Origin of the sequence: Helcococcus kunzii ATCC 51366 (assembly GCF_000245755.1) — a bacterium.
Lineage (GTDB): Bacteria > Bacillota > Clostridia > Tissierellales > Peptoniphilaceae > Helcococcus > Helcococcus kunzii.
Genome location: NZ_JH601088.1, coordinates 348,244 through 405,914 on the forward strand (window position 1 = coordinate 348,244; position 57,671 = coordinate 405,914).

53 protein-coding genes (1 of these 53 running past the window's edge) are annotated in these 57,671 nt (G+C 28.2%); 42 read left to right on the top strand and 11 right to left on the bottom strand.

What is annotated here, in order from left to right; translation table 11 throughout:
- Both HMPREF9709_RS09770 and HMPREF9709_RS01470 read right to left on the bottom strand, forming a co-directional pair.
- The coding region (locus HMPREF9709_RS09770; RefSeq protein ID WP_005397234.1) for an aminopeptidase at window positions 1–510 on the bottom strand (510 nt) is incomplete at its 3' end.
- A gap of 10 nt (window positions 511–520) precedes the next feature.
- Window positions 521–1,744, bottom strand: a complete 1,224-nt coding sequence (locus HMPREF9709_RS01470) for an aminopeptidase (RefSeq protein WP_005397235.1) — start codon at window positions 1,742–1,744, stop codon at window positions 521–523.
- Between the two features lie 487 nt (window positions 1,745–2,231).
- On the opposite strand from HMPREF9709_RS01470, the gene HMPREF9709_RS09475 reads away from it, so the two are divergent.
- The 6 genes from HMPREF9709_RS09475 (at window position 2,232) to galE (ending at window position 9,435) form a co-directional block, all read left to right on the top strand.
- Window positions 2,232–2,798: a hypothetical protein gene (locus HMPREF9709_RS09475; RefSeq protein WP_157573221.1), complete on the top strand. Its 567-nt coding sequence runs from the start codon at window positions 2,232–2,234 to the stop codon at window positions 2,796–2,798.
- Window positions 2,799–3,070: 272 nt separating this feature from the next.
- Window positions 3,071–3,274: a 50S ribosomal protein L31 gene (gene rpmE, locus HMPREF9709_RS01480; RefSeq protein ID WP_005397240.1), complete on the top strand. Its 204-nt coding sequence runs from the start codon at window positions 3,071–3,073 to the stop codon at window positions 3,272–3,274.
- Between the two features lie 1,173 nt (window positions 3,275–4,447).
- Window positions 4,448–4,765, top strand: a complete 318-nt coding sequence (locus HMPREF9709_RS01485; protein ID WP_005397242.1) for a hypothetical protein — start codon at window positions 4,448–4,450, stop codon at window positions 4,763–4,765.
- A gap of 93 nt (window positions 4,766–4,858) precedes the next feature.
- Window positions 4,859–7,414, top strand: coding sequence for an ABC transporter permease subunit (locus HMPREF9709_RS01490; protein ID WP_005397244.1), 2,556 nt, complete (start codon window positions 4,859–4,861; stop codon window positions 7,412–7,414).
- A 105-nt stretch (window positions 7,415–7,519) separates the two neighbouring features.
- A complete protein-coding gene (locus HMPREF9709_RS01495) occupies window positions 7,520–8,320 on the top strand; it encodes a hypothetical protein (protein WP_005397246.1) in 801 nt (266 codons plus the stop codon).
- Window positions 8,321–8,418: 98 nt separating this feature from the next.
- Window positions 8,419–9,435, top strand: coding sequence for a UDP-glucose 4-epimerase GalE (galE, locus tag HMPREF9709_RS01500; RefSeq protein WP_005397248.1), 1,017 nt, complete (start codon window positions 8,419–8,421; stop codon window positions 9,433–9,435).
- 141 nt (window positions 9,436–9,576) lie between these two features.
- Here the strand turns inward: galE and HMPREF9709_RS01505 are convergent, their stop codons facing one another.
- Window positions 9,577–9,894, bottom strand: coding sequence for a hypothetical protein (locus tag HMPREF9709_RS01505; RefSeq protein WP_040463778.1), 318 nt, complete (start codon window positions 9,892–9,894; stop codon window positions 9,577–9,579).
- Window positions 9,895–10,160: 266 nt separating this feature from the next.
- Between HMPREF9709_RS01505 and HMPREF9709_RS01510 the strand changes: the two genes are divergently transcribed.
- Both HMPREF9709_RS01510 and HMPREF9709_RS01515 read left to right on the top strand, forming a co-directional pair.
- Entirely contained in the window at window positions 10,161–10,634 is a 474-nt protein-coding gene (locus HMPREF9709_RS01510) for a DUF5067 domain-containing protein (protein ID WP_005397256.1), read from the top strand.
- A gap of 126 nt (window positions 10,635–10,760) precedes the next feature.
- The gene (locus tag HMPREF9709_RS01515) at window positions 10,761–11,606 is read left to right on the top strand and encodes an amidase domain-containing protein (protein WP_005397257.1); all 846 of its coding nucleotides are present in this window, start codon (window positions 10,761–10,763) and stop codon (window positions 11,604–11,606) included.
- 82 nt (window positions 11,607–11,688) lie between these two features.
- On the opposite strand, the gene HMPREF9709_RS01520 is transcribed toward HMPREF9709_RS01515, so the two are convergent.
- The 3 genes from HMPREF9709_RS01520 to HMPREF9709_RS01530 all read right to left on the bottom strand — a co-directional run bounded on the left by HMPREF9709_RS01520 (window position 11,689) and on the right by HMPREF9709_RS01530 (window position 14,111).
- Window positions 11,689–12,600 carry a helix-turn-helix domain-containing protein gene (locus tag HMPREF9709_RS01520; protein ID WP_005397259.1) on the bottom strand — a complete coding sequence of 304 codons (912 nt, stop codon included), beginning with the start codon at window positions 12,598–12,600 and terminating at the stop codon, window positions 11,689–11,691.
- Window positions 12,601–12,666: 66 nt separating this feature from the next.
- Window positions 12,667–13,509, bottom strand: coding sequence for an FAD/NAD(P)-binding protein (locus tag HMPREF9709_RS01525; RefSeq protein WP_005397260.1), 843 nt, complete (start codon window positions 13,507–13,509; stop codon window positions 12,667–12,669).
- 65 nt (window positions 13,510–13,574) lie between these two features.
- Window positions 13,575–14,111: an FAD/NAD(P)-binding protein gene (locus HMPREF9709_RS01530; protein ID WP_005397261.1), complete on the bottom strand. Its 537-nt coding sequence runs from the start codon at window positions 14,109–14,111 to the stop codon at window positions 13,575–13,577.
- 172 nt (window positions 14,112–14,283) lie between these two features.
- Between HMPREF9709_RS01530 and HMPREF9709_RS01535 the strand changes: the two genes are divergently transcribed.
- The 11 genes from HMPREF9709_RS01535 to HMPREF9709_RS01585 all read left to right on the top strand — a co-directional run bounded on the left by HMPREF9709_RS01535 (window position 14,284) and on the right by HMPREF9709_RS01585 (window position 24,379).
- A complete protein-coding gene (locus tag HMPREF9709_RS01535) occupies window positions 14,284–15,180 on the top strand; it encodes a DUF1385 domain-containing protein (protein WP_005397262.1) in 897 nt (298 codons plus the stop codon).
- Window positions 15,170–15,985: a peptide chain release factor N(5)-glutamine methyltransferase gene (prmC, locus tag HMPREF9709_RS01540; protein WP_005397263.1), complete on the top strand. Its 816-nt coding sequence runs from the start codon at window positions 15,170–15,172 to the stop codon at window positions 15,983–15,985. The genes HMPREF9709_RS01535 and prmC overlap by 11 nt, the downstream gene beginning before the upstream one ends.
- Window positions 15,970–17,046, top strand: a complete 1,077-nt coding sequence (gene prfA, locus HMPREF9709_RS01545; protein WP_005397264.1) for a peptide chain release factor 1 — start codon at window positions 15,970–15,972, stop codon at window positions 17,044–17,046. Before prmC ends, prfA begins: the two co-directional genes overlap by 16 nt.
- Window positions 17,047–17,054: 8 nt before the next feature.
- Window positions 17,055–17,525, top strand: a complete 471-nt coding sequence (locus tag HMPREF9709_RS01550) for a thioredoxin domain-containing protein (RefSeq protein WP_005397265.1) — start codon at window positions 17,055–17,057, stop codon at window positions 17,523–17,525.
- A 2-nt stretch (window positions 17,526–17,527) separates the two neighbouring features.
- The gene (gene fni / locus HMPREF9709_RS01555) at window positions 17,528–18,535 is read left to right on the top strand and encodes a type 2 isopentenyl-diphosphate Delta-isomerase (protein ID WP_005397266.1); all 1,008 of its coding nucleotides are present in this window, start codon (window positions 17,528–17,530) and stop codon (window positions 18,533–18,535) included.
- A 7-nt stretch (window positions 18,536–18,542) separates the two neighbouring features.
- Window positions 18,543–19,352, top strand: a complete 810-nt coding sequence (locus tag HMPREF9709_RS01560) for an Mrp/NBP35 family ATP-binding protein (protein WP_005397267.1) — start codon at window positions 18,543–18,545, stop codon at window positions 19,350–19,352.
- Window positions 19,324–19,620, top strand: coding sequence for a hypothetical protein (locus tag HMPREF9709_RS01565; protein ID WP_005397268.1), 297 nt, complete (start codon window positions 19,324–19,326; stop codon window positions 19,618–19,620). The genes HMPREF9709_RS01560 and HMPREF9709_RS01565 overlap by 29 nt, the downstream gene beginning before the upstream one ends.
- A gap of 891 nt (window positions 19,621–20,511) precedes the next feature.
- Entirely contained in the window at window positions 20,512–21,183 is a 672-nt protein-coding gene (locus HMPREF9709_RS01570) for a response regulator transcription factor (protein ID WP_005397269.1), read from the top strand.
- Window positions 21,173–22,747, top strand: coding sequence for a HAMP domain-containing sensor histidine kinase (locus HMPREF9709_RS09480; protein WP_005397271.1), 1,575 nt, complete (start codon window positions 21,173–21,175; stop codon window positions 22,745–22,747). The genes HMPREF9709_RS01570 and HMPREF9709_RS09480 overlap by 11 nt, the downstream gene beginning before the upstream one ends.
- Entirely contained in the window at window positions 22,744–23,610 is an 867-nt protein-coding gene (locus HMPREF9709_RS01580; protein ID WP_005397272.1) for an ATP-binding cassette domain-containing protein, read from the top strand. The genes HMPREF9709_RS09480 and HMPREF9709_RS01580 overlap by 4 nt, the downstream gene beginning before the upstream one ends.
- A gap of 1 nt (window position 23,611) precedes the next feature.
- Window positions 23,612–24,379 carry an ABC transporter permease gene (locus tag HMPREF9709_RS01585; protein ID WP_005397274.1) on the top strand — a complete coding sequence of 256 codons (768 nt, stop codon included), beginning with the start codon at window positions 23,612–23,614 and terminating at the stop codon, window positions 24,377–24,379.
- A gap of 90 nt (window positions 24,380–24,469) precedes the next feature.
- On the opposite strand, the gene HMPREF9709_RS01590 is transcribed toward HMPREF9709_RS01585, so the two are convergent.
- Window positions 24,470–24,790 carry an Asp23/Gls24 family envelope stress response protein gene (locus HMPREF9709_RS01590; protein ID WP_005397276.1) on the bottom strand — a complete coding sequence of 107 codons (321 nt, stop codon included), beginning with the start codon at window positions 24,788–24,790 and terminating at the stop codon, window positions 24,470–24,472.
- A gap of 134 nt (window positions 24,791–24,924) precedes the next feature.
- Here HMPREF9709_RS01590 and HMPREF9709_RS01595 point away from each other — a divergent pair, with 134 nt between their 5' ends.
- From HMPREF9709_RS01595 to nox, 9 genes are all read left to right on the top strand, one after another.
- The gene (locus HMPREF9709_RS01595; RefSeq protein WP_005397278.1) at window positions 24,925–26,841 is read left to right on the top strand and encodes an acyltransferase family protein; all 1,917 of its coding nucleotides are present in this window, start codon (window positions 24,925–24,927) and stop codon (window positions 26,839–26,841) included.
- Window positions 26,842–26,925: 84 nt separating this feature from the next.
- Window positions 26,926–27,660: a hypothetical protein gene (locus HMPREF9709_RS01600; RefSeq protein WP_005397280.1), complete on the top strand. Its 735-nt coding sequence runs from the start codon at window positions 26,926–26,928 to the stop codon at window positions 27,658–27,660.
- A 62-nt stretch (window positions 27,661–27,722) separates the two neighbouring features.
- The gene (gene sufC, locus HMPREF9709_RS01605; protein WP_005397294.1) at window positions 27,723–28,466 is read left to right on the top strand and encodes a Fe-S cluster assembly ATPase SufC; all 744 of its coding nucleotides are present in this window, start codon (window positions 27,723–27,725) and stop codon (window positions 28,464–28,466) included.
- A complete protein-coding gene (sufB, locus tag HMPREF9709_RS01610; RefSeq protein WP_005397295.1) occupies window positions 28,459–29,865 on the top strand; it encodes a Fe-S cluster assembly protein SufB in 1,407 nt (468 codons plus the stop codon). The genes sufC and sufB overlap by 8 nt, the downstream gene beginning before the upstream one ends.
- Window positions 29,866–29,874: 9 nt before the next feature.
- Window positions 29,875–30,915 carry a SufB/SufD family protein gene (locus tag HMPREF9709_RS01615; protein WP_005397296.1) on the top strand — a complete coding sequence of 347 codons (1,041 nt, stop codon included), beginning with the start codon at window positions 29,875–29,877 and terminating at the stop codon, window positions 30,913–30,915.
- A gap of 1 nt (window position 30,916) precedes the next feature.
- Window positions 30,917–32,137: a SufS family cysteine desulfurase gene (locus tag HMPREF9709_RS01620; RefSeq protein WP_005397297.1), complete on the top strand. Its 1,221-nt coding sequence runs from the start codon at window positions 30,917–30,919 to the stop codon at window positions 32,135–32,137.
- Complete coding sequence (gene sufU, locus HMPREF9709_RS01625; RefSeq protein WP_005397298.1) at window positions 32,127–32,555, top strand: Fe-S cluster assembly sulfur transfer protein SufU; 429 nt, start codon at window positions 32,127–32,129, stop codon at window positions 32,553–32,555. The genes HMPREF9709_RS01620 and sufU overlap by 11 nt, the downstream gene beginning before the upstream one ends.
- A 165-nt stretch (window positions 32,556–32,720) precedes the next feature.
- Window positions 32,721–33,845, top strand: a complete 1,125-nt coding sequence (locus tag HMPREF9709_RS01630; RefSeq protein WP_005397300.1) for a hypothetical protein — start codon at window positions 32,721–32,723, stop codon at window positions 33,843–33,845.
- 177 nt (window positions 33,846–34,022) lie between these two features.
- Complete coding sequence (gene nox, locus HMPREF9709_RS01635) at window positions 34,023–35,360, top strand: H2O-forming NADH oxidase (RefSeq protein ID WP_005397303.1); 1,338 nt, start codon at window positions 34,023–34,025, stop codon at window positions 35,358–35,360.
- 98 nt (window positions 35,361–35,458) lie between these two features.
- Here the strand turns inward: nox and HMPREF9709_RS01640 are convergent, their stop codons facing one another.
- Complete coding sequence (locus HMPREF9709_RS01640) at window positions 35,459–35,932, bottom strand: hypothetical protein (RefSeq protein ID WP_005397305.1); 474 nt, start codon at window positions 35,930–35,932, stop codon at window positions 35,459–35,461.
- Between the two features lies 1 nt (window position 35,933).
- A complete protein-coding gene (locus HMPREF9709_RS01645; RefSeq protein WP_005397307.1) occupies window positions 35,934–36,905 on the bottom strand; it encodes a polysaccharide deacetylase family protein in 972 nt (323 codons plus the stop codon).
- 261 nt (window positions 36,906–37,166) lie between these two features.
- On the opposite strand from HMPREF9709_RS01645, the gene HMPREF9709_RS01650 reads away from it, so the two are divergent.
- Window positions 37,167–38,663, top strand: a complete 1,497-nt coding sequence (locus HMPREF9709_RS01650; protein ID WP_005397313.1) for a helicase HerA-like domain-containing protein — start codon at window positions 37,167–37,169, stop codon at window positions 38,661–38,663.
- A 12-nt stretch (window positions 38,664–38,675) separates the two neighbouring features.
- The gene (locus HMPREF9709_RS01655; RefSeq protein ID WP_005397316.1) at window positions 38,676–39,461 is read left to right on the top strand and encodes a hypothetical protein; all 786 of its coding nucleotides are present in this window, start codon (window positions 38,676–38,678) and stop codon (window positions 39,459–39,461) included.
- Window positions 39,462–39,507: 46 nt separating this feature from the next.
- On the opposite strand, the gene HMPREF9709_RS01660 is transcribed toward HMPREF9709_RS01655, so the two are convergent.
- Window positions 39,508–39,951: a deoxycytidylate deaminase gene (locus tag HMPREF9709_RS01660; protein ID WP_005397319.1), complete on the bottom strand. Its 444-nt coding sequence runs from the start codon at window positions 39,949–39,951 to the stop codon at window positions 39,508–39,510.
- Window positions 39,952–40,068: 117 nt separating this feature from the next.
- On the opposite strand from HMPREF9709_RS01660, the gene HMPREF9709_RS01665 reads away from it, so the two are divergent.
- The 10 genes from HMPREF9709_RS01665 to HMPREF9709_RS01705 all read left to right on the top strand — a co-directional run bounded on the left by HMPREF9709_RS01665 (window position 40,069) and on the right by HMPREF9709_RS01705 (window position 55,088).
- Window positions 40,069–42,450 carry a glycogen/starch/alpha-glucan phosphorylase gene (locus HMPREF9709_RS01665; protein ID WP_005397321.1) on the top strand — a complete coding sequence of 794 codons (2,382 nt, stop codon included), beginning with the start codon at window positions 40,069–40,071 and terminating at the stop codon, window positions 42,448–42,450.
- Window positions 42,451–42,517: 67 nt separating this feature from the next.
- Entirely contained in the window at window positions 42,518–43,384 is an 867-nt protein-coding gene (fba, locus tag HMPREF9709_RS01670) for a class II fructose-1,6-bisphosphate aldolase (protein ID WP_005397323.1), read from the top strand.
- Window positions 43,385–43,622: 238 nt separating this feature from the next.
- Window positions 43,623–45,020, top strand: a complete 1,398-nt coding sequence (gene rho, locus HMPREF9709_RS01675; protein ID WP_005397325.1) for a transcription termination factor Rho — start codon at window positions 43,623–43,625, stop codon at window positions 45,018–45,020.
- A 921-nt stretch (window positions 45,021–45,941) separates the two neighbouring features.
- On the top strand, window positions 45,942–48,623 hold the full coding sequence (locus tag HMPREF9709_RS01680; protein WP_005397329.1) for a sensor histidine kinase: 2,682 nt from the start codon (window positions 45,942–45,944) through the stop codon (window positions 48,621–48,623).
- Window positions 48,616–49,314, top strand: a complete 699-nt coding sequence (locus HMPREF9709_RS01685) for a response regulator (RefSeq protein WP_005397331.1) — start codon at window positions 48,616–48,618, stop codon at window positions 49,312–49,314. Before HMPREF9709_RS01680 ends, HMPREF9709_RS01685 begins: the two co-directional genes overlap by 8 nt.
- A gap of 287 nt (window positions 49,315–49,601) precedes the next feature.
- The gene (kdpF, locus tag HMPREF9709_RS10405) at window positions 49,602–49,679 is read left to right on the top strand and encodes a K(+)-transporting ATPase subunit F (RefSeq protein ID WP_083831401.1); all 78 of its coding nucleotides are present in this window, start codon (window positions 49,602–49,604) and stop codon (window positions 49,677–49,679) included.
- Between the two features lie 15 nt (window positions 49,680–49,694).
- On the top strand, window positions 49,695–51,434 hold the full coding sequence (locus HMPREF9709_RS01690) for a potassium-transporting ATPase subunit KdpA (RefSeq protein ID WP_005397333.1): 1,740 nt from the start codon (window positions 49,695–49,697) through the stop codon (window positions 51,432–51,434).
- Window positions 51,435–51,454: 20 nt separating this feature from the next.
- On the top strand, window positions 51,455–53,512 hold the full coding sequence (gene kdpB, locus HMPREF9709_RS01695; protein ID WP_005397335.1) for a potassium-transporting ATPase subunit KdpB: 2,058 nt from the start codon (window positions 51,455–51,457) through the stop codon (window positions 53,510–53,512).
- Between the two features lie 18 nt (window positions 53,513–53,530).
- On the top strand, window positions 53,531–54,181 hold the full coding sequence (gene kdpC / locus HMPREF9709_RS01700) for a potassium-transporting ATPase subunit KdpC (RefSeq protein WP_005397337.1): 651 nt from the start codon (window positions 53,531–53,533) through the stop codon (window positions 54,179–54,181).
- Between the two features lie 13 nt (window positions 54,182–54,194).
- Window positions 54,195–55,088 (top strand): hypothetical protein, encoded by an 894-nt coding sequence (locus HMPREF9709_RS01705; protein WP_005397339.1) that lies wholly within the window; start codon window positions 54,195–54,197, stop codon window positions 55,086–55,088.
- Between the two features lie 65 nt (window positions 55,089–55,153).
- On the opposite strand, the gene HMPREF9709_RS01710 is transcribed toward HMPREF9709_RS01705, so the two are convergent.
- A complete protein-coding gene (locus HMPREF9709_RS01710) occupies window positions 55,154–55,798 on the bottom strand; it encodes an HAD family hydrolase (protein WP_005397340.1) in 645 nt (214 codons plus the stop codon).
- Between the two features lie 90 nt (window positions 55,799–55,888).
- Here HMPREF9709_RS01710 and HMPREF9709_RS01715 point away from each other — a divergent pair, with 90 nt between their 5' ends.
- Window positions 55,889–57,043 carry an AI-2E family transporter gene (locus HMPREF9709_RS01715; RefSeq protein ID WP_005397341.1) on the top strand — a complete coding sequence of 385 codons (1,155 nt, stop codon included), beginning with the start codon at window positions 55,889–55,891 and terminating at the stop codon, window positions 57,041–57,043.
- A gap of 19 nt (window positions 57,044–57,062) precedes the next feature.
- Window positions 57,063–57,671, top strand: partial view of a rod shape-determining protein gene (mreB, locus tag HMPREF9709_RS01720; RefSeq protein ID WP_005397342.1) — the 5' portion only. Its footprint extends 441 nt past the window's final position; only the first 609 of its 1,050 coding nucleotides appear in the window; it begins with the start codon at window positions 57,063–57,065; its stop codon lies beyond the right edge, outside the window.

Consider the following 57,671-nt stretch of genomic DNA (forward strand, 5'->3'; position numbering starts at 1 on the left):
AAAAATAGCTTCCCATAAATCATCTACAGGATTTTCACTATTTGGGAATACTTTTTTAGCCCATCTTTCAGTTGGTGCTGAAATAATTGTCCAAGAAGTAATATCATTCATTCTAAAGTTTTTAAGTGGTTGCATCTTTGTTGCTCTAGCTTGTTCAACTTTAGCAATCTTATTTGGATCAACATCTTTTAATAATTCTGGATCAACAGCCTTAATGAATATTTGTTTTAAATCATTTTTTAATAAAGTTTCATACTTTTCATATTCATAATCAGGAACATTTAACGCTTCTACTGGAGCATAAGTATAATTTAATAACTTAACTTCATCATCAAAATATGTAACGATAACTTTTTTAGCCCCTGCATCATATGCTTTTTGTACGACTTCTCTTGCTAAATTAACTCTTTCAACTGGAGTTTGTACTTCTACAATATCTCCTTTTTGAACATTAACACCAATCTTTACTGCTAGTTCAGCTAGCATTGAAATTTTTTCTTGTAAACTCATTTTCTGCTCCTTACGCCCAATTACCATTTTTAAAAATTTGTATTTCTGTACCATCTTTTTTTATACCAATAATATCTAAATCTGGTGTACCAACCATGAAATCTTCGTGCGCTAATGAATCATTCACACCATGTGCTGCCAATTCTTCATCGCTCATATTTTCACCATTTTTAATTGTTGTAGGATATGCCTTGCCTAAAGCCAAATGACATGATGCATTTTCATCAAACAATGTATTGTAGAATAAAATGTTTGAATTTGAAATTGGACTATCATATGGAACTAATGCTACTTCTCCTAGTTTTCTAGCTCTTTCGTCCTTATCAAATATAGATTGCAATGTTTCTTTTCCAACTTTTGCATCAAAATCTACAACCGCGCCATCTTTAAATCTTAACCAAAATTCATCGATAAGATTTCCTTTATATATTAAAGGTTTAGAAGCATATACAATACCATTTACACCATCTTTATGTGGAAGTGTAAACACTTCTTCAGTTGGCATATTTGGTACAAATTCTTCACCCTTACTGTTTACACTTGATGAAGCAGTCCATATATGCCCCTCAGGTAATTCAATCTCTAAATCAGTTCCATTTGAAGCTTTATATTTCAATGTCTTCAAATCCAAATCATTTAACCAATTAGCTTTAATAGATAATTTTTCAATATGTTCTTCCCAAGCTTTGACAGGATCTTCAAGATCAACTCTTGTTGTTTTAAAAATAGCTTCCCATAAATCATCTACAGGATTTTCACTATCAGGAAATACCTTTTTAGCCCAAGCTTCAGTTGGCACAGACACAACAGTCCATGAATTAATGTCATTCATAGTATACTTTCTTAATGGTTGATATTTTTCTCCAGAAGCTTTAAAAGCTCTTTGTAATTTTTGAGTATCTAAACCCTTAAATAATTCTGGATCCTGAGCACTTATACCAATCTTCTTTTCTCCAGCCTTCGCAAACCATTCCAACTTATCATAGCTATATTGAGGAATATCCTCTAAAACTTCAACGTCTTGATTTTCATAATGCATTCTTGTAATTACGCCATCATTCCAATCAATATTAACTTGCTTTGCTCCAGATTTATATGCGCTCTCCGTCAACATTCTACCAAAATCATCCCTTTCAACTGGACATTTAATTGTAACAATATCTCCTTCCATAACATTTGATCCGACTTTTACAATCAAATCGGCATATTTTTTCATATTATCATTTAAGCTCATAATTACCTCCATTCAATTTGAAATAATTATATCACTTTCTTGATAATAATGCCATTTTATTGGAGTTTCTTAACTAAATAAATTTAGAAAGTAAATTTTGTGTAGGAATGTTTGCGAATATTTAGTTTTCAGATCAAAAATAATGAGTGTGATTGGATATCTTTAGAGAAAAGTATTGAATACTACTTGGTAAAATTGAAATTTTAAAATACCAAAGTAAAATAAAATATTAAATATTCGTCATAATAATGACAGTGCATTATTTTTTATTTATAGGATAATAGTATTAAATAAATTATATAACATAAGGAGTAAATAATGAAAACATTTAAGATACTTTTGCTAGAAAAATTCTATTATTATGATAAATTAAAAAAAAAATTTACGATAGTAAAATATAGAAGAAGTAGAAGGTAGATTAGAATTTGTTTATAGTAATAATTCAATACAATATTTGCATGTAACAAAATCATCAAATAATGATGTAGTGAAAAATTACATTCCTAAAACAAATCAAGCCCTGATTAAAAAATTAGCTCAAAAAACATATGATTTAAGAATAAAAAATTTAATTAATAAAAGATATAAACAATTAAAAGCAATTTTGAAAGATTATGAAGATAATGAAATAGATCTTGTATTTGGAAAATTGGATAAAAAAAGAAGAGAGTTAGTTAAACCCATAGTTAAAACTAATAATCAAATTATCGAGGAATGGAATAATGTTCCATATGAGAAGAAAAAATTCTATATAAATGATCTTGAGATTTTTACTGAAAACGGACAAAGAGTGAGATCAAAAAGTGAGAAATTTATTGCTGATAAACTGAACAATTTAGGTATTGTATATAAATATGAATGCCCTATTGTAATAAATAATATTACATTTCATCCAGATTTTGCTATTTATAGTAAAAAAACAAATAAAATTATTTATTGGGAGCATTGCGGGAGAATGGAAGATCCAGATTATGTTTTGAAATTTATCAATAAAATAAACCTATATCAACTCAATGGGTTAGAATTAGGTGAAAACTTAATAATTACTTTATAAAGTGAGAGAAAAAGTATTGATCAACATGTTGTAAATTACATAATACAAAAATATTTGATTTAATAAAATAAAATCGGGTAAAATTAAATTGCAGTTCCAAAACAGCTTAATTTATTTCTATATAATTTATTAGCAAATGGGATTGTTCAACAAAATTTTTGACTTACTAAGTTGTCTATTACCGTAATTAAAAATTTGCAAAAAGATAATTGCTATGCTATAATTACATGGTTACTAGACAAGAAAGTATTTAAAGTGAAAGAGGTGAAATAATGAAAGCTGAATTACATCCAAAGACATATGAAGCAACAGTAACATGTGCATGTGGAAATACTTTTACTACTACATCAACAGTTGAAGAAATCAAGGTAGAAGTTTGTTCTGAATGTCATCCTTTCTATACAGGAAAACAAAGAACTGCTGAACGTGGTGGTAGAGTAGAAAGATTTAAGAAAAAATACAATATTGAAAAATAAGAAAATTATTATAAGGAAGCGAACAAGAAATTGTTCGCTTTTTTTTGGCCTATCAATATCTGTTGGCCTATCAATATCTGTTGGGGGTAACCTCCTTCAGATATTTTTTTGTATGACAGGCATGTTTTAGTGCTGAGGTGAAATCCCTAAGCAGCGTAGTTACCGACGGATTCCCGATAGACTTATAAGTTTTATATGTTGACATTTAAGAAAGAGGAAACAATAGTGAATTAGTGGCTTGAAGAACAGGAACAGAATATAAGACGTAACAGCTCGTAAAGCTTGTTTAATATAGCAAAGATTCAAAAGATAAGTGTAAACCCAAGTTATAAATTTTGCAAGTAAACTATGAAAATGCTAGAATTTGTCCCTTGAGGTCTCACTAGCGACCGAGTAGTAACTACAAATAGTGAGAAGTCAGCAGGGGTCACAGTAGTTAGAAATATTGAAAGACTAAACAAAATTTTATTATAGTTTTTGAAATATTATTTTATACATCAGTTGAATATAAGAATAAATGTTTTTTATTTTCAAGGTTGGAAACAAGATAATAAGTTTAAGTAGATAATATAAATAGTATTAGATAATAGAATATTAAACCGCCCAGTATCCGAACGGTATTCTGGAAACGTGGTGTGAAAGGGACTAGAAATTAGTCCCTATTCAATTTTAAATTGAATTATAATTATGTATTGATGAATTTTAAATAAGAAAATTATAAATTTTTAATTTCAAATAATAAATTATAATGTAAAAATAAATACATTATATTATCTAGTTTTGTACTCTTTTAATTATAATCTTAATAAAAATATAAGAATAATATTGAAAATGTTAATGTTTTCATATATGATATAAATATGAAAATATATTAAATATACATAAATCGTTTTTTCACATAAGATAATTAAATGTATTATATTAATATATATAATTTAAAGGATGTATAAAATTTATTAATATCAATCAAAAGAAAGGAGGATTCTATGTTATAAATATAAATTAAACATTAAATCGCATCAAGTAGAGTCTGCTACTAAGTATGAAACTTATAACAAGAAGCAAAACAAAACGTAATGACTTATCTAACAAGATAAGCATACTACAGGATAATAATTTGTAACTATAAGCAAGTAGTTTTATTTGTTGAAACTATTATACAAGGAGAAGTATATGAAAAGTAAAATAACCAGGATAATATATATTTGTTTAATGACATTTTTGTTAGTCAATAGTACGGTATTATATGCTAAATCACAGAATGATTCGGTGAAATTAGGTATTGTACGTCCATTTATTATACATGAAGAATCTTATACATATAGTAAAGGGAACGGAGGATATTGGACTACGGTACAAGAAGGAAGGTACTATTATCATGGGTATATGAAGTTTATTAAATATGAAAATGGTATACATTATTACAAAGGTACCTTAAATATGATTAGTAATCCAAACGGATTTTATTTCATAGAAAAACATAAAGAATGAAATATATTATTTTAAATAATATAACTTTTCTTAATATTGTAAAATGCTCTTGCAAATGCAGGAGCATTTTTACAAATAATAAAGGATTTAGACATGATTAAATTTGAATTTAAAAAGCTTTTTAAGCAAAAAATAATATATTATTTATTTATCTTTTCTATTATTATGTCTATTTTTGTTTTATATAGAACGGATAAAATAGAGATTGAAAAAGAGTTTAGAGAATACAATACTCTACCTGCGGACTATATTATTTCAACTGCTGTAAATAGGCAATTTCTTGATAATCAAAATATAGCAGATGAACTATTTAAAATTTATACTGAAAAAGCAGAGTTGAGCAACCCTTATTCCTCAAAATTTTTAGATTATACAAAAATAGCATATGATAAAAAAGATAAAGTAGAAAAACAACAAATTTTAGAAAGAATTACAAAAATTGATTTTGAGTTTTTTAAAGATGCTCAAAAATTTGTAAATAAATATAATATAAAATTCGAAGAAGGTGAGAGACAAACTTGGGAGTGGGCAGTATACGAACATAAGTATTCTGAAGAAAATGGTACATATCCAAAGTCAGTATTTCACAGTTATCTATCTACTAATTTTGCTCGAGTTTTTATCTATAATAGCAATATAATTTTTGGATATCCTTTTTTATTCTTTTTAGTCTTAATATTTTATAATATTATCTTACATGAAAAAGAAGAAGGAACTATAGAATTCTTAAAAATTAACGCCATTAATTTAAAAAAGATAATCAATGCTAAGTTTCTTACAATGTTGTTCGTTATTTTGTTATATCCAATAATAGTATTTTCTATTATGATTATAATTTCATATTTTATAGGATATAAAATTGATGGATTCAACGAGATTTATAGAATATTTGATTCAAGTCGTATACGTTTCATTGGTGCGAAAGAATTACTAGCTAAGATAGTTTTTACTTATATTGTGATATCAAGTATTTTTTCAACTATTATTATTTTGATTAATCTTAAAGTAAAAAATAAAAACTTCGCGTTATTGACATTATCATCATTACTTTTTATTGGAAACATTTTAACAGAGAAATTTTCTTTATTTAATAATTCGTTTAATATTTTTTATGGAATGGATTATATAAGATTTATTACTGGAAGAATAGTTGATAAAGCACATAATAATTATTACGATGTTCAAGAAATTTATCCTAAAAATATTTATATGCTTCCTTTACTATTAGGAATAGTTTTTATCATTCATTCTATTTTGAACTATAAAGATAATATCTTAACTAAATCCTATAGTGATAAAGGAATAAAAATTAAGCCAAAAAATTTACTAACATTTGAAATAAAAAAAATATTTATGGCAAATAATCTTGTATTCCTAACTCTTTTACTCATTATTTTGGCAGTTTACAATTATATTATCTTAAACAATGAAAATGACTCCTTTAATAAATTTTTCTATGAAAAAGCTACGCGAGTAACTGACTTAAAGAATAATATTAATAGAATAGAAACAGATTTGGAACGACATAAAAAAGAAACGATGAAATCACTTAAAATGTCTGAACAACAGGTTGAAAGTGAAGATATTGCTTATAAGTTAAAAAGAAAGAATCTAGACAATCAGATAGAACAATACAATGCAATGAAAAACATTGTAGATGCCTATAAGAGAGGAAATTCTCAAGCATATTATGAAAATATGCTAAAAAATTCAAAATATATGTTTGAGATGTTTAGTGGAGAAAGTTTTGAATATAAATTTTCAACAAGGCAATTAAGTAAAATGAGCAGGTTTGAACATGAAGCGAAATTAAAGTATGCTTTAGAACACAAATTAAAACCGGTGGAGATAAATTCATTCGAATATTCTGAATATGAAAATTTTGTAAATGAAAATATCAAGTTGACCAGTATGAAGAATGAATCAATAAAGTCTAATTCTCCATTATTTGTTTTAAAAATACTAAATAGAGAATACAAAATAGAGACGATAATTTTCGCTCTAATAATATTATTTATATTTAATGGATATGTAATCGATAAAGAGACTAATAGAAGCATCGATTTATATAATTTGCAACCTATTTCTAAATTTAAGAATCATTTATTAAGAATTTTTTCTCAAATTTTAGTAGCTTTGATCTTAGTTCTACTATTTTATGGTATAATTTTTATCATTTCATATTTTAATGCAGGAATAGGTGAAATTAATTATCCTGTTGTAGAGTATATGAAAATTGCAACAAACAAAGAGCTATTATCAAGCAGTGAATTTGCGAAAACAATTAATTTAATTCCATTATGGAAATATTTCATTAGATATATTTTCATATTTTTACTACAATTAACATTCATATGTAGTTTGATTACATTCATTTCTATTAGTTCTAAAAACAAGAAAGAATTACTAATAAAATTTATTGTAATAATATTTTCTGGGTTAGCAATTAATGTTCTTATAAAATCGAATATAATAAATTTATTTAATCCTATTACATATTTGAATACAAGTGAAATTGCAAATAATAGTTTAATGTTACATGAAAAGAATCCAATGATTATCATTAACAATAGTATTAAAATATTGTCTATGTGGACTATTATAATGTCACTTTTTGGAGGGATTTTCTCGAAAATAAAAAATCAGTAATTTATTTTTTATCACTTTGTATCCATTCTGTAATCGCTTTCTAAGATACGTTTATATATAATCTAATTGAAGGTAATAATAAAAATATTTTCTAGGAGGCGAAAGATGCGTAGAAGTTTACTAGTATTATTACTCATTTTATTATTAATGGTGGGATGTACAAATAATGAAAGAAAAGAGTTAGATAAAACAGATTCAGAGAAAGAAAAAATCGTAGATACTACAGAAAAGGAAAATCAAATACAATGTGAATATATTTATCTAAATTCTTCACCAGAGGAAAAGAAGTTAGAAGATATTACCAATGTACAAATAGAATTGGCTTATAGCGAAGATTTGAAAGAAATGGCTAAAGATGAAAATAGTATTGTAATTGCAAGAGTTTTAGGAAAAGAAGACGCTGTAAAAAACAAAGATGATATTGTAGTTAATACTCCAATTAAGGTTGAAGTCATAAATGTGTTGAAAGGTGATGATAATCTAAAATTAGATACAATTTATCAACCTGGCGGAATAATTTCTGTAAAAAATTATATGAAAGGAAATACAGATAAATTTAATGAAGCAAATGGGTACAATAAATTATCTGAAGAAGAAAGAAAAAATACCTTGCTAAAAATATTATATCCAAATTACTATAAAGAATTAAAAAAAGATGGAGTTTACATATTTATTTTAGATAAATTAAATGATGTATACCAAAGTCTCAATATGAGTTTTTCAATTCTTGAGTTTGATGCAGAATGTCCAAAAGCTAAATCTCTTACAAAGGATAATATTGGAAAAGAAAATTTAAAAGATGAAGAGGGTAAAGATTACATATTTAAGCAAAGTTTAGATAGTAAGAAATTTTCTCCAGATAAGAGTTTTACATTAGAACAAATTTTAAAAGAAATTAATTCTTAAACTAAAAAGGCGGGTGTGCAAACATCAGCCTTTTATTTATGCCCTAAAAAGTATATAATAAAGTATGAGAACAAATAAAAACTCGAAAGAAGGTAAGAATGTCAGTATTATTAACTGGAGGAGCAGGATATATAGGCTCACATATTGCGATTGAACTATTAAATCGTGACGAAGATGTTGTAATTGTAGATAATTTTTATAATTCTTCTAAAATTGTTTTAGATAGAATAAAAGAAATTACAGGAAAAGATTTCAAATTTTATGAAGCAGATATTAGAGATAAAGAAGCATTAAATGAAGTCTTTCAAAAGGAAGAAATTGAGATTGTTATCCATCTAGCTGGACTTAAAGCGGTAGGAGAATCCGTTTCTAAGCCAATTGAATATTATGATAACAACGTGAATGGTACTTTAGTTTTACTTGATGTTATGAGAAATAATAATGTAAAAAATATTGTATTTTCATCATCTGCAACAGTTTATGGTAATCCTAAAGAAGTACCAGTAAAAGAAACAACACCTAAGGGCATTTGTACAAATCCATATGGTTGGACAAAGTGGATGATTGAACAAATAATTGAAGATGTATATACTGCTGATAATGAATGGGGAGTAGTTATCTTAAGATACTTTAATCCAGTTGGTGCTCACGATTCTGGATTAATTGGTGAAGATCCAAAAGGCATTCCAAATAACTTAACACCATATATCACTCAAGTAGCGGTAGGAAAATTAGAAAAACTTACTGTATTTGGTAATGATTATGATACAGAAGACGGTACAGGCGTAAGAGATTATATCCATGTCGTAGACCTTGCTTTAGGTCATGTAGCATCAATTAATAAAATTAGAGAACACAAAGGAATGAATCTATACAATTTAGGTACTGGTAGAGGGACCTCTGTTCTTGAAATGGTAGATGCGTTTGAAAAAGTATCTGGTAAAAAAATTCCATATGAAATAAAAGAAAGAAGACCAGGAGATATTGCTACAGTATATTGTGATACCGAAAAAGCAAAAAAGGAATTAGGTTGGGAAGCAAAATACGATATTGAAAGAATGGCAAAAGACGCTTGGCGCTGGCAAGAAAACAATCCAAATGGATTTGAAAAATAATTTAACAAGAAATAGAAAAAAGGCTGTTATAAAATAACTGGAAAGTTATTGTTAACAGCCTTTTTATTTATTAAAAATTGTATTAATAAGCTAATATGTTTTTTTTTAAGAATATATTTTTAGATATTATATATATGTTCTCTACACTACACCAATATCCAAAGTCAATTGAAGACGATATACTGAAATAATAACAAGAGCAATCCTAAGTATATCGACAATAATATTAAATCTCTGAAATTGTTTTAAGTCATTTTTAATTTGTTCATCTCTATAATACCCAAGTTTATAATGTAGAGAGAAGAAAAGTAATAATCCAAGTATGTTTATTTGATTTCCTCTTACTCCCACAAATATTAGGCTTGTTTTAGGGAAAAAAATATAAAACAAGAGTAAAAATAATTCGACAATTAATGAAAGCATATATTTATTGATTGTTTTCATTGATAATAGTGACATGATCATTTTCAAATAAAAAACATTTTGATAGTATTTATAAATTATCAGAAATTCTATTACGTATTTTATTTAAATTGATTATGTATACTCCTTTCAAAATATTTTTTAAATAGATAAATACTTAATAAAATTTATTATACTTCACATGATAAAATTATGCAAGGACATTTTTGTCATAGTTAAAAAAAATAATAATATTATATAATTTCAATAGATTTAATAATGTTAATTATTAGATGAACATTTTATGTTGAAAGGAAGACATTATGAAAAAGAAACTAATTATTTTTTTACTAGCTTTTGTTTTAGTTGGATGTGGTAAAACTTCGCAAAAAGAAACTGTGAAAGAAAATCAAAAGGTTCAAAATGAAAAGGATAGAAGCTCTAAAAAAAGTAAAGGAAGAAAACTTAAAAAAAATGAAAGAATATCAAAAATTGGTGAACCTATAAAGTTAAAAGAATCAACTGTTACAATTAAAAAAGTCGAAAAAATATTTGATAAAGATAATAAACCTTCAATAAATGTTATATATGATTGGGTAAATGAAAGTTCAGAAAAAGAATCACCAAATGCAACAGCTTTAATTGATCTTTTACAAAATAAGATGTTAACAAAAATGAATAATAATTTTGATCAAGATAAATTAAGTTTAGATGAAGAAAGGACTCAGGTAGAGCCAAAAAAGAAAATAGAAGGACTAAATAGAATTTTTTTTTATATAATGAGAAAGATTCATTAACACTTAGGATAGATGATCCAGAAACTCATGATGATACTATTACATACTATATAGATGTAGATATCAATTCATTGTAGAAAAATGGATTACTATTAAAATAAATAATTATATAAATAAGGAGACAATATGAAGAGAAGCATTAATATTATATTTAGTTTATGTTTACTATTGGTTGTAATATTTACAATATCAAATAACGTTTATGCAGAAAAAGGAAAAAAAGAAGTAGATGTTATGATTAAAGATTTTTTTGATACTAGAGAAAAGTATTCTTATGAACAAGATAAGAAAATTAATACGAAAAAGAGTTCAAAATTTAAATCTATAAAAACATCAAATGATTCAATTTTTTCTAAATTAAAAGTTCGTAATAAAAATTTAGAAGAATATTTATTAAAATATATCAAATTACAAGAAGTAATTAACACAAAAAGTGATATTGAAGAAGAAATAATAAAAGAAGATATAAATAAAGATATTACTTATGAAGGAAATAAAATAATAGTTTTTGTTGAGAGAAATAAGCAATCAATTTATACAATAAATGGGATAAAAAGTGAAGATATCACTTTTGAAAATAGTAAATGTAAATTTATATTTGATAAAAGAACTATGGAATTAATTGATTATCAACCTCAAGATATAGAAGAGAAAGTATTAATGAAGGCTGATATGGATAAACTTATTGATAAAGAATCAGAAGAAAGAGAAAAAGCAAAATCACAAAATGATTTACAAGTTCAAAAATATTTATTAAATAAAAGAGATAATAATTTTGAAGTAGTAAATCATAAATTAGCAATGCCTTTTGCATATAGAAAAAATGAATTTAATAGAGCAGCTATGGTAAACTATGCAAACAAACATGCTAAGAATTATAATCGAAATTATCCTGACTTTGGAAAGATCGGAAATGGAGATTGTACAAACTTTGTTTCACAAATAATTAAAGCGGGAATTTATCTTGATTAAAATTAAACACAATAGTATGCTATTATTATTTTTAATAATAGATAAATCAGGACCACACGTTAGACGGGTGGTCCTGATTAGTTTAAAATATAAATTTAACAGTATCAGATAACTTTTCATCATTTATTTTTTCTAAAAGTGATTGATAATAAACTAATAAATCTTTTTTATTAAATATTTTCAATAATGTGAGAGAGTTATTAAAGTGCATTTTTGACAATTTATCACCATTATATTGCTTAAATATGCCAATAAAAAAGTGTAGTTTATAAATGTTTTTTAGACTATTATTACTTTCGAATTCTTCTAAAATATTAAATGTAAATTTCTCACCTTCTATATATGATTTATTGATCAAGAAAGTATTTAAATAGAATAAAATGATTTTCTCATAAATAATGGAATCATTTGGAGCATTGTCATAAAAATAATTTATGGTATATATTATAGAATCAGGCTTATTTGTTATGAAATAATCACATATTGAAATATACAATATGGAAAGTGTTTCTATAATATTATAAAACTCGTCTTCTAATTTATTTAATATAATTTTTTTGCTAGAAAAAGATAATGATTTTTGTAGTTTGTCTTGCGCCGATGTATAGTCTTCGTTCCAGATATCAATAATTGATTTTGTAAAAAGATATAATTGATCATATTTTTGTTTAAAACACTGTTTTGATTCTATTTCCGCAATTATATTTCTTAAATTTAATCTATTTTTTTCATCAATAGCATTTATAAGCTTTAAAAATAAACATTTATAGTAGTATCTATCTTTAAATGATAAATTAATATAATAATCGATAACTTTTGTATAATATATTTTTTCAAGTTTATATAAAACAGATATAGTTGGCTCAACTTCATTTTTTTCTATACGAGAGTAGTGTCTAGACGTAACTCCTATTTTTTCAGCTACTTTTTCTTGACTATAATGATGTTTTTTTCTTAAGAATTTAATAAACATACCGAAATCTGTGTATTCCATACTATACTCCTATAACAATATATATATTATTATATAAAATAAAGTATTAGAATACAACGATTTCATCTATTTTTCTCCCATAAATCTATCCGCTACTGCTCTAGTGCTTCTAATAATAATATCAGCTGAGTTTGCTCTGATTAAAACGCCATATGCCCACATGCCGATAACATAGAAGTTTTTCAATTCTCCATATTTTTTACTTAAAATGTTTAGATTTGGGGCTGTAACATTGATAAAGTTTCCTTCATCGTCTGGTTGAATCATTTTTTTATTATATAAATTTTTAAGCAGAGTATTTTCTTCTGTATTTTCCTCTAAATTAAAATTAAATCCGGTTGCATTAAGTAAATAATCTACTTCAATATCATTATCACCTTTAGCAATGAATTTTCCATTTTTAATTTCAATCTCGTCTAAATTCTTTTCAAAAATGACTTTTCCTTTTTCAACGCATTCTATAATCCATTTACTTGTTTCGTAAGGTGTAACATTATAGAAAGGCTCTAACATTTTATCGTATTTCTTCATATATCTCTTTTGATCATTTATAGTAAGAGACGCATATAAGGTTGAGAAAAATGTGGCAATTCTTATAAAGTATTTAGAAATTAATGTAATTTCTACAGATTTTTCTTTTAATAATTTTTTGTAGTTTTCTACGGTCTTTTCTTTAACCTGATTATAGTATTTCATGAAGTCTATGTTTTCATTCAGCAGATCTTCTTTAACTTGATTGATGATAGTATCTAACTTGATAAATCCATTTTTATCGCTATTTTTAGAAATCCATTCATCACTAAAAGAAAAAGTGAAGTTATTGTCTATTTCATTTGGAATGGATGGTTGATGAAATATACTTTCTCTGACAAAGAAATAGATTGGAGTTTCCATCTTTTTTTCTTGCATTAAATATCTAAAAATATCAATAGATGATGCACCAGCACCTATAATGCCAACTCGATCTTTTGATGTTATAGAGTCCAGTTTTCTGAAAGAGGATAAGGATTATTTTGATATTTATCTTTTCCTTCTAGATTATAGAAATCATTATATTTTGGATGACCGATTGTTAAAAATACATTGTCAAAATTCTCAATTGTTTGTTTATCAGTCTTAATGGAGAATGTATTTTCATTTGAAACTTCAATATCTATAACTTCTTCATTTACACGAATAACATTTTTGTGATTTAAATATTTTGAAAATCTATCTTCAAGGTATTCACCATAGTATTCTCTTGGTGTCATCTTTTCAAAATTGCTAATTTTCTTCTCATTTTCATTTAACCAATTATTAAAGTCAAAAGGATTTCCTTTTTCAATACTCATTGAATAGTTGCTAGTATTTAACAATCTGTATTTCGTATCACATTTATAAGGCTCACCGGGCCCAAATCTTTCATTCTTTTCAAATATGTAAATTTGTTCATTATCATAGTTTTTATGTTCTAATATTGATTTTAATAAATTTGATCCTGCAAGACCTGCACCAATAATTGCAATTTTCATATTGCCTCCTAATTGAAAAATTGAAATTTAAGATAATTAATATTTTTATTATATTATATAAGAAAATTTTGAATGTAAATTATTATTACCCATAATAACTAAATTAAATAATTTACTATTAATCTATATATTAAATATGATATAATAATGAAATGTTAAGGAGTTAGTTATTATGTCAAAAGAAATAAAAAAAACCACAATTGGTGGACAAGCTCTATATGAAGGCATACTGATGAAAGGCCCAGATCAGACTTCAATAGTTGTTAGAAAACCAAATGGTGAATTAGAAAAAAAAATAATAGATAGATTTGAAATTACTAATAAATATTCTATTTTTAAATATCCATTCTTTAGAGGAATTGGAGCGTTTATAGATGCGATAAAAAACGGAACAAAGGCAATAGATTATTCTTTAAGTTTTAGTGAAGAGGAAGAAAAGAAACAATCAAAGCTTTCTGAAATCTTTTATAGTATACTATCTTTTTTAATATTTGCTGGGTTTTTATTGCTTTTCTTTTATGTGCCAACTTGGTTTTCAAATTTATTTAAAGATAAGATAAGCTCAGTATTTGTACTTAATTTAATTGAAGGTTTAGTTAGAATTGTCTTTTTCCTATTGTATGTAATAGGTATTGCTCAATTAAAAGATATTAAAAGAGTTTTTGAGTACCATGGTGCCGAACATAAAACTATTGCATGTTATGAATATGGGGAAGAATTAACAGTTGAAAATGTAAGAAAACATTCAAAACTTCATCCTCGTTGTGGTACTTCCTTCATGTTTAATATGGTAATCATATCAGCGTTTGTATTGGCTTTCTTTGGTTGGCCAAATCCCATCGTTAGAGTCATAACACGTATACTAATCATACCTTTATTAATGGGGATAACTTATGAATTAAATAGATGGATGGGAAAATCTGATTCATTTTTAGCTAAGATATTAGCAAAACCTGGTATGTTTGTGCAATATATTGGGACTGTTAAAGAGCCGACAGATGATATGATTGAAGTTGCGATTGAAGCTATGAAAATGGTAATTCCTGAGGATAATTCTGATGAATGGTAGTGTGACAATAGCAGATCTCTTAGATGGGGATTTTAGATATACAAAAATTGTACTTCAATATATCTTAGATTTCTCTATGTCAGATATACATAAAAATAGGGAAATGATAGTATCAGATGATATATTAGCAAGATTTTTTGATATACAAGAAAAGATTAAGATGAAAATGCCATTACAATATGCAATCGGAGAATGGAATTTTTATGGAAGAGATTTTATTGTAAATGAAAATGTGCTTATTCCAAGACCAGAAACTGAATTAATAGTAGAAGAGATATTAAAAGAAAATCTTTGCGATAAAAAAATATTGGATATTGGTACAGGTAGTGGAGCAATAGCGATATCACTAGATTTGGAGACTAAAGAAGATACAGAAGTTTTTGCGAGTGATATTTCTAAAAATGCATTACTAGTGGCTAAAGAAAATGCTGATAAATTCAATGCAAATGTTGAATTTATAAATTCCGATCTATTTGAAAATATTGAAGGGAAATTTGACATTATCGTATCAAACCCTCCGTATTTAAGTGAAGAAGAATATGATGCCGTAGATGAAGTCTTATATTTTGAGCCTAAAAATGCACTTATTGGTGGAGAAAAAGGTTATGAAATATATGAGGAGATTATTTCTCAATCTACAAAATATTTAAATGAAAATGGGAAGATATTTTTAGAAATAGGATATAAGCAGGCAGAGATAGTATCAAGTTTGCTTTTGAAAAATGGATATAATAAAATTAAAGTGAAACAAGATTATAATAGCTTAGATAGGATAGTTGTAGGTGAATTATGTTTGAAAAATTAGAAAATACAAAAAATAAATTTTATGAATTAGAAAAGGATTTAGCAAATCCTGACTTAATTGCAAATATGGATGAGTGGCAAAAGGTTAATAGAGAATATGTTGATTTAAGACCTCTTGTAAAAGCTTATGAAGAATATAGAAAAAATGAAGACACAATTAAGGAAAATAAGGAAATGCTTGAAATGGCAGAAGATCAAGAAATGAAAGATCTTTTGCATGAAGAAATTGGTGAAGCTGAAGATAAATTAGAATCATTAGAAGAAAAGATTACATTCTTACTTATACCAAAAGATCCAAATGATTATAAAAACGTATTTGTAGAAATTAGATCTGGTGCAGGTGGAGACGAAGCTGCTTTATTTGCAGGAGACTTATACAGAATGTATCAAATGTTTGCTAATAATAATGGATATAAAACAGAAGAAATCGAGTATTCTGAGCAAGGTACAGGTGGGGTAAAAGAAGTAATATTTATGGTTAAAGGTGAAGGTGCATATTCAAAATTGAAATATGAATCTGGTGTACATCGTGTACAAAGAGTGCCTCAAACTGAAACACAAGGTAGAATCCACACTTCTACAGCTACAGTTGCTGTTTTACCAGAAGCAGGAAAGATAGATATTGAAATTGATGAATCTACAGAGCTTAGAATCGATTACTATAGATCTTCCGGTGCGGGTGGACAACACGTAAATACTACCGACTCTGCTGTGAGGATTACTCACTTGCCGACTGGTATAGTGGTTGCTTGTCAAGATGAAAGATCTCAAATAAAAAATAAGGCAAAAGCTATGAATATTATGTATGCTAAACTTTATGATTTCAAGCTTGAACAACAACAAAAAGAGCTTTCTGAAGATAGAAAGACACAAGTAGGTACTGGTGATAGATCAGAAAAAATCAGAACATACAATTTCCCACAAGGAAGAGTTACTGATCATAGAATTAACAAAACAATTTATCAATTAGATAATTTCTTAAATGGTGATATTCAAGAAATGATTGATGCTTTAATTTTAGAAGATCAAACAAAGAAATTAGAATTATCACAAAACAAATAGGAAGAAAAATGAGAAAAATTTTATTTACATTAATAGTTTTTACTTTTGTTTTAGCAGGATGTAGAGAAGTTAAGGAATTACCACAGGATGGAGATAAAACTGCCTCAGATTATTTACTTAAAGCATATAAAACAGATATAAAAGACGTTAAAGTAGATTTTATTGACTATGAAGATTTTTCAAAATTAAAAAATCAAACAAATAATTTTATTGTTGTTGCATCTAGTTTACAATGTGAATTTTGCGAAGAACTTATTCCAAATTTTTATCAAATGGCGAATGAATTTGGTATAAAACATACATATTTTATAAAATTTAATGAACTTGATCAAAATGATAAAAATAAAATTGCAGAATCATTTACTGAACCCATTTTACCAACTATATTATTTGTGAAAAATGCTAATATTGATGAATATCAAGGAAAGTTTGATATTGCAGAATTATCTCAAAAATTTGAGGATTTTATAAAGGAATAAAAATGACTAATATGAGAGATTTATATATCGACAATTCATTAATAAGTTCATATCAGGGAGACACCTTATTTGATGATGTTTATATAGAGCATAATTCTCTTCCAGAAATAAATTTTGAAGATATTGATACAAAATCAGAAATTTTTGGAAAAGAGATTTCATTCCCACTGATAATCAATGCGATGACTGGTGGAACTGAAAGAGGAATGGAAATTAATAGCGTGCTTTATACAATTGCGAAGGAACTTAATTTGCCTTTAGCGGTTGGTTCACAAGAGGATAGTCTTGACAGTAAAATCTCTGAGCTATTTATTGGACACATTGATGATGATTTAGAAAAAGATATTGTTTTAATTTCAAATTTAAGTGCAAAAGCAAAGCCAGAAGAAATCGATCGAGCAATGAAGGCAATAGATGCTAAAGGTATTTCCTTATATCTAAATGCAGCACAAGAAGCAGTTAGTTATGATGGAGATACTAAATGTAAAGGCGTTTTAGAAAATATTAGTAAATTAACTACAAAATATTCAGACAATTTATTGATAAAGGAAAAATCAATGGGAATGTCTGAAGAAACAATAAGGAAACTTATTAAAGCTGGAGTTAAATATATAGATTTATCTGGTGCTGGTGGTACAAATTTTATAGAAATGGAAAATTTAAGAAACTATAGAAATGATTTTTCTGATTTATATTCTTGGGGGATACCAACTGCGAAAGCTATAATAAATGCTAGAAATGTAGATAAAGACGTGAAAATAATTGCCAGTGGAGGCATAAAAACTAGCTTGGATATTGTTAAATCATTTGTTTTAGGTGCTGATTATGTTGGCATAAGTGGTGAAGTCTTGCGATATGTTTTACATGGCGGATATGAACAAGCAAAATCATATTTAAATGGTTTAATCTACAAAACTAAAGTTTTAATGTTTTTACTTGGTGTAACAGATATAAAAGAATTAAAAAATGTAGAATATAAAATTATAGGTAAATTAAAAGAAATAATTTAGGAATAGCATGAGGAATTTAGATAATAGAGAAAAAAGAGCGATATTTAGATTAGAACAAAATAAAAATAGTAATGTAAAAAATGTTATTGCTATAGTAAGTGGTAAAGGTGGTGTTGGAAAGTCTTTAGTCACATCACTTCTTGCTTCTGAAATGAACAAAGAAGGTAAAACTACCGCCATTTTAGATGCTGATATTACAGGACCATCCATTCCTAAAGCCTTTGGATTAAAAGATAAATTAAAATTTACAGAAAAAGGAACTGTTCCTGCATTATCCAAAAATGGAATTAAAATAGTATCAACCAATTTATTAATAGATGATGAAGCTTCTTCAGTAGTTTGGAGAGCACCGATATTAACCGCCGCAATTAGACAGTTTTGGCAAGATATCGCATGGGGAGAAGTTGACTATATGTTTGTGGACTTACCTCCAGGAACTTCAGATCCTCAACTTAATGTATTTCAAAGTATTCCATTAATGGGAATGATAGTTGTGACAAGTCCTCAAGAATCAGTTTCAATAATAGTTGAAAAAGCAATGAACATGGCAAAAAAACTAAATGTCCCTGTCATTGGCGTTGTTGAAAACTTCTCATATTTTATAGCTCCAGATACAGGCACTCGATACAATATTTTTGGAGAAAGTAAAACTAAAAAACTATTAATCGATAATGATGTTGAATTAATCGGTGAAATCCCAATTGATCCAGACATTCCTAAACATGTAGATGAAGGTAAAATTGAAGATTTGAAAAAATCATATATGAAAAATACAATAGAGAGAATTTATGAATTTGAACAAACTGAACAAAGATAATCAAAATAAAATAGCAACAAAAGGGCAATTAAAATTTATTATCGCCACAGATTTACTTATTTTTGCCACTATAGGTGTCATTATTTATGAAATATATAATAAAAAGACACACTTTGCATCCTATATTATGTTAGGTCTAGTATTTATTTGTATGGGGATTAATCAATACATTTACTATAAAAACAATGGCGGAAAAAAATATTTATTTATGATGTCGATATACGGATTAATTGGTATAGGTTTGATTATTTTTAGATTATTTATGTAATTAGAAGACTTATGTAAAATGACAAAAATGTTATTTTGCTTAAGTCTTTTTTATATTGATTGATATTTGGTTCATCAATATCTGTTGGGAGGGATAATTTCCAGCAGATATTTTGGTTTATCAATATCAGTTGGGGTGCTATTTATGGGAAAATAGAACCCCAACTGAAATTGATGAGCCGATATTTTTTGAGGAATGTTTTGTTGGAATTTCCTGATTATTTACAGTTTAGCGTTTTAATCAGGAAATTCCCATATAAATTCATTATTACATATGTATTTCTAAATACTTTATTTACACATGTAAGATTTTTAACCATTTTACATGTGTATTTTAAGATTTTCCTTATACACATGTAAGATTTTTGGACCTCTACATGTGTAAATGCAATTATCCATTTTAGACATGTACGTTTTTCAGCAATTTTACATGTGTAAACGTCATATTCCCATTCACACATGTAATCGCAATGTTTTGTTTACATGTGTATTTCCAATTTTTCTATTTACGCATGCAATTATAAGAAAATTTGTACATGTGTAATATGCGTTTTCTCATTTACACATGTAATGACAAAAAATGTCTACATGTCTATTTCCATTTTCCGCATTTACACATGTAATTATCATAAAATTTGTACATGTGTAATCAGCATTTCGACATTCCCACATGTAAAGCGTATTTTAAAGCTTAGAGAATTAAATAGTTCATCACCATTTCGACATTCCCACATGTAAAGCATCTTTTTAATGGGGAGTTTCAAAAATATTTACTCAAAGCTTCTATTATTTTTTGCCGACCACTTTTTTTGAAATATAATAGTAATATACATACAAAATTCATACGGAATTCATTTTGACCTGTTAAATTATAATTGAAAAGGAAATGGACATGACAAAGATATTATTTTTAGAAGATGAAAAAATGATTAGAGAAGTACTTACTGAATATATGACACTCACAGGGTATGAGGTTGTTGGATGTGAAGATGGAGAGGAGGCAATTAATTTAATTGAAAAGGAAGATTTTGATATTGCCATTCTTGATATAAGAGTGCCGAAAAAAACTGGATTAGAAGTGTTGAAATATATTAGAGATGTAAAAAAGAGTAATATAGGAGTGATTATGCTTACGGCCTATGAAGATGAGGCTACGCAAGTGGAAGCATTCAATTTGTTTGCGGATGATTATATTACAAAACCAGCATCTCCAATAATTTTATTAAAAAGGATAGAGGTTTTAGTTAGAAGGATTAATGCTGATTTGAAAATAAAAGATAATTCTTTAGTGATTGATGAAGAGTCCTATAGAGTTTTATATAAAGGTGAAGATTTGAATTTTACTTTAACTGAATTTTTGATTTTAAAATTGTTTTATGATTCACCAAAGAGAGTTTATACAAGAGACAATATAATAGATCTGATTTTTGATGATTCATATATTGGAAGTACTAGAAGTGTAGATGCTCATATAAAAAATATAAGGAAGAAGCTTCCTTTTAACACGATAGAGACAATTATTGGTCTTGGATATAGATGGAAGGATATAGAAGATGAAACTTAATCAAAAGACATTTATTTATAGCTTAATAATATCTTTTGTAGTAGGTGCGATATTAATCATATATATGATTTTTATGGTTCCATCGCTTTACACGGATTACAAGGCATTCGATAATTTACAAGCGGTAAAAGAAAATCATCAAAGTTTTCTTAACGAAGGTAAGTTTAAAGGAGATGAAGAAAAAGGAGCTGGAAATTCTATTGGGTTTAAGTTAGACAAAAAAACATATAAGTTAGATTTTTCAAGCTATGCATTTGAAGGAAGTTTAGAATTAGGCAATACCGAAGTAAAAAAAATTATTCAAAATATAGAGAATGAATTTTCTAAAATTGATGTTGATAATTTTGATAGAGAAGTTATTGAAAAGAACTTTGAAAATTTTTTTAATCAATTTATAGAAATATTGTCTGCACGATTCAAAGATACGGCTGAATCATTAAAAAATGATTTGAATGCAAAATTTCATGTATATGATGACAATATTAGATTTCAAAATGAAAAGTATAAGTTTTATAACTTTGGAAAAAATTTCTCTGTAATACAATCGGGTATTGAAAATGTAAATTCAAATACAGAATATTTAACATATTTGGCATTTTCTGAAAAAAATGATGAATATTATATAAGTATGGCGAATACAGTAAATCCAAAACCTACAGAGATTCAACCGGTTATGATTGAAGCATTACCAGTTATAATACCTATGATTGTGCTTTTATCATTAGCCATTTCAACTATATTTTCAAAGAAGATTGTTTCTCCAATACGTGAATTATCAAATGATGCAAAGAAGCGTAAATATGATGAATACAAAGAGTTTAACCCTATAACGGTTAAAGGAAACGATGAGATTGCTGAATTAGCAAGCTCTTTAAATGATTTATATTTAAAGCAAAATGAATCAATTAATAAATTAGAAAGTGAAGCAAAGAGAAAAGAAATATTTATGAGATCTTTTTCTCATCAACTTAAAACTCCAGTTGCTACAGCTAGTTTGTTAGTTGATAGTATGATATTAGAAGTTGGAAAGTTTGCAGATAAAGAAAAATATTTACCTGAGGTAAAAAAAGAGCTTAACTCAATGAAAAGAATTCTTTCTGAAATACTTGAAATGAACAATATTTCAAAGTCTCAAAAAAAAGAAAAAGTTGATTTATATGATTTATCTTTAAGGATTAAAAATGAACATCATATTGAAATTTCAGATAAAAATCTTGATTTTACAATAGTTAATAGTGCTCTTTGGAAAACTGATGGAGATATTATTTATCATATAATAGATAATTTAGTGAAAAATGCTACTTCATATACGAAAACAAATGGAAAAATTACAGTCACTCTTTCAGATGATAATATTTCTGTTGAAAATATGCCGGCAACAATAGAAGAAAATATTAGGGAAGTAATTTTTGAACCATTTGTGACGGGAAATATAGGAGAAAGTGGACATGGGTTAGGACTATATTTAGTAAAATCTTTTGTCGATTTATTGAAAATGGAAATAGAAGTGGAAGAAAAAAGCGATACTGTAAAATTTATTGTTTATAAAAGGGGAAGGCAATGATTACTATTGAAAACTTAAAAGTACAATTTAAAGACAAAGTTGCACTTAATATAGATAAAAAGCTTGAAATAAAAGATGGTGATAGAGTAGGTATAATTGGTGCAAATGGAGCTGGTAAGACAACACTAATCAATAGCATATTAGGCCTTGTTGACTATTCTGGAAACATTAGATCAAATTTGAGACCTGAAGAGATGGCTGTGCATATGCAATATAACGAATACAACGATATGATGCCAATCAGATATGTTATGGAAGCAATACTTGGTCAAAAATTGGAAGAAAATAGTCTTGCCATGGAAATGATTGAATTTTTTGATTTTAAGGACAGTCTAAAAAAGAAATTTAAGCATTTATCTGGCGGACAAAAACAAAGAATGACACTTATTCTTGTTTTAAGTCAAGATTCAGATATTGTAATGCTTGATGAAGTTACATCAGGATTAGATTTTGTCACAAGGCAAAGATTAATGGATAAATTGGTGGAATGGTACAAAGATAAAAAAACTACTTTATTGATTACATCACACTATTACTCAGAATTAGATAATTTAGCAGATAAAATAATATTTTTAGATGATGGAAAATTAATTGAATATGGTCAAAAAGATGAACTGTTTAGAAGATACTGTGGAAATTCTGTAATTGTATTTGAAAATAATGAAGAAATTTCTAAAAAATTAGAAAACTTTAGCTTAAAGAAAGCACCTCAAGATACTATAGCAGTGAGTTGTAACAATGAAATTGAAGAAATTGAAATAGCAAAATTATTGAGTCAGCACAATCAAAACTACAGAAGAAGTAATAACGATATAGAAATTATGACTTTGAATGCTTTAGAACAATATGAAATGGAGCACTAAGATGAAAAAGAAATCAAATTTTTATTTAATAAAATATGAATTGTTAAATTGCTTGTACAATGGATACTCACTATTTTTCGGAGCTATATTTCCAATGTTACTATTCTTTTTAATTTCTCAATCTGTAGTAAAAGATGTTCCACAAGATATGAGAAATCAAGTGAAAACAGTTATATTTCTAGGGATGTCAATGATGGTGCCATTAGCAGCAATATTTTTAGGGCATTCATCAACATATTCAAATGAAATTGAAAAGAAAATTCCTATAAGATTGAACTTATTCGGTATAAGCTACAATAGAGTATTTACTGCAAAACTTATTGCAAATAGTATCTTTCTAGTATTTTGCTTATTAATATTTTGTAGCTCACTATTTTTTATAGACATATTAAAACCAACTACTTCAGCTTTATTAGTTTGGATTTTAGTATTATTTGTATTTGCTGGATTTTTAATGGCTTTAGCTCATGGTTTAGCATCAATATTTAAGGAATTTGGCAAAACTTACGCAGTATCAATGACAATATATTTTGCGATAATGATATTAGGCGGTATGATGGGAATAAGATTATCTGATCTTCCACCATTTTTACAAAAAGTATCTAGATATTTGCCAACAACACAAATGTCAGAATATTATATTGATTTTTGGGCTGGGAAATCATATAATGCAGCACCGCTGATTCAATCAATGCTATTTTTTGGTTCAATCTGCGTAATAGTCTTATTAATTTCATTTAGAGTTAATAGAAGAAAAAATAGTATATAATTTTTAAACTAAAAAGGTGATGTAAAATTTTACGCTAAATTAATCTTATTGGATTAAAAACGTAGTTACATCACCTTTTATTTACTTTATTTAATTAAAAGATTTTACTATAACATTAACATTTTTTACTTCAAAACCAAGCATAATTTTGATTTGTTCTTGTACAGCTTTTTGCACATTTTCTGCTATCTTATAAACATCTTTATTTTTTTCTACTTCAATTGCTAAACTGATATCAATAGTATTATTTTCTATTATTGAAGTAATGCTGTCTTTTCTATTTTTTTCAACTTTCTTATTTCTATATCCTACAACTGATACTACATTTTCTACGTGTAATGCTGTTTCAGCGATTAATTGATCAATAATATCATTTGAAATTTTAACTGATCCATTTTTAAAATCGGTCATAATAACCTCCTCATTTTTTATATATTATATTATATGAAAAATGCTAAACATATGCAAATATTAGTATTAAATATAAAAAGACTTTATGATATAATAAGAAACTAAGATATATAGGAAATTATAAGAGGAATAAGATGAGAAATAGAAAATTAGTAGGGATAGATGTGTTAAAGACTTTCGCCATCATAGCGGTAGTTTTGTATCACATAACAAATAAATACTTTCCAGGTGGGTTTATTGGCGTAGATTTATTTTTTGTAATTTCAGGTTATTTACTAGCTAACTCTCTAGTAAATAAGTTAAGGAATGAAGGCGATATTAAGTTTTTTCAAAATATAAAAAATAGAATCAGGCAACTGTGGCCGACACTTTTTATTGTTATTTTTACTGTGGTGATTTTTCTTGTATTATTTAATAAACCAGTATTGGATGTATCACATAGAGATGCTCTTGCAGGCATGACTTTTACGAGTAACTGGTGGTATATCATAAACAAGGTTAGCTATTTTGATAGCTTTACATTAAGTCCTTTTAAGCATTTATGGTATTTAGGGGTGCTATTACAATCATATATAATCATAACATTCTTATTTAAAGGATTTTATAGAGTAAAAATATTTAAGAAATACAATCTTTTTATAGTGTTAATGTCAATGATGGCAATAGGATCATTTATTTTACAAGTAAAATATTATACTCCACAGGATGTGAGCAGAGTTTATTATGGTACAGATACAAGAATTTATGAAATAATAATTGGTGTATTAGGTTATTTCTTATTTCCAATGGAAAAATTAAGAACGATTAAGACCTCAAAAATGGCTCTATTTGCTAATATCACAAGTATAATAACTCTGGCGATGTTTATATATTTTGTCAGAACGGTATCAGAAGTATATCAATGGGTTTATCAATTTGGATTTTTACTATTTGCGATTATGTCCTTATTGATGATTATATCATTTGGTTCAGTAACTAATGTGTTTAGTAAAATACTTAATTTTATCCCATTTTTCTCAAATCTTGGGAAAAATTCCTATGGAATATATTTATGGCATTTCCCAATTATTGTTTTAACTCAATTAGATGTTGAAAGAGGAAATCCTAATATTAAATATACTGCAATAAGATTAGCTGTAATATTTGTATTATCCTATTTAACATACGAGTACATAGAAAAACCTATTAATAGAAAAGGGCTAGTTAATCAAATCAAAGATGGAGGATTTACTGTATTACTTAAAAATACTGTATTTTATGCTGTTTCTGGATTATTTATAATGGGGCTATTTGGTATAGCGGTGCCATTTATATCAACAGCTTTTGTAGACACTTCAAAAAGTGTAGTGTTAGATGAAGAGATAAAGACGAATCCAAATAAAAAGAATATCACTTCTAATAACAAGGAAAGTATAAAGAAAACGGAGAAAGAAGCTCCAAAAGCAAGCTTAAAAGAATCGGATAAGGAGACTAATAAAGAAACAAATAAAGAAACAAATTCTGAAATTGTAAAAGAAGACACTAAAGATGAAACTGAAGAAACTAAAAAAGAAGATACAAAATCAACAACAGATAATCCTTCGATAAAATATAATCAGTTAATATTAATTGGGGATTCTATTGGAGTAAATATTGGTAATAGAATACTTGATATGTATCCAAATTCTATTGTTGACGCAAAAATTAGTAGACAATTAGTTGATTCTATACCTATTTTTAAAGAATATTCTACTTATGATTCAAAAGAAACAGTGGTAATAATTGTACTTGGGACAAATGGATATTTTAAAGAAAAAAATTTAGACGATATCATTTCACTTTATCCTAAGAGTAAAAAAATTATCATTAATATTAAAGCGCCAGTAAGTTGGGAATCGCAGGTTAATGAAATATTTAGCAATTACGAAAAAAATCATAAAGATGTAGCAGTAGTAGACTGGTATAGTGTTGCTTCAAAACATCCAGAATACTTAGCTTCTGACCAAACACACTTGATGACAATCGGTATTGATCATTTGATGCGTTTATTAGAGGCAGAACTTAAGAAATGATTAATATTTTGATAAAAATAAAACAGGTATTAGCCTGTTTTATTTTTTTTCTTATATGTTATAATTTCTAATATGGAGCAAGTTATGAGTGAAAAGAAAAAATATATAAATAAATTAACAGAATACTTTTTTTATAAATACATTTATTCAATATTCTTGGAGAATAAGTATATAGCAAATTTTGCACAGTATGAGATTGAAAAAATGGAAAGTATATATCAATCATTTTTATATGATAAAGCTATAGAAAATAGATTTGTTTACGGATATATCAATCCAAATATTTCAAATGAATTTAATACCATAATGGCAAAAGAAGAATATAAGGATCTTGAAAATCAAATATCTGTATTAAAGACAAAGAGTAACAGTTCTAGTGGAGTTAGAGATTATATAAAAGAAATATTAGATAGAGGAATATTATCAAAGATATCTACAATAATAGAAAATGAAGATCCCTACTTAAATGGAAATCAAAATACAAAAACTTGGAATAAATTTTTAAATGCACTTGAAGAGGCAAATTTCGAAAAGATATTTAAGATAGCAAAAAACTATGAAAAGAGATTTGAAGAAGAGGATAATATCATTGATTTTGTGCCTAGAGATATCAATGAAAAAATCTATTATTATGAAAATAAAATTTTAGAGCTATATCAATTTTTCCCATTCAATGAAGAAAAAAATATGTATTCTAAAAAAGATATAAATGATAAAATTAATGAAATTCAAAAAGAGACGTTGAAGTCAAAAGAAACACTAAAAAGAATAACCAATGTCTATTTATATACTGATAATAATAATGGTCTTGAAAGTTAATTTTGAGACCATAATATTATCTTTCAATCTTGACTAATTTAGTAAACATTAAAGGAGAAAAAATGCTAAAAATAGAAAATCTACATGCGAATGTCGAAGGAAAAGAGATATTAAAGGGAATTAATTTAGAGATTAATTCGGGAGAAGTTCATGTGATAATGGGGCCAAATGGTTCTGGAAAATCAACATTGACTAAAGTGATAATGGATCACCCTGATTATGAAATGACAGAGGGGAGAATTGAATTTGAAGGTGAAGACATCACAGAATTATCTACTGACAAACGTGCAAAATTGGGTATGTTTTTAAGTTTTCAAAGTCCTGAAGAAGTAGAAGGGATAAGTGTAGAGAATTTCATCAGAACTGCACAAGTAAATCTTACAGGTGATAAATCTAAATTATTAGAATTTAGAAGAACATTAAAAAAAGAACTTGAAGATTTAGGTTTTGATCCTTCATATGCACAGAGATATTTAAATGTAGGATTTTCCGGTGGTGAAAAGAAAAAGAATGAGATTTTACAAATCAAAATGTTAAACCCTAAATTCATCATGCTTGATGAAACTGATTCTGGATTAGACGTTGATGCTACAAAAATTGTTTCTAAAGAAGTAAATTCATTCCTAAATGAAGAAAAATCAGCATTGATTATAACTCATCACAGTTCAATTTTAGAAAATATTATGCCTGATAAGGTACACATAATGATTGATGGTAAAATTGTGAAAACTGGAGATGTGAGCTTGATTGATGAAATAGAAAAAGATGGTTATAAAAAATATAAAAATGAGGTAAGTAATGGCTAAAAAAACCCAAGTCGCAGATATTGATAGAGGGATATTTGATAAGAAAAATAAATTTGAATATTCAAAAATTTCTGATAAAGGGCTAAACGAAAAAATTGTAAGAGAGCTTTCAAAGGAAAAGAATGAGCCTGATTGGATGTTGGAAAAAAGATTGGAAGCCATGAAATTATTCTACGAAATTGATAATCCATCATGGGGACCAGATTTATCAGAAATAAATATTGATGAAATTACACTTTATGTAAAACCAACATCTGGTGAAACAAATGCATGGGACAATTTACCAGAAGATATTAAAGAAACTTTTTATGACTTAGGTCTTCCTCAAGCGGAAATAGATGCTTTAGCTGGTATAAGTGCACAGTATGATTCTGAAGTTGTATATCACAATGTAAAGAAGTATTTAGTAGAATTAGGCGTGACATATATCAATATGGATGAGGCGGTTCATCAATATGAAGATATGCTAAAACAATGGTTTGGAAAGGCTGTTGAAGCAGATTTACACAAATACACAGCACTACATTATGCTGTATGGTCTGGAGGATCCTTTGTATATGTGCCTAAGGGGCAATATGTAGATATACCGATTCAGTCCTATTTTAGATTAAATGCGCCAGGTGCGGGTCAATTTGAACATACATTTATTTATGTAGATGAAGGTGCTTATGTGCACTATATTGAGGGATGTTCTGCACCTAAATATAATGTGGTAAACATTCATGCTGGTGCGGTAGAGCTATTTGTACGAGAAGGTGCTAAATTAAGATATTCCACAATAGAAAATTGGTCTAGAAATATGTACAACCTAAATACAAAAAGAGGTATAGTTTGGAGTAATGCTCATTTGGAATGGGTTTCTGGTTCATTTGGATCTAAAGTTTCAATGCTATATCCTGCCTCAGTACTTATTGGTGAAAATGCTAAGTCTGACTATACAGGTATTTCTTTTGCAAATAATGGTCAAATTCTTGATACAGGGACAAAAGTTATACATGCAGCACCAAATACTTATTCTACAGTAAATGCTAGATCTATATCAAAAAGTGGCGGTGAAGCAATTTATAGAGGCTTAGTGCATTTTAAGGAAAACTCAAAAGGTTCAAAATCAAATGTCAACTGTGAGTCCTTGATGCTTGATAATAAAGGATCAGTTTCAGATACCATTCCAGTGATGTTAATTGAAAATGATGATGTTGATTTAGGACATGAAGCGAAAATAGGTAGAATTGATGACACCAAGATATTTTATTTGATGTCAAGAGGATTAAGCGAAGAGGATGCAAAGGCGATGTTAGTACGTGGATTTGCTGAGCCTATTGCAAAAGAGCTACCTATGGAATACGCTGTTGAGATGAATAATTTAATCAGTTTAGAACTAATTGGGTCAATAGGTTAAGGAGGAAATATGGCAACAATTAATAAAATTCCTCATGTAACGTGGAGATTTACAAAGGCAAATAGTGTAGATATCGATATTGATGGTGTTAAATATAAAGACTATTCAATGAATAATGTATCTGGAGAAAAAATTCCAAATACATTTGACGAGAGTTTCAAACATAAGAAATTTGGACTTTCAGATGAGGTTCTAAAATTAAATGAAGAATTAAGAAATTTGGAAGAATACCATTTATTTAATGATGGTGATAAAATAAAAAGAGAAATAATATTAAATGATGATAGTAACGTCATCAATGATATGCATGCGTTACATATAAGAAGAGATATGAAGGCGTCAATTATTTTTGATTACAAGTCTTTTGATGATTGTAATGCATTTAGAAATTCAGTTTATAAAATAAAATCTGAAGAAAATTCAGAATTAAAGATAGTTTTGATTCAAAGATTATCCGAAAAATCAAGAAGTTTAATATCTCTATTATTAGAGGTTGATGAAAATGCGAAGGTTGAGATTATCCAAGTAGAGTTGGGGGCAAATGATTCATATTCTAACTTTAAGATACATTTAGACGGTAAGAAATCAAAATCTGACATTCAAACTGCGTATTTTGTAGATGGTAGAAGATATCTTGATTTAGGATATGAAATGACTCATACAGGACAAGAGTCAGATTCAAATATGGTGATACATGGTGTATTAAAGGATTTTGCTAAGAAGAGATTTGCTGGTACTCTTGATTTCCTAAAAGGATGTACTCTATCTACGGGAAATGAAGAGGAATTTGTTACATTACTTGATCCAACTGTTAAAAGTATCGCTGTGCCATTACTTTTAGCAAGAGAGGATGACATTGTAGGTAATCACGCAGCTTCAGCAGGTAGAATAGACAAAGATATGCTATTTTATTTAACGACCAGAGGATTTGATACATTGGCAGCAAAAAGGATTATTATAGAATCAAAATTAAAGCCAATATTTGATATGATTGGTGATGAAAATATTTCTGAAGAACTATTATTAGACTTAAGAAAAGGTATTAATTAATATGATAGATATAAAAGAAACAAGAAAGGACTTTCCTTTCTTTGAAAACAATAAAAATATTGCTTTTTTAGATAGCGCAGCTACAACTCAAAAACCAAAAGTAGTGATAGATTTTATCAATGAATATTATACCCAGATGAATGCAAATGCCCATAGAGGTACTTATAAAAAATCTGTAGAATCTTCTTTATTGGTTGAAGATACTAGAGAAAAAGTAAGAAAATTTATAAACGCATCAAAAACTGAAGAGATAATTTTTACAAAAAATGCAACGGAAGCTCTTAATCTTGTTTCTTATAGCTATGGTTTCAATAATTTACAATCAGGAGATGAGATTTTAATTTCAATTGCTGAGCATCATTCAAATCTTGTAAATTGGCAGTATATTGCTAAAAAAACAGGAGCTAAATTAGTTTATTTTTATTTAGATGAAAATTTAAATTTTGATCAAAATGATTTTGAAAATAAATTAAATAAAAACACAAAAATTGTAGCCTTTACTGCTCAATCAAATGTGCTTTCATTTTATGTTCCTGTAAAAGAAATGATAGAAAAAGTTAGAGAAAAAACAGAAGCTATCGTTATAATAGACGGAGCACAGGCAGTAACACATCAAAAAATTGATGTGAATAGCCTTGATTGTGACTTTTTTGCGTTTTCAGGCCATAAACTGTATTCAATACAAGGTGCTGGAGTTTTGTTTGGTAAATATGAGATTTTAGACAAGATGCAACCATTCCTATTTGGTGGAGATATGATTGAGTATACTTATGAGCAAGACACTAGTTTTGCTCAGCTTCCTAGCAAGTTTGAAGCAGGGACAATGGATGTGGCTGCGATTATATCTCTAGGTAAAGCAATTGAATATATTGAAAAATTAGGGGTAAATAATATTTATAAGTATGAGAAGATGTTAGTAGATTATTGTCTAGAAAAGTTAAATCAACTAGATTATATTAAAATATATTATCCACATAAAAATCAAAAAGGTACAAATATTGCTTTTACATTTAAAAGTGTACATCCACATGATGTATCACAAATTTTAGATTTTTATGATGTAAATATAAGGGTGGGTCATCATTGTGCTCAACCTCTACACAGATATTTGAAGATAAACTCCTCTTGTAGGATTTCCATAGCGTTTTATAACAATTTTGAAGATATAGATAAATTAATTTTAGCTTTGGAAAAAGTAAAGGAAATTTTTTATGGAAATTGATCAAATTTATACAGAATTAATAAAAGAACATAGTTTATATAGCGACAATAAAAGAACACTTGATGATGCAACAGATAGCCAACTTGGAGTTAATCCAAGTTGTGGAGATGAAATTACATTAAATATAAGAGTAAAAGACGATATCATAGAAGATGCAAGTTTTGAAGGGGTAGGTTGTGCTATCTCTCAAGCATCTGCTTCCATGATGATTGATATCGTTAAAGGCAAGACAATCAGTGAAGCTAAGCATGATGTTAAGAATTTTTTAAAAATGATTAAAAATGAAGACCTAACAGAAGAAGAACTTGAAAATTTAGAAGATGCAGTTGCTTTACAAAATATAAGTAAATTGCCTGCTAGAGTGAAATGTGCGGTTTTAGCATGGAGAACATTAGACAAATTATTAACTGATAAATAGCTAACAAAGCCAGTAAAATGCTCATGTGATAAATTAGTGCGATATTTCGGTAAATATACATAAAACGGCTCAAAATGCCGTTCTTTCAAGTAGAATATACACTTTTAATAGTTTACATATTATATAAAATGATATAATAAAATTATCAAAAATAAAGGAGACATTATGAAATCGAAATTTAAGTTTTTAACACTAATTTTAGCACTATCTCTTTTTATAGTTGCTTGTGGTCAAGATAATAAAAAAGATACCACTGGTGAAGGGAAAACAGAGGGAACAACTCAAGAAGAACAAGAAACAAAAGATAATAACGAAACAGCAAATAACACAACAGAAGAAACTCAAGCAAACGTAACAGATAAAGAAACAACAGAAGAAACAAAAGACGACACAAATGCTGGAATTAATAAACCAGAACCTGGTAAACTTGATGTCAATAAATTATTAGATAGCTTAAATGGTAATGATGGAAATATTAAACCTTTTAGTGTGAAAGTTGTAGGTTCTCAAAAAATTGTAGAAAATGGTAAACCACAACAATTTAATGCAGAATCAGATGTAGTCTATGATGGAAAAACACAATATACTAAATCAAAAATGGGTAATACTTATGAAGTCACCTATAAGACAATTGAAGGCGACAAAGTTACTGTTTTAAGAGGTTTAGGTAAAGATGAAAATAATTTAACATTTACAAAGTCATCTGAGGACATAGCTGGAAATATAGGTATTTCATTTGGTACAACAGAGAAAAATAAGCCAGAATGGAAATTTGAAGGCGCAAATGGTAATATCGAAAGATATAAAGCAACTTATGATCCTAAATCAATTGAAGAAAATCAAACAGAATCAATGAAATTTAAAGATACATCTGGTGGTATTGACGTTGTTGTAGAATATGATAGATCAAAAAATCAAATTGTTTCTATACATTCAAAAGGACAAATTAAAACTACTATGGTTACTTCATTTGATAAGACTAAAGACCCAGTAGAAACTAAATTAGAACAAGAATTAGATTCTAAATATACAGACTTTAAATTTGATGGAATTGAAACAGTTACAATTCCAGAAGAAGCAAAATCAGCGAAAGAATTGGATTATACAAATGGATTAAATGATACAAAGGGTCTAGATAATACAAAGGGTTCAGATGACACAAAAAAAGTAAACGATACAAATGACACAAATAATAAAACTGATGTTGAAGCTTTGCAAAAAGATCTAGATAAACAAATAGAGGAACTAGATAAAGCTTTAGAAGAATTAGATGGTTTACGAGCTGAATAGTAAATAAAAACAATGGAGCTTTTGCAAGATAAATTTTTGTTTATTTTGCAACAGCCCCATTTTTTAAAAATTATTCAATAGATTTAATGTCTTTGCTTTACTTTTTCTGTGTAAATGGTAAAATATATATGTTAAATCAATGTAACAAAACAATATTCGTAATAAGAGGGAGAGATTATGAGCAAAATTATAGTAATTGGCGCAAATCATGCGGGTACAGCTGCAATTAGAACAATATTAAACAATTATGAAGGTCATGAAGTAACAATTTATGATAGAAATAACAATATTTCATTCTTAGGTTGTGGTATGGCTTTATGGATTGGAAATCAAATTTCTAAACCAGACGGATTATTCTATGCAAGTAGAGAAGAATTCGAATCAAAAGGCGCAAAAGTATTTATGGAAGCTACAGTTAAAGATGTAGACTTTGAAAATAAAAAAGTTTTTGTAACATTAAAAGATGGTAAAGAAATTGAAGATAGTTATGATAAATTAATTCTTGCAACTGGTTCAGAACCAATTATTCCAAATATTCCAGGAAAAGATTTAGAAAATGTACAACAAGTAAAACTATTCCAAAATGCACAAGAAGTTATTGATAAAATTAAAAACCCTGACATTAAAAATGTTGTAGTAGTAGGGGCTGGATATATCGGTGTTGAATTAGCTGAAGCATTTAAGAGACATGGAAAAAATGTAACAATGGTAGATATGGCTCCAACAGTTTTACCAGCATATTACGATGAAGCATTTACAGATCTAATGAAACAAAATCTTTTAGATCACGGTATTGCTTTAGAATTTAACCAAGGTGTACAAGAAATCAAAGGTAAAGATGGAAAAGTTACATCTGTTGTAACATCAGAAAAAGAAATTGAAGCAGATTTAGTAATTTTATCAATCGGATTTAGACCAAATACATTCATTGGTAAAGATAAATTAGAATTATTTAGAAATGGTGCTTATTTAGTTAACAAAAAACAAGAAACAAGCATCAAAGATGTATATGCAATCGGTGACTGTGCAACAGTTTATGATAACTCAATCGACAGCACAAACTATATCGCATTAGCTTCAAATGCTGCAAGAAGTGGTATTGTTGGTGGACACAATGCAGCCGGTGGCAATATTGAATCAAATGGTGTACAAGGATCAAACGGTATATCAATCTACGATTTGAAGATGGTATCAACAGGGATCACAGTTGGTAAAGCTGAAAAATTAGGATTAGATGTATTATATACAGATTACGAAGATACACAAAAACCTGGCTTTATTGAAACAACAAACCCATCTGTAAAATTAAGAATTGTATACGATAAAAACACTAGAGAAGTATTAGGTGCACAAATGGCATCAGAATATGATATGTCAATGGGAATCCACATGTTCTCATTAGCAATTCAAGAAAAAGTGACAATTGATAGATTAGCATTAACAGATATGTTCTTCTTACCTCACTTTAACCAACCATACAATTACATTGCATTAGCAGCAATAAATGCAGAATAATAAAATAAAAAACAGCAATGGCGAATTTACCATTGCTGTTTTTTTATATAAATTTCAATAAGTACTTTTAGAAAATGAATATATTCTTTAGTATTTCTTTATTGATGATTTTCTTCATTTGCATGATTATCTTGAAGATATGTATGGGGGTCTTTAATATATACATAGTCTCCAACTTTTACATTTTTATCTAATTTACCATATACGAAATGACTGTGATCATCATGCTCTACTAAATAGCCATCATTTTCAATTTTTAGTACTTTTACTTTAATATCAGGTTTTATTGATTTATAGTGATGTATTATAGGGGGATTTTCAGAAAAATCAGTTAAAATATATTGATCTCCAACAACCATTATCATGTAATCATTATTTTTTGTTAGAATCAATGATTGATTCTCTAATTTTTCAATTTTATTATCACTAAAAATTTCCATTATTTTATTTTTTGCTTCTTCTTCTGTTATCTTTTTATGTTGCTTTTTTGTTAATTTATTAATCCCAAAAAATAACAAGATAATCAATATAAAACTTAATATTATAATTACTTTATTTTTTACACTTTTCATTTTATTCTATGATACCAAATTCATATCCTAATTTTTGTAAATGGTCTATTAAACTTGGAAGTGCTTCAACAGTTATCTCCTTACCAATAGCATCATGCATTAGAATTACTGCAACATTTGAAACACCATTTAATCTTGCTGATTCGTCAAAGTTATCCAAAACTTTTTGTACAGTTTCTGGTCTAGGAACTTGTTTGATATTTTTAGGTTGAGCATCACCAGTCATTGAGTTCCAGTCAATCCAATAGATATTGTTGTCTTGTAATAATTTATCTGAAGCCTTTAGACCTTCTTTATTCCAAGACATATGACCACCAGGATATCTAAATACTTTTGTATAAAATTCTTCGCCTAAGAATGATTTTAGTCTTTCAATAGATTTCTTTTCTTCCTTCAAGATATATTCAGCGTTTGGATATCTTCCAGGATACAAATCTTCGTATTCATGTGAGAATGAATGTGTTGCTATAGCGTGTCCTTCGTTATAGATTCTCTTTAATACATTTGCTGTATCTTCATGAATTGCTTTACCAACTGTAAAGAATGTAGCCGGTACATTTTTTTCTTTAAGAATATCAAGTATTCTTGGTGTAACATCATTGTTTGGACCATCATCAAAAGTTAAAAATGCTAATTTTTTACCATCAATATCACCATTATAAAGTTTTTCTCTTACAGTCACTACATCATATGCATTTGCACTGAATTTTCCATTGTGGTTTTTATTTACATTTGTATCAGATACTTTCTCATCATTAGTTTCTTTTTCTGACTCAGTCTCTGTTTCTTTCTCAGTTTCTGTTTCAGGCTTGTTTTCAGACTCATTTGTAGATTCTACTGTAGTATCTGTATTAGTTTCTTCGTTTTTTGTATCATTTTTTGTAGGGTCTGTTTTACCATTATTTGAACATGCACTTAATGCAAAACAAAAGATACACAATAATACTATGCTAAATAATTTCTTATTCTTCATAATTTCTCCATCCTTTTATTAAAATTTGATGCTTAAACTAACTAAATTGAATAAGCAATAGATAAATGATAATGATTATTGTTTATCTACGAATTATTTTATCATAAATTATCAGATTTTGTGTTACGATTATGTTACAATATTATTAAATAAACAAATATTTCAAAAAAATTTTATCAATTCTGCTAAATTTAGCTTATAAAAAATATTAAAAAAAATAAATATTTAAATTAACATAAAAATTTCATAAGGGGAGAATGTATGGAAAATAAAATTATTGTTGGTAAAGATTTCGAAGTAAATCTTTCTAAATTAAATAGACATGGTTTTATCACAGGTGCAACTGGATCTGGTAAAACTGTTACATTAAAAGTTTTTGCTGAAAATTTAGCAAAAAATGGCGTACCAGTTTTTCTTTCAGATATAAAAGGTGATATATCAAGTGTAATTGAACCAGGAGAAGTCAACGAATCAATAGAAAATAGAATAAAAGAGATTGGTTTGGACGATTATGAAAATAGAAAATTTGACGCAGAATTTTTTGATGTATTTGGGGAAAAAGGCATTCCATTAAGAACTACTATTTCAGAAATGGGGCCTATATTATTATCAAAATTATTAGGATTAAATAACATTCAAGAGGGTATATTAAATATTGCTTTTAAACTTGCTGATGAAAGACAACTTTTATTAGTTGATATAAAAGACCTAAGAGCAATATTAAATTTCGTTAATGAAAATAAAGATGAATTATCTAGCCATTATGGAAACATTTCTTCTGCATCCGTTGGTGCAATCTTAAGATCATTACTAGTGATTGAGCAACAAGGTGGAGATGTATTTTTCGGTGAACCAGCTTTTGATATAAAAGATTTGATGAAGACAAACTCTTCTGGAGAAGGTGTCATTAATATTTTATCTAGTAAAAAATTATTTGAATATCCTGCTTTATATAATACATTCTTACTATGGCTTTTATCTGAATTATATGAAAATTTACCAGAAGAAGGCGACTTAGATAAGCCAAAAATTGTATTTTTCTTTGACGAAGCACATTTACTTTTTGATGAAGCCGATACTGTATTATTTGAATTAGTTGAAAAGATTGTTAGATTGATAAGATCTAAAGGTGTGGGAATATTTTTTGTTACACAAAAATCTACGGACATTCCTGATGATATTTTGAGCCAATTAAGTAATAGAGTTCAACATTCTTTAAGAGCATATACTCCTAAAGAACAAAAAGAAGTAAAAGCTATTGCAGAATCATTTAGACAAGAAGAAGGTATGGATTTAGTAGAAGAAATTTTAAATCTTAAAACAGGAGAAGCAATTGTTTCAGTTTTAGATGATGATTCTAAGCCAACACCAGCCAAAAAAACATTAATTTGTCCACCAGAGTCAAAACTCGGTGAAATTGATGAGTCTGCAATTTTGAAAATCGTTAATTCTTCTCAATTTTATGAAAAATATATTGAAGCGATCGACCCAGAATCTGCATATGAAATATTAAGCAGAGAAAAGGAAGAAAAGATTCAACAAGAATTAAAAGCGAAACAAGAAGAAGAAATGAGAATTGCTGAAGAAAAAAGGTTAAAAGAGATTCAAAAGCAAGAGGAAAGACAACAAAAAGAAGAAACTAGAAAGAGAAATAAGACATCTATCTTTGAAAGATTTACCAATAATGTAATTGGTTCAGTTGGTAGAACGATAGGAAGAGAGATTACAAGAGGTATTTTCGGTACAAAAAGAAGATAATATGGGAGTTATATGAAAAAGATAATAAAAATTAGTCTAATATTTGTTTTATTATTTGCATTGTCAGCATGCTCAAATAATAAAGAAACAGAGCAAGAATCCACTAAGGAAAGTTCTGAAGAAAAAATCAAAATTAATGAAATTGATAAATCTGAATACAAAAATATTGAAAATGGAGGTTTTTTTGTAAATAATAAGGGTGTTGTGGTAGATAAAAAAGATACTCAAGGCTATAAAATTGTAGAGTGGTATTTTGATCCATTATGCCCATCTTGTATGCAAATTGAAGAAAAAACAAGCCCATATCTATTTGGAATTATGGGGGAAAAAACTTTAATAAATTATAAGCCATTAACTTTTTTAGGTAGAACAAAAAATGACGATCCTAAAAATCCAGCAATAACATACTCAGATGTTATGTCATCAATTATTCTATCTATGGCGGAAAATGACCCTGAATTAGTAAGTAAATACATTGTAAAAGTTGTAAATAAGAATTTTGTGGATTCAATTTCAAAGTTAAACGATACTGAAAAACAAAATGAAGCTATGAAAAATGTCTATACAAAAGATTTATCTGGTACAAAATGGGATAAAATCAAAGAAGATATGGATAAGACAATGATTACTGCGAGAAATTTAACTAATTATGTTAAAAATGACGAAGAATTAAAAGAAAAAACTTTAGATGGTAGTTTATCAGTACCATTAATTTATGTTCGTGGTGAAGAAAAAATATTAGATATTTACCAAGAAAATATGGACTATAGACCATTATTAGAAGAAAAATTAAAATAATTTATCTTAAATAGAGGAGCTATTGCAAAATAATCAAAAAGTTATTTTACAATAGCTCCTTTTTAAATTCATCAATTTGAATATGAGGTATATGGTTATTGTCTAATAGCTCTAAGGCGTATTCATCGACCCTGTAAGCTTCTTTATAGATGATTTTTGATATACCAGCCTGTATCAATGCTTTAGTGCAATTTAGGCATGGGAAATGCGTTACATAGCACACACTATTTTTAACTGAAATACCTTCTTTAGCACAGTAGATAAGTGCGTTTATTTCAGCATGAATTGTCGCTATGCAATGTCCATCTCTCATTTTATGACCAATTTCATCACATTGTGGATTACCAGAAATAGAGCCGTTATATCCTGTAGAAACAATTCTATTGTCTTTGTTTACTAAAACACATCCAACATAAGCGCGGTCGCATGTACCTCTCTCTGAAACAATTTCTGCAATATTCATAAAGTATTCTTCCCAAGATCTTCTCATAATAACCTCCAAGCATTACTTATCTATATTCTAACACATATAAGCTTAATATAATACAATTTTATTTATATTATGATATAATAAATTTGCTGAATAATATTTTTATCAGGAGGATTTATGAAGGATTTTAACGAACAGAATTTTAAGGAGCAATTTAAGCTCAATCTAGAAAGAAAATATGTTAAAAGTTTTGAAGATGCCGACAGATTTGAGAAATATAGTGCACTTTCAGAAACTATAATGGATTTGATTACAAAAAATTGGACAGAAACAAATAAACAAAACAAAGATAAAAGAAACGCATATTATTTTTCAGCAGAATTTTTAATTGGTAGATCATTAGGAAATAATTTATTAAATTTAGGTATTTTAGACGAAGTAAAATCAATTTTAAAAGATTTAGACATTGATTTTGATGAAATAGAAGACGAAGAAGATGATGCAGCATTAGGTAATGGTGGACTAGGTAGATTAGCAGCATGCTTTATGGAATCAGGTGCGACAGAAGGGCTAAATCTACACGGATATGGAGTTAGATATTCACAAGGTATTTTCAAACAAAGATTTGAGAATGGGTTCCAAAAAGAATATGGTGATGCATGGACCGAAAGAGGAGATTTCTGGTCACTAAGGAAAGAAAGTGAATCACAAATTGTAAACTTTAGAAATTTCAGCGTGAAAGCGGTTCCGTACGATGTTCCGATAGTTGGATATGAAAATGGGGTAGTAAATACATTGAGACTATGGCAGTCAGAACCTATCGAAAATGGTGGTTTTGATTTTGAAGATTTCAATGATTTTAGATATGATAAATCTTTAAGTGAAAAAAATAGAGCTGAAGATATCACAAGAGTACTTTACCCAAATGACAATATTAGAGCGGGTAAATTATTGAGATTGCAACAACAATATTTCTTTGTATCAGCTTCCATACAAGAATTGATACAAAAATATAAAAAAGCACATCCAGAAGATACAGACTTCAAAAATTTTGACAAATATCATGTATTTCAATTAAATGACACTCATCCAGTGATAGCCATTCCAGAAATCATTAGAATATTACTTGATGAAGAAAATATGTCATGGGATGATGCCTTCGGTGTTGCATCAAAAGTATTTGCATTTACAAATCATACTGTTTTACAAGAAGCTTTAGAGAAATGGAACTTAGACTTAATCCATGAAGTTTCACCAAGAGCGGTTGATATTATCAAAGAAATTGATAGAAGATTAATGGAAACATTAAAAAATGAAGGCTACACAATTGAAGAAATGGAACCATATAGAATTGTAAGGGATGATTATGTAGAAATGGCATTTTTAGCAACTTACTTGTCAACAAGTATCAATGGTGTTGCTGAGATACATTCACAAATCTTAAAAGATCAAACATTAAATCAATGGTACAAGCTATATCCTGAAAAATTCAATAACAAGACAAATGGGGTAACTCCAAGAAGATGGTTACAATATGCTAACCCAGAGTTAACTTCATATGTTGATGAATTATTAGGAAATGAAGAATGGAAACATGACTTAACAAAATTAGTAGAATTAGAAAAATTCAAAGATGATGAAGAAGTGTTAAATAAATTTAATGAAATAAAACATGAAAAGAAAGTTCAATTAGCTAAATATATTAAGAAATATGAAGGCATCGAAATTGATCCTAATTCAATCTTTGACATTCAAATTAAGAGACTACACGAATATAAGAGACAATTATTAAATGCTCTTAACATTCTTCATATGTATTATGAATTAAAAGAAAATCCAGATTTGGACATTTACCCAAGAACATTTATCTTCGGTGCAAAAGCCGCTCCAGGATACTTTAGAGCAAAAGGTATCATTAAGTTTATCAATGAAATAAGTCAAATGATAAACAATGACCCTGAAGTAAACAAAAAATTAAAAGTAGTATTTGTACAAAACTATAGAGTTTCATATGCGGAAAAACTATTCCCAGCAGCTGATATTTCTGAACAAATCTCTACTGCAGGAAAAGAAGCAAGTGGTACAGGAAACATGAAATTCATGATGAATGCTACTGTTACACTTGGTACTTTAGATGGTGCAAATGTTGAAATCTTCAGAGAAGCTGGATTAGATAATAACTATCTATTTGGATTGAAAGAAGAGGAAATAAGAGAAATTGAATCAACTTATGATCCTGTTAAAATCTATGAAGAAAATGAAAATGTTAAGAGAGTTGTTGATGCATTATTGAAAGAAGAAAAAATTTCAGATAATGGTACAAATCATTTCTTAGATATTTACAATAGCTTAGTTGATTCAAAAGACAACGACAGAGCAGACGTATACTATTTATTAGCTGATTTCGATTCATATGTAGAAGCTCAAGCTAAAGTTGACGCTGACTTTAGAAATAGAAAAGAATGGGCTAAAAAATGTCTAATAAACATGGCAAATAGTGGTATGTTTTCATCTGATAGAACTATTAGACAATATGCAGAAGAAATTTGGCACATATAATATTTGTTAAATTAAAGATTTAGTTGTATAATTTAAGAGTAAACAAAAGAAAATTTTAGGAGGACATATGCCATTAGTAGAAGCAGGAGCTATGTTAAAAAAAGCTTTAGAAGGAAAGTACGCAGTAGGACAATTCAATATTAACAATTTGGAATGGACAAAATCCATATTACTTGCATGTGAAGAAGTAAAATCACCAGTTATCTTAGGTGTTTCAGAAGGTGCAAACAAATATATGGGTGGATTTAACACAGTTGTTGGTATGGTAAAGGGTTTAATGACAGACTTAAACATTACTGTTCCAGTTGCAATTCACTTAGATCATGGTTCATACGAAGGTGCACAAAAAGCAATAGAAGCTGGTTTCACATCAGTTATGTTTGACGGTTCACACTATGATATTGAAGAAAACTTAGAAAAAACAAGAGAAATTGTTAAATTAGCACACGAAAAAGGTATTTCAGTAGAAGCTGAAGTAGGATCAATCGGTGGTGAAGAAGACGGTGTTATCGGTAGAGGTGAAGTTGCAGACCCTCAAGAATGTTTACAATTAGTAGAATGCGGAATTGATTTCTTAGCAGCTGGTATTGGTAATATTCACGGTGCATACCCAGAAAACTGGGAAGGTCTAGACTTAGAAGTTTTAGCTGAAATCCAAAAAACAGTAGGAGAAGTACCAATGGTATTACATGGTGGTACTGGTATTCCAGCTGAAATGGTACAAGATGCTATTAAATTAGGTATCTCAAAAGTTAATGTTAACACAGAATTACAATGGGCATTTGCTGAAGAAGTAAGAAATTACATCGAAGCAGGAAAAGATAAAGAAGGTAAAGGCTTTGACCCAAGAAAGATCTTAGCAAAACCTGCAGAAGCTATTATTGCAATGGTTAAAGAAAAGATTGAAATCTTTGGATCAGCAAATCAAGCATAATTAATAATATCTGTACAACAGCTGTACCAATTGGTATAGCTGTTGTATTAATTTAAAGGCTCAACAATATCTGTTGGATTTTATATCCAGCCGATATTGTTGAACTAATTTAAATATTAAATAATTTGATTTAATAAGCTAATCAATATAATATATAATCAAGATAGAGATACGATAATTTCAATATAAAAATAAAGAAGGATGGATATAATCAATCATTCTAGAAGATAGAGGTAAAATGGATATAAATAATTTAAAATCAATGAGACTAACCGAAATAAGAGAACTCGCTAAAGAGCTAGAGATAAAGTCTATATCGAGATATAATAAGGAAGAACTAATTAATGTAATAAAGGCAACTCAGGCTGAAAATAATTCAAAATCAGAAAGTTCAAATAATTCACAATTATCAGATAATACAGAAAAAAATCAATCAAATCACTCAAATAAAAACAATCAAAAAAATAATAGAGAAAACTCTCAAAAAGACAATAATGATACCGTTGAAATAGAAGGTTTATTAGAAGTCTTAAGTGATGGTTATGGATTTATAAGATCCGATAAATTTGAATCAGGAGAAAGTGACGTATTTGTTTCTCCGACACAAATTAGAAGATTTAAGCTTAAAACAGGTGATTATGTAAAAGGATTGATTAGACCAACCGATGATAAGGAAAAATTTCCACCATTAATTTATGTGTTAGCACTTAATGGAAATAGTCCGGAAAATGCCAATAAAAGAAACGATTTTGAAACATTAAAACCAATATATCCAACTTCACTTTTAAATTTAGAAGATCAACAAAATCATATTACAAATAGAATGATTAATTTGATTGCACCAATTGGAAAAGGGCAAAGAGGTTTAATAGTTTCACCACCAAAATCAGGGAAAACAACCATTATAAAAAATATTGCAAATGCGATAGAAAAAAATCATCCTGAAGTGAAAATCTTCATTCTTTTAATTGATGAAAGACCTGAAGAAGTTACAGATATTGAAAGATCAGTCAATAAATTCACCGCAAAGAGAGGAAAACTATTTAAAACGGAAATAATAGCTTCAACATTTGATGAGCAAGTTGAAAACCACGCTAGACTTTCAGAAATGACTCTTGAAAGAGCTAAAAGATTTGTTGAAGAAGGAAAAGATGTTGTCATACTTCTAGACTCCATCACTAGAATGGCTAGAGCATACAATATTTTAACTCCATCATCAGGTAAAACACTTTCTGGTGGTTTAGACCCGCTAGCTCTACACAAACCAAAGAGATTTTTTGGTGCTGCTAGAAATATTGAAGAGGGCGGTTCATTAACCATTCTTGCCACATGCTTAGTCGACACAGGCTCAAGAATGGATGATATGATATACGAAGAGTTCAAAGGTACAGGAAATATGGAACTTCATCTAGATAGATCCCTTTCTGAACTTAGAATCTTCCCAGCAATAGATATCATTAAGAGTGGTACAAGAAGAGATGACTTACTATTAACTGATGAAGAAAGAGAAGCCTTTATAAAATTAAGACGTATGAATAAAGACCAAAGAGTCGATCAAAGTCTAACCCAATTAATCAAATTATTCCAAAATAGTAAAGATAATAACGACCTTGTAAAAACTATTAAAAATATTTAACATTTATTTTGTGAAAACTTTAATAAAAAAATTTGAAAATCCTTTCAAAAAGCCGAGAATTTAGCGATTATTAAATCTCGGCTTTTTTATATCCAAAAATTCTTCAAAAAATATATTGGAAAACGTTGACAACTCTTCAATAATTTTGTATTATAAGAGTGTAAAAGATAGATAAATTTAAGACTGGCACAAATTGTTTATTCTTTTTCATCATAATTAACTCCAAAAAGCAGTTAACTGCTTTGAAGTAACCCCAAATCCAAAAGGACGATGGGGTTTTTTCATGTTTAAAAATGTGCATCAACATTTGCTGTCGTGAAATAAAAATATGGGGGGATAATCTACGATTACATGTGTGAATGGTAAAAATAGAAATACACATGTACAAATTTTCTTATAATTACATGTGTAATTGGAAAACTTGGAGATACACATGTAAACAAAAGATTGTGATTACATGTGTGAAGAGGAATATGGCGATTAGACATGTAAGACTGTTAAAAATCTTATATATCTAAAATGGAAAATTGCAATTACATAAGTAGAGGTTCAAAAATTTTAAATGTGTAAAAAGAAAATCTTAAAATATACATGTAAAATGGTTAAAAACTCTACATGTGTAAATAAAGTATTTAGAAATACACATGTAATAATTACTTTATACGTGAATTTCTTGATTAAAACGATATACTGGAAATAATCAGGAAATATCTTAAACATAATTGCCTCTCCAATTTTTTGCTCACTTAATCTCTCAGATTTCCACTACACCAAAACTTCATTACAAAAAAATCAAATATATTACTACAAAACCTAATTTGCTAAATTTGTTCATCTTTATATAATCTTAATACTGTAATGAATTTATTAATATTTCAAATTTATATAATGTGCTATAATTTAGCTGAATAGGAGGAGTGTATGCCTGAAAACTTTAATGAGTATTATAAAATTGATACTAAAGAAAAAAAAACTGGAAAGCTTAAGTTATTTTTCGGATATGCTGCGGGTGTAGGAAAAACATATGCTATGCTTCAGGCCGCTCATGATGCAAAAGATAGAGGAATTGATGTGGTTGTGGGATATATAGAACCTCATGCAAGACCGGATACTATTGCTTTATTGGATGGTTTAGAAAAATTAGATGAAAAAGTTGTGGAATATAAGGGGATTAAACTAAAAGAGTTTGATTTAGATGCAGCTTTACAAAGGTATCCACAGATAATTTTAGTTGATGAATTAGCACATAGTAATGCAAAGGGATTAAGACATAATAAGAGATATCAAGATGTTGAAGAATTATTGAGAGCAGGAATTAATGTATATACAACTGTTAATGTTCAACATATAGAGTCATTAAATGATTTAGTGGCATCCATCACTCATGTTTCTGTAAATGAGAGAATTCCAGATTATGTTTTTGATTTAGCGGACAAAGTTGAGCTAGTAGATATTGAACCTCAAGATTTAATCGTTAGGTTAAATGCTGGGAAGATATATAAAAAAAATAAAGTAGATCAAGCGCTTAATAATTTTTTTACTGAAGATAAATTGGAAGCTTTAAGACAGATTGCTATACGTCTTATTGCTGATAAATTGAGTAAGAAAGCACAAAAAGAAGAAAATAAGACAACGTTAAAAGCGACTGAGCATGTGTTGGTTTGTCTTTCTCCGTCAGCTTCAAATCCTAAAGTTATTCGAACTGCTACACGTATGGTAGATGCATTTCATGGTAGTTTTACAGCGTTATTTGTTGAAACTTCAGAAACAAAAGGATTAGATAGTGAGTCAATAAAAAAATTAAGAGAAAATATGCATCTAGCTGAACAATTGGGGGCAAAAATTGTAACTGTCTATGGGGAAGACATTCCAAAGCAGATAAGCGAATATGCGAAAATTAGTGGTATTACTAAGATTGTAATAGGAATGAGTGAGCAAAAAACACCTTTTTCAATAAGTAGTAAATCTTTGATTGATAGATTAACTAATTTTTTAGATGATGTTGATATTTATATTATTCCAGATATTAATTCTAAAAATATTAAAAAGAAAATAAGGAAAAGAATTAGAGAAAAGTTTAGTTGGAGTGATTTATTAAAAACTTTTCTGATTTTGATGGTAGCAACTGTAATTAGCTTTATTTTTTATGAATGGAAATTAAGCGAATCAAATATCATTATCGTATATTTGATAAGTGTTTTGGTAACGGCGATTGTTACTGAGGGATATATTTATGGAGTTTTAGTTTCGATATTTAGTGTTATCGTGTTTAACTTTTTCTTTACAATACCTCGATTTTCATTAATGGCATTTGATGTAAATTATCCTGTTACATTTTCAATTATGCTTTTATCTAGTGTGATTTCATCTACATTAGCAGCGAGAGTAAAGATTCAAGCGAGAGAATCCGCGCAAAGAGCATATTATACTTCTGTTCTTATGAGTAGCAATAAGAGATTGCAACAAGGACAGAGTGATGATCAAATCATTGAAATTGCTGTTGAACAGATTAAGACTATATTGAAAAGGCCAATTCTTTACTCTTTAGTAAAAAAAGACCATAAATTTGAGTTTAGGGTTTATCCAAAAGAATTAACTGAAAATATAATGAATGACATGAATCAAGAAGAGATGGGAGTTGCATATTGGGTAGCAAAAAACGATAAACATGCTGGAGCAACTACCAATACATTATCTCATGCTCAAAATTTATATTTATCAGTTAGAGGAAATCAAGAAGTAATGGCGATAGTAGGGATACCATTTACCAACTATCCACAATTGGAAACTATAGAAAAGAATTTAATGATAGCTATCCTTGATGAATGTGGTTTGGTTTTAGAAAGAAAAAAACTTCAAATAGAAAAGCAAAATGTTGAAATAGAAAAGCAAAGAGAACAACTAAGAGCAAATTTATTAAGGGCTATTTCTCATGATTTTAGAACTCCACTTACCAGTATAAGTGGTAATGCTGCTGTTTTGATGGAAAAGACAATTTCATTAACCGAAGAAAAGAAAAATGAGATATATTATTCTATTTATGATGATTCTATGTGGTTGCAAAACCTTACTGAAAATCTACTCGCAATTACAAAAATAGACAAAGATAAGATGCAAATAAAAATGAATGCTGAATTGATTTCTGAAGTATTTGATGAAGCGATATTGCATGTAGATAGAAAGATATCAGAACATCATTTAGAAGTAAAACTTTATGATGATATGCTTATGGCGAAAATGGATGCGCATTTAATAATTCAAGTGATTATTAATATTATTAATAATGCTGTGAAGTATACTCCAAAGGGTTCAACAATTATTCTATCTGCAGAAAGAATAAATGATGATGTTTTGATTAAAATTTCTGATAATGGTTATGGATTATCTGATGAAAGTAAAGCACATATTTTTGATATGTTCTATACTTCAAGTGTAATCGATAAAAGTGCTGACAGCAGAAGAGGTTTGGGTCTTGGACTAAGTTTGTGTAAGTCAATTGTTGAAGCACATGGGGGGCAAATATTTGTAAGAGACAATACACCTAGTGGAGCGATTTTTTCATTTACATTACCTTTAGAGGAGGTAGAAATAAATTATGTATAAGCCAAAAATTTTAGTAGTTGAAGATGATCCTGCTATTACAAATTTGATACGAACAACTTTAGATACTCAAGATTATTCTTATCATGCTGCAAAAACAGGAACTGAAGCGGTAAGAGATGCGCTCTCATATAATCCGGATTTAATTGTATTAGATTTGGGGTTGCCTGATATGGATGGTGTACAAATTATTGAAAAAATTAGATCATGGAGTAATTTGCCGATAATTGTTGTGAGTGCAAGAAGCGAAGACGAAGACAAAGTGGAAGCTTTAGATGCGGGGGCGGATGATTATCTTACTAAACCATTTAGTATAGAAGAGTTTTTAGCACGTATTCGTGTAAATTTGAGAAGAATTTGGAAAAATGAACAGAATCTTATGAATACAAGTTCTGTATATCAAAATGGAGATTTATCTATTGATTATGCTGCAGGATGTGCGTATATGAAAGGCGAAGAGATTCATCTAACACCAATTGAATACAAGCTTCTATGTGTATTATCAAAAAATACAGGAAAAGTTTTAACTCATAACTATATATTAAAAGAAGCTTGGGGAGATACACTTAGTGCATATTTACCTTCATTGAGAGTTTTTATGGCAAATTTAAGAAAGAAAATTGAAAAAGATCCTTCAATTCCTCAATATATTCAAACTCATATAGGAGTTGGATATAGAATGATAAAACAATAAAATATAAAATAAAAATAGACTAATGTAAATCAAATAGGTTTTACATTAGTTTATTTTTTTGTTAATTTTCAATCTTAATACAATCTTAATATCCGATTTATTATCTTAAGAATACATTCATATAAATATTGTTAATATATATTGGTAAATAAAGTATAAGTTTTAGGAGAGGATTAATTATGATGGATTTACTAATGATATTAATTTTATTGGTTAGTTTTATTTCAATGAAATATTTTGTCTACTGGTGTAGAAAAAGAGTGGATTTGAATGAATAGGAGGACAAGATGATAATATTAGGAATTATAGTTTTATTGTTATTTGGATATTTATTTTATGCACTTTTAAATCCAGAAGAATTTTAGTATGAGGAGAAAATTATGTTACAAATTGTTTTAGCAATAATATTTTATATATTATTGGTTATACCAATAGGATTGTATGTATATCGTGTGATGTCTGAAAAACAAACATTCGTAGATAAGATATTTAATCCTATTGATAAATTAATTTTTAGAATTTGCAGAATAAACAATAATGAAGAAATGAATTGGAAAAAATACACTCTTTCTTTATTAGCTACAAATTTCGCAATGATAATTGTAGGATATTTAATTTTAAGAATTCAAAGTATTCCTTTCTTAAATCCAAATTCAATTGGAAATATGGAAGAAACACTTTCATTTAATACAATAATAAGTTTTATGACAAATACAAACCTTCAACACTATGCAGGTGAATCATCACTTTCATATTTATCACAAATGGTAGTTATCACATTTATGATGTTTGTATCTGCAGCAAGTGGATATGCAGCATGTATAGCGTTTATACGTGCTCTAGTTGGTAAAACAAAAGAAAATGTTGGAAACTTTTATAAAGATCTTGTAAGAGTGATAGTGCATATATTAATACCATTCTCAATTATTGGCGGTTTGTTATTAGTATGGCAAGGTGTACCTCAAAATTTATCAAAAAATATTATAGTAGATACTATTGAAGGTGCAAAACAAATCATTGCAACAGGTCCAGTAGCATCTCTAGAAATTATTAAGCATTTAGGTACAAATGGTGGTGGTTTCTTAGGAGCAAATTCCTCAACACCAATTGAAAACCCAACAATCATTTCAAACTTAATTGAATTATTCTCAATGATGCTTTTACCAGGTGCATGTGTAATTACGTTCGGTAAAATGTTATCAGACAGAAAAAAAGAAATGAATACAAACAATAAATTTAATACAAAAATTAGCTTGACATCAAAAATCTTTGGTGCAGAAGGAAGAAGCATATTTTTAGCTATGAGTATTTTATTTATCATCAGCTTAGGCTTAATATTCTATGCAGAAAATCAAGGAAACCCAGCTTTATCAAAAGTTGGATTAAGCCAAGATATGGGCAGTATGGAAGGAAAAGAAGTGAGATTTGGTATAGCTCAATCTTCACTATTCTCTGCAACAACAACATCATTTACAACGGGTACAGTAAACAATATGCATGATACATTAACTCCAATCGGAGGAATGGTAACCATTCTAAATATGATGTTAAATGTTATCTTTGGTGGTGCTGGTGTTGGATTGATGAACATGATTACTTACGCTATTTTAGCAGTATTCATTTGTGGGTTAATGATTGGTAGAACACCTGAATACTTAGGCAAAAAAATTGAAGGAAGAGAAATGAAATTAGCTTCCTTTGTAATTATCATTCATCCACTAATAATCCTAGGTTTCTCTGCATTAGCTGTTGCAACAAAACCAGGTCTTGCAGGTATTACAAACCCAGGGGCACATGGATTATCACAAGTATTATATGAATTTTCATCTTCTGCCGCAAATAACGGTTCAGGATTTGAAGGACTTTCAGATAATACAATATTTTGGAATATAACAACTGGTCTAGTAATGTTTTTAGGAAGATATTTACCAATAATATTACAGATGGCTATAGCTGGTTCTCTAATGAAAAAACAATTTGTTAATGAATCATTAGGTACACTACTCACTGACAATGTAAGTTTTGCAATTATACTAGTTTTCATAGTATATATCTTTGCAGCTTTAACATTTTTCCCAGTTTTAGCACTTGGACCAATTGCTGAACATTTAGTTATTTAATTGAAAATGGAGAATGAATTATGAAAAAGAACAATAAAAAATTTATAAACAAAGAAACATTCATCCAAGCTATAGGTGATGCTTTTAAAAAGTTAAATCCTTTATATATGTTGAAAAATCCAGTAATGTTCGTTGTAGAAATTGGATTTATTATTTCACTTGTGCTTTCAGTATTTCCAAGCCTTTTTGGAGATATTAGTAAAGATACAAACTTAAGAGTTTACAATATAATGGTTTCTTTTATACTTTTTATCACTGTGTTATTTGCAAATTTTGCTGAATCAATTGCAGAAGGACGTGGTAAAGCTCAAGCAGAAAGCTTGAAAAAGACACAAAAAGATACTACTGCTAGATTACTTATGCCAGATAATACAGAAAAGAAAATTTTTTCAACTGAATTAAAAAAAGGTGACATAGTTATGGTTTCAGTGGGAGAAATTATACCAGGGGATGGTGAAGTAATTGAAGGTATAGCTTCAGTTGATGAATCTGCGATTACAGGAGAATCTGCTCCAGTAGTTAGAGAATCTGGTGGAGACTTTTGCTCTGTAACAGGAGGAACAACTGTAGTTTCAGACTGGTTAAAAATCAGAATAACCTCAGATCCAGGAAATAGTTTCTTAGATAAGATGATTTCTTTAGTTGAAGGAGCGTCAAGAAAGAAAACTCCTAACGAAATAGCACTAAATACTTTATTAGTATCACTTACCATAATCTTTATGATTGTTATTGTTACACTTTATCCAATTGGGATTTATTCCGGAGTAACGTTAAAAATATCAACCCTTATAGCTTTAACTGTTTGTCTAATCCCTACAACTATTGGTGGATTGCTATCTGCTATAGGTATCGCTGGAATGGACAGAGTAACAAGATTTAATGTTATTGCAATGTCAGGAAAAGCTGTAGAAGCATGTGGTGACGTTGATACAATGATTTTAGATAAAACAGGTACAATTACTTTTGGTAATAGATTAGCTGATGACTTTTTTACAGTAGGATATGCTGATAAATCTGATTTGATTAGATGTGCAGCTTTGGCGAGTTTACATGATTTTACCCCAGAAGGTAAGTCAACATTAGAATTAGCAAGAAAACTTGGAGATACAAGCGTTGAAGTAGAAGGTGCTGAATATATTGAATTTACTGCTCAAACAAGAATGAGTGGGGTAGATTTACCTGATGGTACTAAGATTCGTAAAGGTGCTTCTGATTCTATAGAAAAATATATATTATCTTTAGGTGGAAAGGTACCTGCTGATTTGTCTGATGAAGTAGATAGAATAGCTAGTTTAGGTGGTACACCTTTAACAGTTTGTGAAAATGATAAAGTACTTGGAGTTATATATCTTAAAGATACAGTAAAACCAGGTATGGCTGAAAGGTTTGAACGTTTAAGATCAATTGGTATAAAAACAATAATGTGTACTGGTGACAATCCTTTAACAGCGGCAACCATTGCAAAAGAAGCAGGAGTTGACGGATTTGTTGCGGAATGTAAGCCAGAAGATAAAATTGAAGTAATTAAAAAAGAACAAGCAGAAGGAAAAATCGTGGCTATGACTGGAGATGGTACAAATGATGCACCTGCGTTAGCTCAAGCAAATGTTGGATTGGCTATGAATAGTGGTACAACTGCAGCAAAAGAAGCAGCAAATATGGTTGACTTAGATTCTGATCCAACAAAAATTTTGGAAGTTGTTGAAATTGGTAAACAATTATTAATTACAAGAGGTAGTTTAACAACATTCTCAATTTCTAACGATATAGCAAAATATTTTGCTATAATTCCAGCGATGTTTATGAATGCAATTCCACAATTAGCTGTGTTAAATATTATGGGGTTAGCATCTCCAAATAGTGCAATAATTTCAGCATTAATATTTAATGCGATAATTATACCTTGTTTAATTCCTTTAGCAATGAGAGGTGTTAAATATAGACCAATGTCATCAGGTAGATTGCTTGCAAGAAATATGATGATTTATGGATTAGGTGGTGTAATTACACCATTTATAGCTATTAAAATCATCGATATAATAATAAATCCATTACTTAAAGTACTTGGTATATTTTAATTTAGAGAGGATATAAAAATGAAAAATAGTAAAAATATTTTTTCTAGTTTAAGACAAAGTTTCCTTATAACTTTTGTATTAATGATAATTTGTGGATTATTGTTTCCACTAGTATTAACAGGGATGTCTAGTGTTTTATTTGCAGAAAAAGCGAATGGAAGCATAATTGATATCAATGATAAAAAATATGGTTCAAAAATTGTTGGACAAGAATTTAAAGAAAATTATTATATGTGGTCAAGACCGTCTAGTGTAAAATACGATATTTTCATTGAAGACAATAATGGAAATCAAACATACACAAATGGAGAAAAATTTAATGGTGTTAGTTCTGGTTCACAAAACTTAGCTCCATCAAATCCAGATCTTGCTAAAAGAGTAGAAGAAGGCATGACAGCATTCCTAAAAGCAAATCCAGATGTTAAACAAAGTGAAATACCAGCAGATCTTTTAACTGCATCAGGATCAGGACTTGATCCACATATTTCATATCAATCAGCTTTAATTCAAATTTCTAGAATTGTAAAATATTCTGGCTTAGATGAAGCTAAGATAAAATCAATTGTTGAAAAAAACACAGAGAATAAACTTTTTGGAGTGTTTGGTGAAAAAGTTGTAAATGTTTTAGGTGTAAATATAGATATAGCAAAAGAAATAAATAAATTATAAGGTAGGAAAATATATGAAAGGAATGCACTATTTTGTTGAATCAAAGAGAGAAAAATTAAATTTAGTAAATAGAAATATTGAAATTGATGATAAATATTTCTTAGAATTTTTATTTGATATATCAAAATGGACAAAATGTGTTCCATTGATATATACAGGCATTAAGAGTGAAGATAAAATTTTCTATGTGCTATTTAGAGAAATTGTATTTTTCGAATACGAATTTTGGGATGAATTTAATTTAGCTTTAGCAGAATTACACGATAAATATAAAATTGATATTTTCGGTACAGAGCTATACAATCAAGAAACTGTACATTTATTTTTAGATAAAAAAGATGATAATTTCTTCGTGGTGCAAAAAAATGTCTCTGGTAAATATGTTGATACAATATATACATTATGTTTAAGAATAGAATTAGAAAGTAGCGAACACGAAAATAAATTATTTCAACTTTCACAAAAAATTGATTGGGAAAATGGTTTAATTTTGATAAATAGAAAATTACGTAATGAAATTAACGATTTTACTATAACTTCTTTTTATAATAATAGTTATTTCTTATATAGTTATCTTTATGCCAAACCTACAGAAGAAGAATATTTCAATCTAATAAATTTTGAAAATAAGATTGAACTATGGAGAGCATTTCTAAAAACTGAATATGATTACGAAGAATTCAAATGGCTCTTTAACAGAATTATAGATAGAAAATTAGAAAATCGCATCGAATGGGAATTGGCACTTTACAATGCTTTAGATAAAGAAGGATATTCATTAAATCTATTAGAAAGTAGATTTGAACTATATAACAATAAAGGTGAACGATGCTATTTCAATATGAATAGTAATAGCTATGCTCAAAAAGCATTTTTAAAATTACTATTTCCATTAAACAAAAATTAAAAAAAATCCTGTTTAAATCTGAAATCAAGACTTAGACAGGATTTTTCAATTATATAAAAAGTAAACTATTTTACTATCTCTAATATTTCTATAAAATCTCTTATATAATAATCTGAAATATTTTTTATTTGTTCCACATTCATAGCATGCTCATCTTCAACTGCTACTGTTGTAAAACCTATTTCTTTTGCTAATTCAAGGGCGTATAAAACATCATCGAAAAAAATAATATCATGAGAATCTACCCCTAAATCATCTACAATAAATTCAAAATATCTAATATCTCTTTTTCTGAAATTTACTGTATCAGGAGTATATATTTTTTGTATATATTGATCTATGCCGTTTGCTTTCATACCGGCTAAAGCATATTTGTAGTCTGTAGCTGTTGCTACATATATTTTATATCCCTTAGTGAAAAGTGTTTCGATAACTGTTTTAACATTGTTTTTTAATAAGTTGGTTTGACTATAAAAATCAAAAAAATATTTATCTAGCAATGCTAAAATGCTGTTTTTTTCAAATTCAGAAAAATTATCTTGAACCAAGTTATAACTATTATTTAACATTGAGTTATTTGCTGCATTCATTGGATTAAGAGTATTTATTGTATGTCTGTCTTCATTAATATCAAACGCAATATTTCTCCACATACCCATTGAATTTAGTAACGTCCCATCCATATCAAAAATTAAAATTTTATTTGTCATAACCCCTCCATATCTCAAATTATATAATAAAATATATTTAAGTACTAATATTTATGATATAATTGAGTTAATAAAATAAAAGAGGTAATTATGAAGTTAAATAAAGAAGAATTAAAAGACATATATAAAAAATTAATAGTAGTTTTTTCTGGTATTCTTTTCTTTTTTATTATGACTAATTTTAGTCATGTCAGAGATACATTTTTTAGATATATTTCATATATTAGACCGATACTTATAGGATTTGGTATTGCATTTGTTGCAAACATGTTAATGAACTTTTATGAGAAACAGTTCAAAAAATATTCCAAATTAAAAAATGAACAGATAAATGTTGCTTCTATGGTATTGGCTTTTATAACTTTAGGATTAATTGTTACATTTTTCCTTTCAGTAGTTTTACCACAATTTATTTCATCACTGATAAATTTACTTTATCAAATTCCGGATTTAATTACTAGATTTGTTGACAGGATAAAAGATTATCCTATTTCTGATAATGTTATTAGCAAGATTGAGACATTTGTACAAGATATCGAATCAAAGAATTTAATTGAGCGATTAATTAATTTAGTCATTTCTCAAGGTGGATTTATGCTTCAAGGTACAATGAGTGTGATAAGTCACATATTTAAGAGTTTCTTTGAAGGATTCCTTGCAATTTCATTTTCTATTTATATGCTAAGTGGTAAAAACAGATTAAAGAGGAATGCAAAACAAGTACTATATGGCTTGCTTACAGAAGATTTTGCCGATAGATTAATTAGATATTATACAATTTTATATAGAAATTCATATAATTTTTTTACAGGTCAATTTTTAGAAGCAATCATAATGGGAATAGTTGTTTTCATAGGGATAACAATAATTGGTGCACCATATGCGATGATATTAGCCGTTGCATCAGGATTACTAAATATCATCCCATATATTGGGGCAATCACTGGTGCGATTTTATCAGTTGTATTGATTTCAATAGCTGATCCAATCAAAGGGTTAATCTTTTTAGTATTTATAATTGTTTATCAACAAATAGATGGCAATTATATTTATCCTAAATTGGTTGGTGGCAAGGTCGGCATTCCCGCAATATGGATAATGGTTGCTATCACAATTGGTGGTTCAATCATGGGAGTTATAGGAATGGTAGTCTTTGTGCCAATATTTGCGACATTCTACATGATTTTAAGAGATCATACTTATAAAAGATTAGATGAAAAAGAAATAGATATTAGTAAGAAATAGACTTTAGATGGGGAGTAATATGGATTTAAGAAAAAGAATAGCGATTGATTTAGGGACAACATCAGTTCTAGTCTATTCTAGAACTAAAGGAGTGCTACTTAATGAGCCTTCTGTTGTTGCGGTTGATAGATTTTCAAATAAGATAATTGCTGTTGGTAAAGAAGCGAAGGAAATGTTAGGACGTACTCCTGGACATATTGTAGCAGTGAGACCACTTAAAGATGGCGTCATCACAAACTACGACTCAACAGAGAAAATGCTAAAATATTATATAAAAAATGCTATAGGAAATTCACTTATTAAGCCAAATGTCATCATTTGCGTGCCTTCAGGTGCCACACAAGTGCAAAAAAGAGCGGTAAAGCAAGCGGGCATTAAAGCGGGTGCGAATGATGTACACTTAATTGAAGAACCACTTGCAGCAGCTATTGGAGCGGGCATAGAAATAGGGGATTCTAAAGGAAATGTAATCATTGATATTGGCGGAGGTACAACTGATATAGCCGTTATCTCCAGAGGTGGAATAGTTGTCTCAGAATCACTTAAAATTGCTGGAGATAGCTGTGATGAAGCAATAATAGATTATATAAGAAAAACAAAAAATGTAATAATAGGTGAAAAAACTGCA

Bases quoted from the DNA above. Each gene is read 5' to 3' on its own strand.
- HMPREF9709_RS01660 (WP_005397319.1), bottom strand. From the start codon at position 39,951: ATGAGAAGATCTTGGGAAGAATACTTTATGAATATTGCAGAAATTGTT.
- HMPREF9709_RS01510 (WP_005397256.1), top strand. From the start codon at position 10,161: ATGAAAAAGAAACTAATTATTTTTTTACTAGCTTTTGTTTTAGTTGGA.
- HMPREF9709_RS01615 (WP_005397296.1), top strand. From the start codon at position 29,875: ATGGCAACAATTAATAAAATTCCTCATGTAACGTGGAGATTTACAAAG.
- HMPREF9709_RS01690 (WP_005397333.1), top strand. From the start codon at position 49,695: ATGTTACAAATTGTTTTAGCAATAATATTTTATATATTATTGGTTATA.
- HMPREF9709_RS01580 (WP_005397272.1), top strand. From the start codon at position 22,744: ATGATTACTATTGAAAACTTAAAAGTACAATTTAAAGACAAAGTTGCA.
- HMPREF9709_RS01705 (WP_005397339.1), top strand. From the start codon at position 54,195: ATGAAAGGAATGCACTATTTTGTTGAATCAAAGAGAGAAAAATTAAAT.
- HMPREF9709_RS01640 (WP_005397305.1), bottom strand. From the start codon at position 35,932: ATGAAAAGTGTAAAAAATAAAGTAATTATAATATTAAGTTTTATATTG.
- kdpF (WP_083831401.1), top strand. From the start codon at position 49,602: ATGATAATATTAGGAATTATAGTTTTATTGTTATTTGGATATTTATTT.
- HMPREF9709_RS01685 (WP_005397331.1), top strand. From the start codon at position 48,616: ATGTATAAGCCAAAAATTTTAGTAGTTGAAGATGATCCTGCTATTACA.
- kdpC (WP_005397337.1), top strand. From the start codon at position 53,531: ATGAAAAATAGTAAAAATATTTTTTCTAGTTTAAGACAAAGTTTCCTT.
- galE (WP_005397248.1), top strand. From the start codon at position 8,419: ATGTCAGTATTATTAACTGGAGGAGCAGGATATATAGGCTCACATATT.
- HMPREF9709_RS01585 (WP_005397274.1), top strand. From the start codon at position 23,612: ATGAAAAAGAAATCAAATTTTTATTTAATAAAATATGAATTGTTAAAT.
- prmC (WP_005397263.1), top strand. From the start codon at position 15,170: ATGAATGGTAGTGTGACAATAGCAGATCTCTTAGATGGGGATTTTAGA.
- kdpB (WP_005397335.1), top strand. From the start codon at position 51,455: ATGAAAAAGAACAATAAAAAATTTATAAACAAAGAAACATTCATCCAA.
- HMPREF9709_RS01560 (WP_005397267.1), top strand. From the start codon at position 18,543: ATGAGGAATTTAGATAATAGAGAAAAAAGAGCGATATTTAGATTAGAA.
- HMPREF9709_RS01505 (WP_040463778.1), bottom strand. From the start codon at position 9,894: ATGTCACTATTATCAATGAAAACAATCAATAAATATATGCTTTCATTA.
- prfA (WP_005397264.1), top strand. From the start codon at position 15,970: ATGTTTGAAAAATTAGAAAATACAAAAAATAAATTTTATGAATTAGAA.
- fni (WP_005397266.1), top strand. From the start codon at position 17,528: ATGACTAATATGAGAGATTTATATATCGACAATTCATTAATAAGTTCA.
- HMPREF9709_RS01490 (WP_005397244.1), top strand. From the start codon at position 4,859: ATGATTAAATTTGAATTTAAAAAGCTTTTTAAGCAAAAAATAATATAT.
- sufC (WP_005397294.1), top strand. From the start codon at position 27,723: ATGCTAAAAATAGAAAATCTACATGCGAATGTCGAAGGAAAAGAGATA.
- sufB (WP_005397295.1), top strand. From the start codon at position 28,459: ATGGCTAAAAAAACCCAAGTCGCAGATATTGATAGAGGGATATTTGAT.
- rho (WP_005397325.1), top strand. From the start codon at position 43,623: ATGGATATAAATAATTTAAAATCAATGAGACTAACCGAAATAAGAGAA.
- HMPREF9709_RS01600 (WP_005397280.1), top strand. From the start codon at position 26,926: ATGAGTGAAAAGAAAAAATATATAAATAAATTAACAGAATACTTTTTT.
- HMPREF9709_RS01590 (WP_005397276.1), bottom strand. From the start codon at position 24,790: ATGACCGATTTTAAAAATGGATCAGTTAAAATTTCAAATGATATTATT.
- HMPREF9709_RS09480 (WP_005397271.1), top strand. From the start codon at position 21,173: ATGAAACTTAATCAAAAGACATTTATTTATAGCTTAATAATATCTTTT.
- HMPREF9709_RS01565 (WP_005397268.1), top strand. From the start codon at position 19,324: ATGAATTTGAACAAACTGAACAAAGATAATCAAAATAAAATAGCAACA.
- HMPREF9709_RS01495 (WP_005397246.1), top strand. From the start codon at position 7,520: ATGCGTAGAAGTTTACTAGTATTATTACTCATTTTATTATTAATGGTG.
- HMPREF9709_RS01630 (WP_005397300.1), top strand. From the start codon at position 32,721: ATGAAATCGAAATTTAAGTTTTTAACACTAATTTTAGCACTATCTCTT.
- HMPREF9709_RS01530 (WP_005397261.1), bottom strand. From the start codon at position 14,111: ATGAAAATTGCAATTATTGGTGCAGGTCTTGCAGGATCAAATTTATTA.
- HMPREF9709_RS01665 (WP_005397321.1), top strand. From the start codon at position 40,069: ATGAAGGATTTTAACGAACAGAATTTTAAGGAGCAATTTAAGCTCAAT.
- nox (WP_005397303.1), top strand. From the start codon at position 34,023: ATGAGCAAAATTATAGTAATTGGCGCAAATCATGCGGGTACAGCTGCA.
- fba (WP_005397323.1), top strand. From the start codon at position 42,518: ATGCCATTAGTAGAAGCAGGAGCTATGTTAAAAAAAGCTTTAGAAGGA.
- HMPREF9709_RS01715 (WP_005397341.1), top strand. From the start codon at position 55,889: ATGAAGTTAAATAAAGAAGAATTAAAAGACATATATAAAAAATTAATA.
- HMPREF9709_RS01595 (WP_005397278.1), top strand. From the start codon at position 24,925: ATGAGAAATAGAAAATTAGTAGGGATAGATGTGTTAAAGACTTTCGCC.
- HMPREF9709_RS01470 (WP_005397235.1), bottom strand. From the start codon at position 1,744: ATGAGCTTAAATGATAATATGAAAAAATATGCCGATTTGATTGTAAAA.
- HMPREF9709_RS01535 (WP_005397262.1), top strand. From the start codon at position 14,284: ATGTCAAAAGAAATAAAAAAAACCACAATTGGTGGACAAGCTCTATAT.
- HMPREF9709_RS01680 (WP_005397329.1), top strand. From the start codon at position 45,942: ATGCCTGAAAACTTTAATGAGTATTATAAAATTGATACTAAAGAAAAA.
- HMPREF9709_RS01620 (WP_005397297.1), top strand. From the start codon at position 30,917: ATGATAGATATAAAAGAAACAAGAAAGGACTTTCCTTTCTTTGAAAAC.
- HMPREF9709_RS01525 (WP_005397260.1), bottom strand. From the start codon at position 13,509: ATGCAAGAAAAAAAGATGGAAACTCCAATCTATTTCTTTGTCAGAGAA.
- HMPREF9709_RS01485 (WP_005397242.1), top strand. From the start codon at position 4,448: ATGAAAAGTAAAATAACCAGGATAATATATATTTGTTTAATGACATTT.
- HMPREF9709_RS01520 (WP_005397259.1), bottom strand. From the start codon at position 12,600: ATGGAATACACAGATTTCGGTATGTTTATTAAATTCTTAAGAAAAAAA.
- rpmE (WP_005397240.1), top strand. From the start codon at position 3,071: ATGAAAGCTGAATTACATCCAAAGACATATGAAGCAACAGTAACATGT.
- HMPREF9709_RS01710 (WP_005397340.1), bottom strand. From the start codon at position 55,798: ATGACAAATAAAATTTTAATTTTTGATATGGATGGGACGTTACTAAAT.
- HMPREF9709_RS01570 (WP_005397269.1), top strand. From the start codon at position 20,512: ATGACAAAGATATTATTTTTAGAAGATGAAAAAATGATTAGAGAAGTA.
- sufU (WP_005397298.1), top strand. From the start codon at position 32,127: ATGGAAATTGATCAAATTTATACAGAATTAATAAAAGAACATAGTTTA.
- HMPREF9709_RS01650 (WP_005397313.1), top strand. From the start codon at position 37,167: ATGGAAAATAAAATTATTGTTGGTAAAGATTTCGAAGTAAATCTTTCT.
- HMPREF9709_RS01645 (WP_005397307.1), bottom strand. From the start codon at position 36,905: ATGAAGAATAAGAAATTATTTAGCATAGTATTATTGTGTATCTTTTGT.
- HMPREF9709_RS01550 (WP_005397265.1), top strand. From the start codon at position 17,055: ATGAGAAAAATTTTATTTACATTAATAGTTTTTACTTTTGTTTTAGCA.
- HMPREF9709_RS01515 (WP_005397257.1), top strand. From the start codon at position 10,761: ATGAAGAGAAGCATTAATATTATATTTAGTTTATGTTTACTATTGGTT.
- HMPREF9709_RS01655 (WP_005397316.1), top strand. From the start codon at position 38,676: ATGAAAAAGATAATAAAAATTAGTCTAATATTTGTTTTATTATTTGCA.